This window comes from Bradyrhizobium sp. Ses1 (assembly GCF_059512365.1).
In genome coordinates this window covers 1-43,365 of the sequence record NZ_JCAMOQ010000064.1, presented here as the reverse complement: position 1 = coordinate 43,365, position 43,365 = coordinate 1, and the positions used below count along the sequence as shown (strand labels likewise).

Genomic DNA, 43,365 nt, shown 5'->3' with positions numbered 1-43,365 from the left:
GTCTGGGAGACTAGGGGTCGAAGGTTCAAATCCTTTCGCTCCGACCATTTTTCTCAATATTTTCAACGGCGTATTCCATCGAGACGTTTACATAGAACGCCAGTTTACACAGCGGTTTACAATTTTTGTTCGCTGAGCGTTCCCGGCCGGCTCCACTCTTGGAAGGGGTGGGCATGAGCGGGCCTGTCCGTATCCAACGCCAGCGCACCAAGGGCTGGAAGGCTCCGGATGGCGCGGTCTATGTCGGCCGTCCGGGGCCATGGGGCAATCCCTACTCGCCAGGCGACTACCTCGACAAAGGTCCATATGCCGGCACGTTCGTGCGCAACACCATGCATGCGGTGGTGCTGTATCGGGAATGGGCCTTAAGGGCGATGCGCGGCGACGCAAATCCTCAGGAGGACGGCAGCCCGGCGCCGACCAAGGCAGAGGTTGCTGCAGCTATGGAGAGCCTCCGGGGCAAAACGCTCATGTGCTGGTGCAAAGTCGGCGAACCGTGTCACGCCGACGTGCTGCTCGAACTGGCGAACGGTCCCACTCGTTCAGGGAGCGCGGAGCGATGAGCGACGACCCGATTACCGAAGAGTGGCTTAAGGCGGTAGGCTTCAAATGGCACCAGTTCGACCGCCAGCCGTCGAAACACTGGCTGTTATGGCTGGGTGCCGGCCTGAAGGAGAAGCCGTGCCTGACGAGCTACGAGGACATCGGGATAGAGCTCGCAGCCAACGTCCCATCACGAGATGGCGACATGGATTGGTTCTGCTGGCTACGAAGTGACGGCGCCGGGCGCTATCATCGCTTCATCCACCTTCGCCACGTGCAGACCAGAAACGATGTCATGCTCCTGGTTGTCGCGATCACAGGCCGGCCGTGGACGCCGGAGAATCATCTGTTCGGTTCGCTGCGATCGCCGATGGACGCCGATCGCATCCGAGAGGACAGGCAACGGGCCGACCAGCGGATGATCCACGAAGCATCGCCTTTCCACAAGTGGGCCGATATCGAGAAGGACGACACGCGAGGCCGGGCGCTTCCCGAGCACATGACGGCGGCAATCAACGGCGGCGGGGCGAAGTAGTATGCCCCGCCTCACCCGCGTCGGCTCATGGACCTTGTTTTGTATGGCGGTGATCTTGGTCTTGGTTTTGGCCAGGAAGCTGTTGACCAGCAGCTAGTGAGATCGGACGCGCCCGACGCAAGACCTAGCGGCTTGCCGCCGCGGGCCGCAGGCCGCATTTTCACGCTATGGGCACCAAGTCACGCGAGACGATCTTCGGCGCATCCGTGCGCGCGGCGGCCGAGCAGGCGCTCGAGGCGCGCAAGAAAGCCGATCGGCTCGCCTGCGAAGCCTGGAACAAGCGCATGCTTGCGTTCCAGGGACCGGCGCAGCCCTCGCCTGCCCTCGGTGACGCACTCAATGCCGGCTACACCTATCTCGAAGTGAAGTGTCTCGGCTGCGAGACGCACCAGACCGTCGCGCTCGATATCGTCCGCCGGCCGAAGACGACGCCAATCCACGAGCTCGAGCGCTACATGCGCTGCAAGCTTTGCTCGGAGGAGCGCGGCTATCCGTACAAGCGCAGTCATCTGATCGCGGTGCGGCCGACGAAGATCTCCGCGCAGGATCCGCCCTCAACCTGGTGGCCGGGCGAACGCTGAGGACCCCTAATGTGTAATCTCTACTCCATCACCACCAACCAGGAGGCGATCCGCGCGCTCTTTCGCGTCGTCAACCGCTACGTCGGCAACCTGCCGCCGATGCCTGGCGTGTTTCCTGATTACCCAGCCCCCGTAATCCGCGACGGCACCGACGGCCGTGAGCTGGTGCTGATGCGCTGGGGCATGCCGCCGCCACCGCGAACCGGCGGGCCGCCGGTGACGAACATCCGCAATACGACTTCGCCGCACTGGCGTGGCTGGCTGAAGCCGGAGAACCGCTGCCTCGTGCCCTTCAACAGCTTCGCCGAGTACGCGCCGGAGCCGAACCCGGCCACGAAGAAAAAAGACGTGGTCTGGTTCGCGCTGAACGATGAGCGGCCGCTCATGGCCTTCGCCGGGATCTGGACCGAGTTCAAGGGCGACCGCGGCACCAAGTCTAAACCTATCCCCGGTCCGCACCTAGTCTATGGCTTCCTCACGACTGAGCCGAACGCGATCGTTGCGCCGATCCATCCGAAGGCGATGCCGGTGATCCTGACGACGGATGAAGAGCGCGACGTGTGGCTGCGTGCGCCGTGGGATGAGGCTAAGGCGCTCCAGCGGCCGCTGCCCGACGATACTCTCAAGATCGTTATGCGCGGCCCGGACAAGGAAGATAGGTTAGCCGCATGAAATTCGAAACGGGATTATACTCTGACCGCTAAGAAGGAGCCGGACATGGTCAACCCCACCCCACTTCGCCCCGAGCCGTACAACGACGGCTATACCCACGAGGCGCTTCACACGACCTCTGTGCTCATGGATACGTTCGACCGGCATGTGATGGACACACGCTGCGCTGAGCACTTCCCAGATGTCGCCGCTGCGGCCGAGAAGGCTCACCAGGCGCTATTTGATCTCTACCAGCTCATCGGATCAAAGTTCGAGGATGGGGCCGACGAGCCGGCCAAAGACTGACAGATGAAATACGTCGAACCGAGTCCTTACGCCGATCCCGAAAAAGCTGCCCGCCGGCTGATGGAGATCGCGAGCACGATCGAACCGGTTCAGGACGGCCGCATCCACATCGAGAAGATCAACTACCCGTTTCTCTTCCAAGACAAAGCCAAACCGGCCGAGTACGGCGCCGCCATCAAGTTCGCGCTCGATCGCGGCTGGCTGTGGATGCACGAGAGCGGCACCTATGTGAAGATCACGCCAGAGGGCGCCGAGTTGTTCGCATAGGCGCCCGGCTCCGGGAACGAAATTCACTGCAATTGCAGCCGAGCGAAAATGACCGCTGGCGTTGAGTTCCCAAATGGGCAAAATAAAACCCCCGGTGGTTAGCCGGGGGTGCTTGGCGACGTATCGCTTCCGCGTTGATGCGCTCTATCTAGGACAGGCCGTCTCAAAAGTCAAGGATTACGTATGAAGACTATAGCCGGTATGTATATCGACGGCTTTAATCTTTACCATTCAATACTAAAGTTCCAGGAACCTCACCTAAAATGGCTTAATCTAAGAAAACTCGGGGAACAAATAGTGGATTCTACTTCGGAAGAACTTGGGCCGGTAACTTACTGTACCGCCCATTACCCTGGCGACTCAAAGAAGAAATTCCGGCACGACGAATACATGGCCGCACTCAAGGTCGTGAACGTAAAGCCGATTCTGGGGCACTACATCCGCGAGCCAATGGAATGCATCGCTTGTAGCCATGAATGGGAAAAGCCAACGGAAAAAGCCTCAGACGTAAATCTTGCGCTGCATCTGTTTAACGATGCTCGACTTGATCGCTATCACACGGCGTACCTCGTTACTGCGGATTCTGACCAAGCCGCGACGGCGAAGATGTTCCGCGAATCATTTCCGGATAAGCGCTTCATAACCGTTGCCCCTCCGGGAAGAAACATTTCGCACAACATTTTCACGTACTCGCATGGGAAGGTGTCACTGACGAAGGACCATCTTGAGAAGTCGCTCTTTCCTTCAATTGTCTTTGCGGATGGTCTGAGGGCCGGTCGCCGTCCGCGCGAATACGATCCTCCTGAAGGCTGGAATCCGCCTGACTAGCGAAGCGATTCGCAGTATCCGCCCCAGATACCTATGTTCTGGGCATGCTCAAACCGAAGTACCTTCCCTGCATCCCGACCAAGGGGACAAAGGTCCCTGACCGTCTAGAGTGGATTCACGAGGTCAAGCACGACGGCTATAGGCTGATCGTGGAGCGTCAGGGGAAGGCCGTTCGCCTCTTCACCAGGAACGGTAATGACTGGTCCGGCCGGTTCCCGCTGATCGTCGAGGCGGCCTTACGAAACCGTAATACGTCGTTCGTGATCGATGGTGAGGCTGTCTTACTGGGTGTCGATGGCCGGTCGGACTTCAACAGCCTGCACTCTCGCCGGCATGACGATGAAGTGCAGTTCTACGCCTTCGATATGCTGGTTTCGGACGGAGACGATATCCGCAAGCTGCCGCTGAGCATGCGGAAAGCTAACCTCCAGAAGCTTCTGGCGAGGCGCGTGGATGGCATCCATGCAGCCCCCTTTGAGGAGGGTGAGATCGGCCCCGAGCTGTTCCGGGCCGCCTGCGACATGGGCCTGGAGGGCCTAGTATCCAAGCACAAGGAACGCCCCTACCGCGCCGGCCGTTGTGACCACTGGATCAAGGTCAAGAACCGGACGCACCCGAGCTTTGAGCGCGTGAAGGACAGTTTCTGATGCCCGACATCTACGACGGCACACCATGGACCGAGATGGACATCGAGAACCTCACAGACGCGATGAACAACGGAACCACAGTTGAAGAAGCCGCGGAGTGGCTGTGTCGCTCCGGCAGCGTCGATGAGGTGGAGCGGAAGGCAAGAGAATTGAATCTCCCGATCCGGAGGCGAGAGTGAAGCGCAGAATCCCCCGCGGCAAATACGTCGGAGAGCGCGTTGGCGGTCCACCAAAGGACGAATCTGAGCACTTCAGGAAATGCGAGCTCTGCGGCGGATGGATCGACCTAAGAGACCTGGGAAGCGTGATCGACCACGAAGGCCCGCTTCCGCATCCGGAAGAGGATAAGCCGCAGTGAACGCGCTAAAGTCAGCGCCGCCGTAGTTAGCTAGCGGAAATAGAGAAATTGATCATGCCCCATTATTTTCTAAATGCTGGATACCAGAGCAATCGTGATGCTGATACGCGCGGGTTCAAGGCGTTAGCAACAGCCTTCCTTGCATCTTCTCACGAAGTAAGCGATCTCTGGGTTAAACTGTTCCTGATCTACCATTCAATCGAGTGCGCCTTAAAGGCATACTTGGCCAGCCAAGGAGCACTGGTCGAAAGCGACTTAAACCACCACATTGTGCAGCTGGCTCGGAAATCGGCATCGTGCGGCTTGGTGTTGACCCCCGAAGAAAGCGGCGCTCTTCAATATTTTGAGTCCACATCGAAAGATGGCAAAAAGAACAGCCCGCCGTCGGTGGCCTTTCGCTATAATATCACGGGAAGCGCAGCTACGGAAACGCCGGACGTCCTGCAGCCTATTGTGCAGTCTATTCTCAAACAGATTGAGATTTGATCTAGCCAAAAAAGCCGCGCCATCCGGGGCATGGAGGGCGCGGCCAAGTCTCGGGAGATTGAACAGGCCCAAAAGGGCCGAGCTACTGCCGGTTAGGAAATGCCGACAGTTACGGAAGGCCGCGACGGCCTAAAGGCTGAAATGGGCGTGCAGCAGGATCAGTAGCGCCATGAACGAGAGCGCCACCAAGAGCAGAGACAGACGGGCGCGCTTCTGAGGCACTATCGGGTATACTCACCCTCAAGATTCCCCCTGCGAGAGGTGATGTAACCCTCTCCCCGGCGCAGGCGCTCGATGGTCTCCAACATCGTGGCGTTGCTGCTCTCCAATGCCAACTGCCGCTGATCGATAACCGCGATCTTCTTGTCGGTCTCCGCGATCGACTTCAAGGTTTCGCTCAATATCTTGAGCGTGTTCTCGATCGCGCCGACCCGATATTCGAGCATGTTGAGGCGTCCTCCAAACTTGTACCACCCTCCAATGATGCCGCCGACGAAAAGTAGTAGACCAACAACACCAGGGATGCTGATCGTCGTATCGAATGTGAAGCTCATTCCATCTGTCCCCTAGCTTTCCAGAGCTCGTTAACGATCTATCGCTAGGATCCATTCCCAGCCTGTTACGGGTGCGGCCCGTTGCGGGTTAGGCTCGGCTTGTCGTTCCAGCGACAGGTCGAGCCGACCATTTCACTTGATGAGCGCCTTCAGCTTGTCCGGCGATAGCGCGCCGGGCCCGTTCCGGAGAACGAGCGGCCCCAGGCCCAAGAGAGCGCCGACGAGCAGATAGGCCCACTCCACGGTCGTTCCGGAGGACGGATAGCGCGTCGTCAGTCCCATGAAGACGATGAACGGGATCGCAAACTGGTGCCAAAGCAGAACGAAAAGCTGTGAGAGCGTGGCGATCGCCCATACCCGCTGCAGCAGCGGCGAAGTTTTCGCTGCATCCATGAAGCTGGCATAGGTCTTCGCCAGCGCATCGGCATGCGCCTTCTCGATCTCGCCGAAGGTCTCCACCAGCGCCGTCTGGAGCTGAGCGCGGAGCTGCGCCTCGGTGATCTGCTTGTTGAAGTATGCCTGGAAGACGCCCGTAATCTTGCCGAGGAGACTGTCGACGATCTGCCCGCCGAGGGCGGAAGCGATGGCTGACAGCATCACGCCACCTTCGCCTCAGTCACGGCCGCGACCGCCTGCTCTTTGGCGACTTCCGCCTGGGCGACTGCCAGCGCCGCGCTTGGGGGCAGTTTATCCTCCGGCACGGCCACGAGCTCGACCGGCTTCGTGGTCTTCTTCCGCAACCACTCCACGATCATGCCGATGAAGCTGATCGCGAGCGGAATGCAGTTGATCGTCATGCTGACGATGACCTGATACTTGTCAGGGACGAGCGGCATCAGCGGCGTCAGGTTGATGTCGCCGATCTGCGTCAAGAACGTCAGCACAATGCCGAGAGCCGACAGCAGCCGCGCGAACAGGATCGTCTCCGACTTCTTGAAAAGCGCTATCTCGATCGGCTCGACCCAATCGAAGAAGCCCTTTGCCCATGGCTGCCGCTTGAGCCAGGCGCGGCCCTCGATCGCATAGAGGAGGATCAGCGTCGAGATGATGGCGAGGACAATCAGGATGTTCATGGTGATGCCTTTCAGGCCGCCGCCGGCCGGTTAATGGATTTGCTGATGAGGAATCCCGCGACCCCGAGGGCCGCCACGATGAAGCCGATCACCAGCCACTGAGACGGGCCCCAGCCCTGGTGCACGCCGGCGGCGACAGTCCCAGCGACCACGGCGCCGGCGGCGCCCTTGGCGACGTCGCCCTTCGTCACGGGTGGTTTCGTTGGATCGGGAATAGTCGGAGCGATAGCGTTGACGGTTTCGAGCCGCGCGATGATCGGGTCATTCCCGGCCATGAGGTGCTGGCGGTCGGCGAGCCCGTTGGTGCCGCCGTTCCATGCCTTGACACATCCGACGAAGTCGCCGGCATCGGCGAAGCGGTTGAGGTTCTTCCACGTCCAGAAGGCCGTGCAGACTTCCGGCTGCAACTCGAGCTTGGTTGCGACGGTCGGGTCGGCGACCGCCGGCAGGCCGGTCAGGCGCTCAAGGTTGGCGTAGCCGTCCCTGCCCGTCCACTGCGGGCCGCCGCGGCCGATATAGGTCGATCCGTCCGACGTCCCCGGCCGGTTGCCCATCCGGTTGCCGTAGATGTCGTCAAAGGCCTTCTTCTGCCAGCCCGGTGCCGTGCCGTACTTGGCCTGCACGGACGCGGGGCCAGAGAACCGGTTCGGCCAGACCTCCGCCATCCGAGCGGCGGAATAATTGATGTTCTCCGTTAGGTTCGGAATTGTGAACCCGCCGCACTCATGCTCGATATTCGCGAAGAAGTAGGCCAGCCGCGCGCGCGTGGCGTTGATTCCCGCCTTCGTCAGCAGATCCTGCTTCGTCACAAAGGCGTCGATGACGGCCTGCGGCGCCCGCGGGAAAATCTGCCGCAGCGATTCCTTGGTCAGCTTGATCATAGGCATGGCTCCGTATTCGCCCGGTCAGAGGCGTTGAGGTCTTGATTGGTGTGGAAAAGTCGCCCCGCAGGCGCCGATCAGGCGTCCTCGTTTGCCCAGCAGCGGGCATTGAGGTCGGCGATTGGATTTTTATCGGCGTCGACCGAGTAACCCGCTACCGCCAACGGAGTGTCAGGCAGGTTGCTCGGGTTGGTTGCGGGTGGTAAATGTTGCGCCCTTTTTGGGGGGCTCCTTGGTTAAGGAGTTCGTCGGATTAAAGCCTTTCCCGCGAGGCGCGCGAAAGCCGATCAATGGGGCTTCCTTTGTCTACATTCAGACCGCCAGCACACTGCAGTAATTGCGGATTGATATTTCCGTCTAACGCGATCTCACTGGAAAATGTCTTTCAAGCTTCCCTTTCCAACAACAGCGAGACATGTCCGAAGTGCCGTGGCATGGCTCGAATGGTCGATGGCGACTTCGATTTTGTAGGGAACGCAATTCGCGTCAGGAACGCGCCTCCGCGGACAATCGCTATACTGAACGTCCTTCAGGGTGCACTCGTCGATGCGAGAAAGGGCACCCCTCCCCAACAAGTCATCGCAAAGATAGAGAAAGCATCCCCCGAGCTCGCGAGCGCGATCAGCAAGAAGATCGCCAAGAGCGGGCCACTAGCTTTGGCTGGTCTTTTGCTAGCCCTGCTTGCCAACTGCTCAATGAACACGAGCGCGACCCTAAATTGGAATCAGCTGATAGATCAGGTGCACGTGTATGGTACTGGATCGGAGCCCTATCCGATCTCGGAGCCAAACGAAGCGAGCCCGCCAGGAGCTGGAGGTAGATCAAAGCTGAGCAGACAGCAACGGCGACACATAGAACGCCAAGCCAAAAAGCAGCAGCAGCAGATCGAGCGGCAACGCCGAAAGAAACCGAATAGTTAGATACTGACATGGGTTGCTCGGATTGGTTGTGGGTGGTACGACTGTCCCGCTGAGAAGTCGGGCTTGGAATGAAAATGAAAGTTTTATGGATTATGCTCGCCGCGGTGTCGGCAGCGATCGTTGTTATCGCGATGGCACCACAGTGCGGCGCGGTCGGCGGAAGGTTTCTCCACGCCGGCCAGATGGTGCGGGCTTGCTACGCGGGTTAGCCAATTACATTCCCGCAGAACCAAGTGTGCGCGGGGTTGCCGTCAGCGACCCCGATGTTTGTATTTGCAGTATTGTCAACGAATATAAACAATTCGTAGTAGTCCGTCCCGTTCGCGAGATCGATGGTCCGAGGAATGAATGTTCCGCCGGTACCGGCGAACCCGGCGGGCGCCCAACCAACGCCCGCAGAGACTTCGGTTGCTTGGCCATTCTTCCAGATTTTTGCCGTAACATTCGTCGGGGCCGGGTCGATACCCGCGTTTAGCCAGACGGCCGCGCTCAATTCAACAAGTCCTGCAGGGGGCGTCCAACGACTATTCACCGTATCGTAATAGCCTCCGATGTTGAAGCGTGCAGTCGTGAACGTCAGTTTAGTGTAGATTCCATCGAACAGCGGCTGGGTTACATTGTTCTTGTGGGCATAAAATGCGGGCGGCAAGGCCGTTTTTTTTGTGCCACGATGCTCAAGTAGAATTCGCGAAGGTGAGACGTTCCATGTGCCCGCCGTCGCGAGACCGTTGTCGTACTCTGCCCGAGCAACAATTCGCGCCTGCTTCGACGTAATCGTTGATTGGCTGTAGAGCGTTGCGCCACTATCTGCGCCACCAGCACCGCCTTCCGCAGTAGTTGATTGGGGTGTCCCCTCATCCAGTGCAAACGCAATAGCATTGGAGCCAGCCGGCAACGTCTGACCAAGTCGTGACGCGACAGCTAGCTTAACAGTGCCGTCGTCATCAAGAGCGACTATCACCAATTCAAACCGGGTAGTTGGGCTCATGCCAAGCGTCGAGCCGGACGATACCGTTACCGACGTCGCAGCCGTTACAGATCGCTCTACATATAACCCGCTCGCAGTGAAGAAACCAATTTTAACCGGGTCAACAACGCTTGGATCGCTGCCCGCATTTGTTTTGATCGCAAACGTAGCTGCGTTTCCAGTGTGGCTCTCGACAATCTTCCCGTTGTACATTGGGAAAGCGGCGCCGATCATGTCGGGAATCATCAGGTTCACGCGAGCAGTATTCTTGTCCGACACGTCCGACAGATTATTCGTCGAGAGCATGTCGCCGCTACCGGGCGCACCCGACACAGCGAACCGCCAATCGGCAAACGTACCGGAGCCGCCCGTCTTAGTGACGTTAACGGTGATATTTCCACCGCTGTAAGCGGTGACCGCCCCCTCCATGAAATTCGCGCCATTCGCCGCCGAACTGGCGCGAACGTAGTTGCCAGCTTGATACGCGAAGCCAGCAGCGAGTGCGAACGTCTTGGAGCCTGTGCCGATCGCGAGGGACGTCGTCGATGTTCCGCCGTAGCCGGCGCCCTGCGGTCCAGTATCTCCCGTGTCTCCCTTCGCCGCCAACACCTGCCAATAAGTCGCGTTCGGCGGCGTCTGGTTCGTGCTCGCTGCGAGCGCCACATAGGACGAGCCATCCAACGAAACGACATCGCCGACCTGATAGGCCGTCGCAGCACTCCACGGCCCCTTGATGCTGAAGCCCTTGTAGATACCCTGAAATACCCACACGCCGCCGGTCTTCAGCCAAAGCTTGCCGGTGTCGGGTTGCAGCGCGAATTGGTTCTCCTCGCCCAAAGAGGGATCCGGAGCGGTCAAATCAGGGGCAACGAACACGTAGAAACCATCGGTGTTGAGCGCCGCCACCATCTTGGAGACGTCGGCCATCGCCTGCCCGCCAACGAAGCGCAGCGGAGAACGCTGAATGATCTTGTAGGCTGCACCTGCCGCAACGCTGGTGTACGGCCACGGGTCGATAACCAGATGCGTTACATCCGTGACATCCTGCACAACCACCATGTGCCCGTCGATCACAATATCGTCGCCAGGCCGCGCGTTAACGCCGGACCAGATCGTGCTGTTGCCAACGATGACAGTAGCGCCGTTGGCAACAGAGACAGTGCCGGTCGAATAGCTCGGGAAAGCAGTCATTATTCCCCTTCCTGAAGAGAAGAAGTTTGGTTATTGGGTTGTGTGGATGGCGCCTAGACAGGCGCGCGCCAGCTAGGGCTTGATCGCCTCTAGCTCTGCCGGCGTGGTCGCGGCATCAATTGCCAGCATCATTTTCTGGCGCTGCAGCTCACGCTCCGCGACGGCTGAGGTGTTGGGCTTCGCGAGAATAATGTCGGCCAATTCTTCCTTGGATATCCCGCGCAGGTCAGCTTCAGGCTGAAGCTTGTCTAGATCGCTCTTTGCCCATTCGCGCTTGAGCGCGTGTGCCCGGTCGCGGTGAGATTGTTCGCTCACGAGACGGTCAAAATAGTCGTTGATGGCTTTCACTTTCGCGGCTCGCGCTGGTGCCATCGTGTCGAACGTAATTCGTTTCCTTACGGTCATGATGCCGCCACCTCAATCGCTACTTCAAACCTGCGGTACGGCCACTTGTCGAATGAGATGTGATAGATGGCTGGCGAGGTCTGGGCGAATTCAAACTCGGTAGCTTCGCCAAGCTTCTCTGCGTACACGCCGATACGTTCGCCCTGTAGCCAGATATGAACAGCGCAGGTCACGTCCTTCGGAATGTTTGTAAACACCACACTGTCGTTGCCATCAGCCTTGATGGTAGGCTTTGATACGGAGATTTCCATGTCGGGACGCGCCAGCAAATCTTCGTTCGCCACGTCAACATAGAACAGTTCCGGGTTTACCGGATAATGGGCATCGTACTTGACGAAAGTCTCATGCCCCTGCTCCCGCAACAGGTCGTCGTATCCAGTCGGATCAAACAGCTTGTTGGCTTGATAGATACTGCCATCCGGCTTGTAGAGAACGTAAAGCACAGAGCCCGCCCCTCAGGTGAAGTTCTTGAAAATCGCGTAATTGATGTAGATGGTGTCGAAGTGGTTCGTGTGGATCAAAGGGTCGAACGTCTGCGGTGTGAACGTGACTCCCAAGAAAACGTTAGAGCAGATAGCGCCACCAGAGCCTTTGTAGCCCTGCACATTGAGATTGGTCGTCGAGTCCGAGCGAGTCGGCGTCATTAAGATGCCGTTATCAAAGACCGGAACGACCCCGCTGCCTCCGTCAGAAACGCCGTACCAAGCCGGAGCGCGGTGCATTGTCATGAACAACGGAGACGCGCCGCCAGGGTCAGTAACTACAACCGAAGCACCGGCCTGCTCTTTCACGTTCTGCGGCGACGGTGCTGTGTAGTCGCTGTCCAAGATTGGCGTCATCGTGAACCAGCCGTTCTGCGATATGCGAAGCGGCGGCTGGTTCGAATCAAAAATCAGATTGTCGAATTGCGCTCCGCCCGCATCGACTCCTGGGACCGAAACGCGGAACGTTCCATTCGCATTGATGATGACACGTTGCGCCACTAGAAGACCGCCGAGTAGACAAAGTATTTCACAGGTAGAGACGTTGAGAGCGTCATCGATGCGCCGCTACTGTTTATTGTCGCTGTGGAGGACGGAACAGAAGCCAATGGAGAGGGTCGCAGAGGCCCAGGCCCAGTGGTGTGGCCGAACACATTGTTGAAGTCGAATTGGCTCGTCAGGAAAACAAATGGTCGTTGACTTAATCCGAGTGGAACGGTCGTGGAGGTCGCCGCATGTCCAATTGCAATCAACTGCGACACCTTGGACGTGACCGACATAATCAGGGAGCTATCGGGCGCCGTGTACGCGTCAACACCGGCCGGTGAAACGAACACGCCTATGTCGCCGTTCCCGCGCTTCCCCACAACGATCCGTCTGCTCATCCCGACAGCACCGGAAGCTTAAACACCGCATACAAAATGCTGATGGTGCCAACGTTGCGGACGCTGGATATTCCGGTTGGAAGCACCGTTGCCGCGATTCCGACCTGATGCCCGCTCGCATACACTCCGTCGTCGAAGACAACGCTCCCGCTTATTTGCCGGACTTCCACATACGGCGTATAGCCTTGATTAGGCCAACTCGGCAGCGAAGCAGTCGTTGACGTTCCAACCATCAGCGTCTGGACGATATCGGTCCAATTGCTATCGAAGGAAAATCCGCCTGCGTTGCTGTTGCCAAGGTAGGCATCGGTGCCGGGCAACGAGACCCGCAAACCATAGTTCACGCCATCAGCGTATTTTCCAAGAACAACGCGGCGAGCCATCGTCAATCCGAAACGATAATGTTCGCGCCGTTCAGGCTGATAACCATCTTGCCATCGGTGCTCTGGATGATACCTGCCGTTAGCGTGCCAACGTTTGCAGTGATCGCGCTCAGCGTGCCGACATTCATCATGACGGCCGTGATCGTCCCGTTGAGAATCAGGTTGCCGTTGATGCCAACCGAAGGCGTGCCGCCAACAACGCCTGTGGCGAATAGGTCGTAAGGATCGTCGCCGTTGAAGCCGGGCAGCGAAATCTTTACGTTGGACGCCAGAAGATTGATGACGCTCTCGCTGTCGCTGCCGTCAACAAGCTGGATGCCGGAGATCGCGCCGTTGACATTGAGCATCACCGACCACGAAGCTGCGGCGTAGCCGTCGAGTGTCGCAACAGCCTGCGAGACGGTGTTGACGGAGGAGAACGCCGGGCCGAACGTTGCGGAAACTTCCGTCTCAAAAGAAGCCAGCGCCGCCTCAGTTCCTACCGCAACCGTGCGCACCTCATTGATTTCCGCAGATGCCGCGTCCGAGCGCGCCGCCAATTGGGTGCGCACCTCTTTCTTGTCGAGCCAGTTGCGCGCGTCTTGGTCTGATGCAATGGCCGCAATGCGCTGCGTGACATCGTCGATTTTGTCGTTGATGTCGTCCATCAACGTTGTGATCTGGTATTGGATGCCGTCGATTAGAGATTTGAGCGCAACAGCCTGAGAAGCAATCTCAATGGTCGGTGCACCCAGACTCGCCTCGGCGTAAGGACCCCGAACCGTAGCGGTCACAGCCTGCACGCGCACAGTTAGCGCGGCGGCCGGCACGACGGACGAGAATTTGTTGTCTATTCCCTCGTAAACCTGCTGCCAGCTCGCGCCGGAATCGAAGGAGATTTCCGCAACGTAGTAGATTGCGCCTGCCGCGGGGAACCAGCTAGCCGACAGGGTTGGCTCGGCGATGCTCTGCGACCAGAGCAAATTCAGGCCGACGACCAGCGGAATCTTCGGATTAAAAGGATAGTTTGGCTCCGGCAGCACAGGAGGTGTGCCGAGGTCAGTCGCGTGCACCCGCTCGTCGTCGACAACGAGGCTCAGCGTGCAGGTGTCGCCATTCGGTTGTCCGCCCAGCACGACGCACAGGCGCGAGGATGACACGCCGTTGCCAAGTTCGAAGCTTGGATATTCCCCGCCATCCTCGCGCAACAGCACAGCGGCAAGCGTGGTGCCCTGCGCGCTCTCGGCCGAGGCAAGGCTGGCCGAGTCGAGAACAGCAATTGACGCGCTGGTGCCCTTCGTGACCAACACGGGGCCGAAGAACGTCCCGTTTGGCCGCCGCAGACGGATATAGAATGGCCCAGTGTCCCAAACAGGTGCCGGCGAAAGCGTTAGCTGGAGGCCAGACACGGCGACCACTGCGCCGCCGTAACCATAGGACTCCGGCAACTCCGACTGCACGCGGACGACCGAGCCGAAGGTAATCGCCCGGCCCTCATATTCCGTGGCGATCTGCACGTTCTCGCGGCGATAGATCGACTGTAGGTAATAGAAGGCTGCCTCGCGGAACGCCTGGTCGCGGTTGATGATACCGTCGAGCCGCTTCACCTCAGCATTTTGTGCGGTGAAGGTCGGCCCGTTCGGCGGATATTGCACATCCGCGGCGCGCCACGTCTCCTCGTCGATGTACTCGATCTTGACGGCGTCCGGATCCTCCTCGCCCAGCATCGTGAAGCTGATTTGCGTGGAATCCCGCACGATCTCGCGATCGGTCAGCAGCATGGTCGGCACGTCGCGCCATTCGTCGCGCACGACAGAGACGGTGTCGCCGAGCCAGAAATGCCGCGCCCGCGCTACGGTCAGGATCTTGTCGAAGGCCTCCGGCACCGCGACGGCCGAGGTGAAGCAATAATCGAAGGTGTCCTCGCGGCTGGCGCAGCCGGCGGCGAAGTTGACCACAGCGTTGAAATCAGCCTTCGAGATCGGCAGGCCGGAGCCATATTGCGCGCTGGTGACGGCATCGAAGAACGCCCAGGCCGGATTCCGCGTCGCCTGCGTCACGAAGCTGGAGCCGGTCCAGACCGGCAGCTTGCGGGTACCGAGCACGCCGAACTTGAAGGAGCCCTGCGTCGACTGCGAGGCGAGCAGCCGGATCGCGACCGTCGAGACATCCGGGAATGAATTGTTTCCCTTGATGAAGGCGCGCAGGCCTGCCCAGAGCACCTGGTTGGTGCCGACCTCCGTATCGAACGCCGCATCGTTGCGGCGGAAGCGCACGGCGTAGCGGCCCGGCGGCACATTGCCCTTGAAGCTGTCCCGGATCGGGCTGGTGCTGCCTCGGTTGAGCACCGTCGAAGCCAGCGTCTGGAACGGGCCGATCTGCGTGCCGGCGTCGTCGATCAGGCAGAACTCCGCTGTCAGCGGCACCGTGCCATAGCCGACCCGGCCTCCGTTGCCGGTCTGATTGAACGTGGCGCAGCCGGCCGGCAGCACGAAATCGACCGCGAGCGCCTGCGCCTGCGTGCCTGGCGGATTGGCCGCAAACGGACCGATCCACGCGCCCGGCGACGTCGATGTCGGCGGGATGAAGAAGCCGCCGGTGGTGCCGGAGCCGTCCGGAAGCTGCTGCCCGGAGACCTCGTCCGACGCCACGACGTTGGTCGGGAAAAGCGTGACTTCCTGCCCCGGCTCATAGAAGGCGACCTGCGCGCCGGGATAGGAGGCGGAAATGCCCGTCGCGGAATCCCAGAGCACGGTGTCGTCGATGAAGAGGTTCTCGTATTCGAGACTACCCATCGTCGTCGACAGCAGCACGTTTAGATACTGCTCATTGCCGACGAACTCGCTCCAGGGCGTTGCGGCAAAATCCGGATAGCGCTTGAGGCGGCCATACCAGACCGGCAGCGGCTGCCCGAGCTTGGCGACGTTGCCCTGTGCCGAGGCGGAGTAGATCTGGTCCTGCGTCGCATCCGGCGCGTTGGTGGCGCCCGCCTTCGGCGCCGTCAGCGCGTTGATCAGCAGCGAGCCGCCAAGGGCGATGCCGGCCGTGAACAGGCCGCCGCCGATCGTCGCTGCCGCGCCGGTCAGGCCGATAGCGCCTGCCAAGGCCGGCCCTGCCCAGAAGGCGAACGCCGATACCGCGACCAGCGCGACCAGGCCAAGCACCTGCTTGCCGGTATTGCCGCCCCCGCCGCCGAGCGGATAGGAGACGAAGCGCACGGCATCGCTGGCGCGTATCCGCCGGCGTGCCCACTCCTTGCGCAGCACGGCCTCGCCGTTGATCTCAAGGATGGTCGGCAGGCCCTTCCGGAACCGCCAGCCATATCTTCGGTCGCGCGACGCCCAGCCGGAGCGCCGCAGGAACGCCGTCACCGTCTCGCCCTTCCGCGGCACCTCACGCGCCACCTCGAGGCCGGGCATGACGACATGCAGCACCGGCCGCCGCGCTGCCTCGCTGCGGCGTTCACGGCGCGCGCGGGAGCGTTGCGGCGCTGGGAGCGCTGGCAGTTTCTTTACTGTTCCGTGCATGAGGATTTCGGTTCGAAGAAGGTCAGCTTTTTCCAGCCCATCTGGCGCAGCGCCAGCGGGGTTTCACAGGCGACGCCGGTCTTGGTATCGCAGTGGACGATCCTGCCCTCTGGGCGCAACCAGACGCCGACATGCGCGGGAAAGCGAAGATGCGCCATCAGCACTAGCGCGCCGTCGGCGGCCGTCACGAGGCCGCCCGGCCCTTCCGGCACCTCAGACCAGCGCGACCGCTCGGGATGGGCGGCGAATTCGCCGAGGACCCAGCGGCGCGAGAAATCCTCCGGCACCGTGATCTGCGGCAACGCGCGGCCGAACAGCTCACGCTGCACGTGGCAGGCAAAGTCCCAGCAGTTGCGGGCCTGCCATGCCCATGGCTCGCCGATCAGCGGCGAGAGGAATTCGGCGCGGGTCACGTCGGCAACAGGCTCGGAAACTGGATGTAGTCGTAATTCTTGGTGAGCCGCGGAAACCGCTTGTTCTGCAAGTTCTTCACCATCACGGTTCCGGTCAGCGATGCGCCAACCATCTGCACGTTGCGCAGCTCGAACTCGACCGGGCCATAGGCCGGCTCGCTCAGATCGCTGTTGAGGTACTCCCGATAGAGCACCTGGATGTACTGCCGGACCGACATTGCGGCGCGGATCTTCGGCACCAGCTCGCGATTGACGTTGTCGATCTTGATCTTGGTCTGCGGCGGCTGCCCTTCCCGCTGCTCCGGGTAATCCGCCTGGAACGGACAGGCGATGAACGTCACCATCTCGCCGCCGTTCCGCGGAGCCCCAAGCTCGATGCCGAATGTCATGTCATCGCCGACATTGGCGACGACGCGCGCCGGCTGATCGAATGAGGCCTGCCAGATCTCCAAGGTGTAGTAGATGCGCGAGCTCGGCGGAGCCGACGCATACGCCTCCAGGAGCGCTTCATTGTGTGTCGGCATCAGAGATCATAGACCCGCAACGAAATCACGGCCGCGAGCTTGCTGGTGCCGATACGCTGCCGCCTTGGCACCGCAGCAAACTGACAGACCTTTGTGAGGAAGGCGTTGTCGATCCAGACGGGCATGGAGAAGCGCGACGTCCCATTGTTCAACGTCGTCTTCACCCACGCGTTGAACAAATCTAGCTGCGCCTTCGTCATTGGAATGGAATAGGACACCTGACCGACGTTATCGCCCGGCCTGGTCCTGAGCCGCACGTTGCCACCCTCCATTTCTGTCCGGACCGGGTCCAGGAATCCTGTCACCGGTTGAACCGTATTGAGGTCAGGCGCGTAGGGAAATTGATCCACAGGCCATGCAGGAACGGCCATCTTACTGCCCCGTAAATGGCTTCACGCCATAGCTGCTGCCGAGAACGCGCCGGCCAGTTCCAGACGCAAGCGACTCTCCGATGGCCTGATCGACCATCTTCCGAATGGTGATCGTCACATCGCCGTTCGAGCCACGCTGAACGGATGGCTGCCCGTCAGTATAATTGTTGATCGTGACTGCCCCGCCCCCGCCGGCCGCCCGCATCGCCGCGTTCGGGATCACTTGAGAGCCGCGAGGAAGGTTGACGAGTTCCGGGCCCCGCTCGCCAACTAGCGCGAGACCACCGGGCGCAAAATCTGTACCGTTCGCGAAGGCGGGCACCAACGGCGCACCGCCAACGGACGTCGGTCCGATCGCGCCGGCGATCGACCCATTGGCGTTGAGCCCCGGTGTACCAAGAAACGAGCTGAAGCCCGTCTGCAAGGCCCGCATCAACGGACCGACGATGAGGAGCTTGACGATCATCTGCTCGATGCTGCGGATGATCGATTTCGCCATGTCGTCGAAGCCTTCGCTGGCGGACTTTGCGCCTGACACGATGTCGGTGAGGCCACTCGTCAGATCGCCAGAAATTTGAGTCGACACCTCTCGGAGGCCATCGTTTGCGCGGAGCGCGGCCGCCTCGACGCTGTTCAATGCAGTTGCGACGTCCGGATAGATTCCTCTCAGTTGATTTGCGATCTGGACGTCTTCGGGTGACAGGAACGCCGTCTGCCGCCCTCGGGAAATGTCAGTAGCCACGCGCGCCTTTTCGAGCGCCAGAGCCGCATCACCAGCACTCTGAGCGAGCTGCTGAATCTTGTCCTTGATCGCCTGCGTTACCGGAATACCCGCCTGTTGGGCAGCCGTCGTGAGCTGCGCCTCCGTCCGATATGCTGCGAGTGCCTGGACCCCAAGACCTTGCGCTTGCGCTTCTGCCTTCAGTTGCGCGATCCGCTTCTCGATTTGATCCTTAGACCTCTCGAATGCGTTTTCCTCGCCACCTGTATTGTGAAGCGGCACATTGCTTAGAGCGCGGCTGCGATCGGCGGTAGATGTTCCACCTTGAATCAGGACTCGCGCTGGAGCGGCGCGCCTATCCTCGCGAGCTCCCGCCGACGTATCAAGGCCCGCACTCTCGTCGACTTGCGTATTACGGTTGCGGAAGGCAACCAACGCATCTCGGGTCTTTGCGAGATCGCTGGCTGCCGACGCGGCCTGCGCATCCAAAAGGCCGCCCTTGAATAGACCTAGGAATTTGACGGCGAGCTCGAGCAGGCTGATGAGGTCCTGCAGGTCGCTCTTGATGAAATCGAACAGATGTTCCGATAGGTAGGCCTTGACATTCTGAACGGCCGTTTTCCATGCCTCATCGAACGCTTTTGCCTGGTCTGCGATCCTCTGCAAGTCTGGCGCCGCTGCGGCGGCATTCTTCGACAGATAGGTGACCGCCTCGCCGCCCTGCTCTAGGAACCGAACCATCGATTCCGACTGGCCTGCCGCCTTGGCGAGGTCAATCTTCTGAATCTCCGTGCGCGCGTTTTGGACCAAGTCGGCCACAAGCGCGAAGGTTTGCTGGAGGCTGAGAGCTTGGGTATTGACGCCCTTGAGCGCCTGCGGATTGGCGTCGAACAGCTCGCTCAGCGAGTTCTTTTCGCCGCGCTTGAACTGGTCGAGCAGGACCGCGAGGTTCTTAAGGCTCGCGGTCACGTCATCGACCGGAGTTCCAACCTTTGACGCCGCCTGCTGAACGCCGAAAATGTCGTTCATCGAAGCGCCGACTAGTTTCGCGGTGGCATCGAGCTCGGTGAAGCGGCGGGTCAGGTCCTGGACAAAGCTGATGGCTTGGTCAAAACCCTTGCGCGCGAAATCAGCAGCGAAATTGCCCAGGAACGTTCCGGCAAACGGATTGAGCCGAGAAAACCGGTCCTCGATCTGCGAAGCCTGCTTGTCCGCGATGTCACCGGCGCGCTTCATGTCGCGCTCAAACCGAGTGAGCTGCGCCGAGAGCGCAACTACAAGCGCGGCGGTATCGTTGCCGGCCATTACTCAGCAGACCTTTTCTTGATAGATGCTCGGATCTTTCGCTTCATCGCCGAGATCATCTTCTTTTTGTTCAGCCGATATGTCGGGAAAAAGAAGGGCTGCGCCCTCATATTGACTGTCCCGAATTCGTCGGCGCGCGCGTAGTCATACGGCTTGCTGGATACAGAAGGCCTGATCGTCAATCGGCCACCGGCGACAATTCTAACGACGGTGTCTGTCTTCCGGTCTGGCACTTTTGCTACCGAATGTTCCAGATTTCCGGTCGGACCCCGCGGCGCCACCAATTCAATCTGCCGGGCGAGATTGTCCGCTTGAGCGTTCAGCTCGTCGACGGCCTCCCTGTGGACCTCGGCCTTGAGTTCTTCCGTCAGACGGCGGAATTGCTCTGCGCTCTTGCTTCTCGCCATGCGTCAAGATGCTTTCAGCCATTCCCACAATTCGTCGGCTTCTCCTGCAGAAAGAGCGCCGTCATCCTTCAACGCGCCCGAAACGAACGCCCAAAACTGCCACATCGACATGCGGTCGATAGCCTGTGGCGTGATGTTCAGTTTGGCTCCGAAGGCATAGATGGCTCCGAACCGGACCTTTCCGTTGGGGAGGTTTGCGATTGGTTCTCCCGATCCGGAGCCTCTGATTTTTTTTCGATCTGCTCCTCGGGTGCGCCCTGGCAGCCAGCCGCCATTACAGCGTAAGCTGTCAACCTGCTTTCCGCCGGCGGCCGGCCCTCCACATACAGGCGGACCAGCTTGGTCGCTTCGGCTGGCTTGAGGCCGCCACCAACGAGACCCCAGCGGATAACGTCAGAGATGTCCTCAAGCCGACAGGTGCCATCCCTGAGCCGCTGCAGGATGACGAAGGGTCCAGCGTCGCAAGCTTCCTGGATCTTCACGAGCTCGCCCCACCCGAGACGAAAGTGATGATCACCATCGCCCCAGGCGAGCGTAACGGATGCGTCTCGGCTCAAGGCGTCACCGGAGTCGATACGCGGGCAAGTTCGCCGTCGCTCTGCATCTCGACGTTCGCCGTCACGCGGCCGCCCTGCTCGGCACCGGTGGTGAACGTCGCCACATGCATGAAGCCGGTCCAGGTCACGGTCTTGGCCGGGAATTCGACCTCGATCTTCACCGGAACGCTCTCGGCGTTCTCCCAGGCGTCCAGCCACTTGTCGACGGACTCCGCAGCGAGAACGCCCTCTCCGGTCACCGACGCCGAAAGGCTGGTCGCATCTCGTCCAAGCCAGGCCACGGCGTCCGGGTCATCACAATCTGGAATTGAAACTTCGGAAAGGTTCTTGGTTAGCGTTAGCGACTTCGACGTGAAGCCGCACGGCGCCGTGTAGACAATCGGCGACGCTCCGTCACCGAGCAGGACCTTGAACTTGCCGAAACGCGCAGTTGTAGGCTTCATGGTGGTGGTCTCCTATGGCTGTTCGATGAACGCAGAAAATTCCACAGCCGCGTGATTGGTTAAGCCGTCGGGATCCCGAAACGTCCTCGTCTGGCTGTGCTCGATTGACACCAATGCATTGCCGGTCAGCGGAAGATCGTAGTTATGGAGCGCGAGCCTGATTTGCTCCGCGATCTGCTTAACCTCAGGAAGGCCGACAGTGCGGGACCATGCGTCGAGCTGGATCGTGACGTTGAAGCCGGTGATGCAGTCAGCATCATCGGATATGGCCTGCTCCGGCCCCCACGAGACGTAAGGAAACGCCGTGCTCTGCGGAACGTTGTCGTACACGCGATTCCCGACCAACGTCGTCAGCCCCGCAAAGCCCTTGAGCCGCGCGACTATCGCGCCCTGCAGTTCAAGTGTCGGGCTTGTCACTTCTCGACCACCTCAGAACCGATCGTCACCGCCGGCAATAGATCGGCGCCCTTCAGGACGCTGCCGGCGGCCGCGGCAACGATCGCGCGCGCCGCGGCCTCGGGTACGCGGTCATACCGCTGACCACCCTCGTAAACGACGATGACGCCCGCGCGCGGGCGATAATCGAATGTTCGGCTCATCACGACGGTCTTCAAGTCGCGACCCCAGACTGGCAGAGCATTTCGAAATAGGCCCCAGAATCGTCAGGATCGACGATGGATCGGATGTTTAGGACCAATCCAGATCTGGCATCACGAGCGCGCCAATCCGTCGTAACCTGCTCCGTCTGCGAGCTCTGGCGCACCGTGATTGTCATGGGCTGCTGCCCGGCGAGCCGCGCCGCTGTCACCGTCTCGCCACCGAACTTCGCCTGGACGCCCGCCCAAACGACGAACTGCTCGACGAAATCGGCCTGCGTGTTGCCATAGCCGTCGTCGACGTCTTGCCGCTTGTCAAAGGCAATGCGATGACTGAGATCTCCGGCCGAGGTCATCCCACCCTCGCGCGATACGGCGCGATCAGCATCGCTGCCCCCATGGGCAACTCTGCCAGAGACCCGTCCGCGACCGCTTCACGGCGCTCGTACAGGGTCCCGATATGCAGAAGCATCGCGGCCTTGATCGCCGGCGGCACAGTTTCATAGCCCGCCTTGTAGGTCACGCTGACCGCAGCCCTTTCGTCGAGATCATCGGGCGCGCTGAAGCTATTCTTAAACCGGACGAAGGACCTGCCACCGCCGTCAGTCCTCAGCGTGTACGTGCTGGCATCGACCGGAGACGACTGGTTGGTGCTGCTGCGCCAGGTTACGCTGACGATATCCATCACCGGCCCGAGCGGAAGCGGGAGACACTGCGCGAACGCATCGAAGTCCTGCCGCCACTGCTGCTCTACCAGGCAGCGGCCAAGAATTCCCGTCCAGCCGTCCAGATGATCCGTGACCGCCGAGATCAGGGATGAAATCAGCGCGTCCTCGTCGTCGTGGTCGACACGCAGATGCATCTTGGCTTCCGCCAATGTGACAGGCGTGCTCGCGGGAGGCGCGACGAGGACGGGACGATACATCGAGGCTACTCGGCTGCCTTGTTCTTCGGCGCGGCTTCGGCCTTGTTCTTAGGCTTCACCTCGCCCTTTGCCTTCGGCGGGTCCTTCGACAAAACACCGGCCTCAACGAGGTGCTTCACCTCTGTTTCGTCCGCCTCACGGATATCGCCCTTTGCATACGGCTTGTCGCCGATATGCTGACGCATGACGTAGAACTTCATCGCTCTGCTCCTTCCAGGAAAGAGCGGACGGATAGCGCCGCCCGCTCCAATGGGCCAACTACTACGGAGCCGCCGGCGCGATATCGCCGGTCACGAAGGCCTCGGGGCGATACACAGCCAGAGCAAGGCGCTCTTCGCCGAGGATCGTGACGAGGTTCTTCGTGAAGTCGTCGTTGACGTATCCGGTCTCGACCCGGGCATCCCAGCGATCGAACACCTGCGCACCGAGGCGGAAGGCGCCGGTCAGGAACGTGCCGACCGCCATAGCCTGGGTGGCGACCACCGGCAGACCCCACATCGTCGGCTGCGCCGTGCCTTGCGGGTTGCCAATGATGTAGCGACCTTGCGTGTCCTTGGTCAGCTCGATGGTTGCCCAGTCGATCGGATTGAGGACGTGGCCCGTCGCCGGAAACTCGGCGAGCGCCGCCTGCAACATGGCAATGCGGAGCGTATCGATTTCCGTGGTCGGGGTCGGTGCAGTCAGGCCGGCCGGAACGGCGTAGGCGGTCGCCTGCGGCAAGATGCCGTGCAGATTCTGCCCGGTGCCGTCGCCGTTGAGCAGCTGGTTCTCCTCGACATAAGCCAGCCCATAGAGCAGGCGGTTGTCGATGATGGAACGCAGCTGCGCGATGTCATCGAGCACCTGCTTGGACGCCTTCATCCAGTGCGCGATGACCTTGGCCGAGGTGGTGATCAGAGCGAACTTGATATCCGACTCCGGCTTGGCCGCACCCTCAGCGACCGGCGCCGCGCTGTTGGTGAAGCCGGTCTCCTTCACGTACTCCAGCGCGTTGCCGTCCATGCGGCCAGGCGTGATGAGGTCGCGGACGGTCATACGCCGCTGGGGCAGCGGCAGAACCCCGGGCAGTCGCGTCGGGGCAATCGCGGCACCAACGGCGCCGGCCGTGTCGGTGGTCCCCGAAGTGAGGGTAGCCTTGATCTTCAGATCGGCCGCGCGGGCATTCTTGGAGAAGCCGGTCGCCTGGAAGGCCTTGAAGCCCTCGCTTTCGACAAACTGCTCGCCGATGGACTTCTCGCCTTCATCGCCACCTCCGGCACTCCGAGCGAGTTTCTGCTCGACCTCGGCAAGCTGCTCGGAAAGCCCGTTCATCTTGATCAAGGCCTCGTCGGCCTTCTCCTTCAGGCTGTTGGTCAGGGTTTCACCTGCCTTGGCCTTGCCGAGAGCTTCGTCGGCGATCGCCTTAACGGCGTCGACAGACTGCTGGAATGCAGCCTTCACTTCCGAGGCGAGTTGCTCGGCAGACTTGTTGTCGAGGCCGCCGGCAGCCGCGCTCGCGGTGATGACCAGCAGATCGCTGGCATGGGCGGTTACGCCGAAGCAGAGGACCGAGACAGCGGCCACGGCCACGGCAAGCACGCAGAATGCGGCGAGCGGAAACGCTCGATGCGATAGCATCTTCATTGTGGGATTCCTTTTCGGAAACGGAGAGGAGGATCAGCTAGCGAGCAGCGCCCGCATGAAAGCTGATGGTTCAATCGCCTTCTCGCCCTCGGACTCGCTCCGAATGGCCTTCGAATAGCCGACAGAGGCGATCTGTACGGCCATTGCCTTCGGGATCCCTGCATCGCGCAGGATATCCTCGAATTCCTTGATTGACGGCGGCTCGCCATCGCGCAGGCGCTGCGCGAAATCGGAAAGCCTGCCCTCGGATTTCACGGACTCGACGCGCGCGCGCCGGTTCGCTGGAAACGACACGATTGAAGCCTCGAGCAGATCGAGCTTCAAAAGCTTGCGCGGGCCGCCGGCATCCGCCGGCTCGACGTCGACCTCCCGATAGCCGATCGACATGCCCTGAATCGCGCCCGCCTTCAGCATGATCAGCGCCTCGTCGGCGCGGCGGACACCCTGCAGCAGTTGGCCCTTGCCATAGAGCCCCTTGCCGTCGTCGACGAGCTCGTTCCAGACGCCGATCGGCTCATCCGGGTTGTGCTGCCACAGCATTAACGGATAGGTGCCCTCGCGCTGGTGCTTCGCCAAGCTGTCGGCGAACGCGCCCGGCGTCACCACCTCATTGTAGCTGTCCCGGACGCCAAACACCGACGCGTAGCCCTCGATCTGCCCGGCGTCGTCGGCAGACTTGACCTTGAAGGCGAAATCCTTGGTCTTCATGGGTCTATCCCCTATGGCGTTGGCGCCGGCAGCGCTTCCTGCCCGGCTTCCGTGATCGGGATGTTCTGCATTTGCATGCGTGGCACGTCGCCACCCTCGACCGGAGGCAGATTCTCCAGCGCCCGAACTTCATTGATCGTCATGGCGCCGATCGCCGTCATCTGCTGGTAGAACCTGGCCCTCCCCGCGCTATCGGCCCGCAGGAGGCCCTCCAGATTGAATTCGACAGCGATGCCGCGCGCCCTGTCGTCGGGCGTGAGCAGTTGCTTCTCGCAGGCCTGCTCGATCCGCTTCAGCCGGCGCCGAAGCGTGAACTTCTGGAATCCGAGCGTTTGCTGCTCCAGGCCGGTTCCCCAACTGGTTGACTTCTCGGTATGCCCGATCATGAACGGCGGGACGCCAAAGTAGCGGCAGATTTCCTCGACCGAGAAGCCACGCGATTCCAGCATCTGGGCGTCTTCCGGATTGATCGAGATGGCCTCGACCTTGGCTCCCCCTTCTGAGACCCACGGTCGGCCGGCGTTCATCGCCCCGAGATACTTCTCCGTGAGCGTCGTGTTGGCGAGCTCGCGCTGCTCCGCGGTCAGCCACTTTTCGAAAACGAGCTGAACGGACGGCCGCATCCCGTTCTGGAACGTGGCGCCGGCCGCGCGATCGATCGCCTGGGCTAGGCTGAATGCATGCCGCCCGAAGTGCAAAGTGGACATTCCGCCGAGCGGGTTTCCGCCGAAGCCGCGGACATGCAGGACGCGCGCGTCCGTCTCCGTGTAGGTCTTACCGTTATCGGTCCACTGGTACTGGATCGTGCCGCTCGACAGCCGCTTCACCGACATGCATGACGGCAGGATCGGCGTCAGAGCCGAGATACCCTTGGCGCCACGACTGATGGCCGCATATCCGTTGCCCCAGAGCTCAATCGAGGCGCAGATGAATTCCCAAAAGTCGACGGCTGTCTGGTCGAAGTTCGGGCTGTCGTGCAGCACGCGGTAAAGCGGATGATCCTTCGCTACCTCACGCGAGCCGTCCGGATGGGTGCGGTACACCATGACCGGAAGCGAGGCGATCGTCCCCGAGATAAGGTTAATGCAGGCCCATACCGCCGAGAGGGCGAGAACCGAATGGTCGGTCACCACCTCCCCGGCAGCGCCAGCCATACCCGGATCACGCCAGCCATCTGGCTCGCGCATCGTAAGCCGGCGCACCACATCTGCCATCTTGCGAAGAAGATTCATGCCGCGCCCGCCAGAGACTTGAAATAGTCCTCCATGCCGCCGCCGGTCGCCTCCGGGTTTCTCGACATCAGCATCACCGCGTTGAACGCCGCGATCAGAGGATCGATCTTCGCCTTGCCGGCAATCTGCTTGGTCACCAGCACGGCATTGCCGCGCTTTTCGACCTTCGCATTGCCGACCACCCAATTCATCATGGCCGAGCCGTCATGCTCGATCGTGCCGTCGGCGAGCTTGCGCTCGAGCCCCAGCACGGCACCGTTGAGCTTGTAGCCCTGAGCGATGCCGAGAAGCTGCTTCTCCTCCACGCCCCGGGCGATCAGCTCCTCGATCATTGCTGTCACACCGAATGGATCGAGACCGACCGCCGCCTCTTCCGGCAAAAGCCCGGCGCGGTTGACGCGCTCGATGATGTTCGCGAGCTCCTCGACGTCCTGCGTGGGATGCTTGCAGATCGTCAGCGAGCCCTCTTTCTCGAAATCCCGGAGCCGCGGCGCGATCTCCTGGCGCAGCTCGAGCACATCGGGATGAGCCCACGCATGCGCCCAGAGGAGCCAGTTCCGTGTGTCACGGTCGCGGCCCAGCAGAACCAGACCCAGAAGGTCGTCGAGCCCGCCACCGTCGCCGCCAGCGACAACCACGTCACACCGGCCGAGGAACGTGTCGAGGTCACGCAGCGCTTTGTTGGCGCGACCTTCCCAGTATTTCGCGCCGCCCCACCGGTTATTCGCCAGCCGAAGGCCGATCTCAACATTCAGATGCTTCGCGAGGAAGACCTGATATTCGCCGCCGGTCGCGTCCTTGACCTTGCGGAGTTCGTCGATCAGCCACTCCTTATCGACCGAGCGACCTATATTCGGGTTCGTGATGTAGAAATTGCCCGGCTCGAGATAAGCCTCGCTCTCGACCATCTCCTCCGGAAACTCGTACAGCACCGGCAGGCTTTTGCGGTCTTCGATTGTGCCGTCGCGGACGCCGCGGAAGTAATCCAGTTTCGCCTTGAAGACACCGGCCGGTTCGGCGTCAGCCTGCGTCGACAGGTAGATCACGAAACCCTCTGGCCTCGACACCTGACCGCCGGTCGCCTCCCGGAGCATCGCGTCGGCGTTCGCCTTTTTGCCGAACAACCAAAGCTCGTCGACCAGGACGAACGCCGCCTTCTTACCGGACACGGTCTCGTTATCGGCTGCCACCACCTTCAAGACGGCGTTGGTCAGCTTGTGCGTGATGGTCCGGATGTGATCCTGGATGTGCAGGATACCGCCCTGCGCCCAATCCAGCTCTGGATCCTCGCGGATCATGTCGCGCGCCGGATGGAAGGCGTTGTTCGCGACCTCGATCGTCGGCGCCAAGATCAGCAGCTCGGCCGAATGCCTCCAGTTCCGGATCAGCGCCGTTACCATGATGCCGGCCGCGATCGTCGATTTTGAATTCTTCTTGCTGATCAGCAGGAAGAACTCTCGGATCAGCCTCCGCGCGCTGTCCGCGTCATACGCCCCGAAGATCGCGGCGACGAAATCGAACACCCACGGTTCGCACGCCTCGCCGAATGTCGGCTTTCCCGGAGCGTCGACGATCCGCAGTGACTTGAACACCTCGAGCGCTGCGGCCGCCTCATCGGCGAATAGCGGGCTCGGGATCAGCGAGCGCCGCTTGACGATCCGCTCCCGCCAATCTGGGCAGGCGGTCGACCACTCCAGCTTTGCCATCAGTGCGTCGCAACCGATTTAGGCGGCGCCGGCGGCGCAAACTTGCTCCCGGGCTGACCAACCTGTTCGGCCGACCGCTGCCGCTGGGCCTTCTTCCCGCCATCGGCAGCGGCGCCGGATTCGTTCAGCGTCTTCGCAGCCAGAGCCAGCGATTTCAGAACCTCGGCGCGTTGCTTCAGCGATACCGCCTGGCGCAGCGCCTCCTTCTGCTTCTCCGGCTCCTCGCCGTCGACCGCGATATCGATGATCGCCTCCAAGTCACCGACCCTCGACGTGGTCGCGTCGAGCTCGTCGAGCATCCGTAGCGTCAGATTCCGCCCGCGCCCGACTATGGCCTCAGGGCTGGTCGTCTCCGGCGTGACCGGCGTCGGCGTGATGACGATCGTCTCCGGCTCGGTACGCGCTTTCGGCTGCGTACCGGTCTTGACCCAGTTTTCTTTCTTCGCGCGCTTCCGGATCGCGCCTTCCGAGATCGAGTACCACACCGCGAGTTCGCGGTTAGACATTGATCCGGAACAGAAATCTCTTTTGATCCCATCCCAATCGATGGGCTTTTTCTCATCTGCCATTTTCAGTACGCAGGACGGTACGCACCTCGCATTTCTCCACCCAGGAAAAAATCTCTGCGTGAGGTGGCCGCCGGTGCCGTAGGGAGGCGGCTCGGAAGTTTCCGACCGCCCCCCTACCTCTCGGCTGCTCTTTCCTCGGCCTGGATGAGGCTGTCATGCACAGCCTTGGTGACCGTCTCGATGTTGTTGGTGTCCCAGAACAGCGCTGGGTCGCCTTTGTGTGGCTTCTTGTGGTTCGCCACTGGACTGTTTGGATCGGGATACTTGCCGCTGCACAGCTCACCTGTGCGCTGGCATGTGTAGTTGTCCCGAACGAATATCTCTAGGCGCAGCTGCCGCCATCGTGGCGTGCGGTACCATGCGCGCCATGGTGACAGCTGCTCGCGGCGTCGATCAGCCGCCTTCTCATCGCCTGCAGCATAGCTGAGCCGCGGCGCTGCGGTGCCGAGGCGCGGCCTCAGCGTTGTCAACTTAGGCACAGTCACCATCCGGCGCGACGTACTCGCTCGGCGCCGTGTCAGCGTGCAGCATCACCAGATCGTCGACAGGCTCTTGCGCAAAGAGCACCTTGCGACGGCGGCGTATACGCAACTTGCCGCCGTCGCTTGGTGGCTTCCCGAAGGAAACGCGGATCACTTCACCCATTCTGTTTCCTGAAATACAGGAACAAGAACATGGACAGGATGGTGACGTCGACCATGCCGACGCAGATAACCCACGCGTCCGGTTCTGTCAGGCCCATGTCAATCCTACGTAGCGTTTCACGTGAAACAAAACCAGAACGAGATTACTTCGGGCACATTAATCCATCAGCGCCTATCCGATTTTTCTCGGAGGCAGTGCCCGGAGGGATCGGAAAGGGATGAGACCGCACATCGATATCCGTTGCTGCGAATATGCATGAAGCGTTGCTGATTTGTCAGTTAGTGTTCTACTAACGTTTCGCTAAAACGTTTCGCTAACGCGGCTTCAGCTCCCTGATCAATTCAGCCGCAATTTCCCAAGCGCGCTTGTATGTCTTGTTGGCGTGCCGCGCTTCCAGCGCCTCGGCTGCACTCTCCAGCGCAGTCCGAGCGGCGTCCGCCCTTTCGAGCTCGATCCTGCGCATCAGATCCGCTTCGGTCATGCCGCTTCCTTTTGCACCATCCTTGCACGCTTGCTCGGCCGTGGCTTTCGGCTCCGTCGGCGCGACTTGGTCGCGATAGGCGCGCTGATCACCGCGTCGTTCAGCTCGCCGCAGAAGTCCTGCAGCACCATCCTCATCATCTCGTCATTCGCGACAGGAATGGCCTTTTCATCCGAGACGAGTACCCGCTGCACGCCCTCTATGTGCCTGATCTGGCTCCAGCCCTTGGAATCGGTGCGAAAGAAAACGTACCCAGGAACTGCCGCGAGCGCATGATCCGACTTCCTTCCCCTCGTAATCCGCGTGCGCATGAATGCCGGCAGGAACGTTCCGCGCTCCAATTTCTCGATCTCGGTCCGCACCTTTCGCTCCATACCCGAGACCATCTGGCAGGCCGCCCAATACTGCTCACCCATTCCATGTCCCTCAATTTCGAATGCTGCTCTTGATCGTCTTTTTCGGCTGCTGCGCCGGACGCTTGCCGAAGCGCTCCTTCAGTTCATCCGCGACGCGCTGGAGTTTCGCCCTCTGGCCGGCCTGATTGCGCCAGCGTCGCCATCCCTTACCGACGCCACAGCTCACGCCGCATCCTCCGCCTCTCGTGGCAATCGTTCGCCGGTCGCCTCGTCGTATCCTTCAGGAACGAGCGTCGGCCTAAACCAGCCGCGGCGCAGGCGGCCGTTTTCGTCCCGGTTGTCGGTTACGGGCGATCCTCGCCCCGTCGTCGCGCGCAGGTGCTGATCCCAGCACGCCCATTCCATCGTTCCTTCGACGATGAAAACCTGTTGCGACACGACCTGAAGGCCGGCGGCCGGCGGCGCCTTGGCGTGCGCGTCGCGGATTGCCCCGTCGAAATAGTCCAGCGTCGCCGGCTTGGTGCCGCGCTTCAGCACGGTCTCGACCGCCGCGAGGATCGTCCCCTGCGCATAGCCCTCGCGGAGCCAATGCTCGCATCGGGACAGGTTCGGGATCGGCAACTGCCTGCCCAGGAACAGCGCTGAGACAGCGGCACCGACGGCCGACGCCCTCCTCTTCAAATCCTCATCAACCGGCGCGCAGCCGCCCTCTGCTCTGCTCTGCTCTGTTTCTGAATCTGCTCTGCTCTGCTCTGGTGCCGTTTCACTGCCCGTTTCTGAAACGTTTCGTTTGCCGTTACCTGAAGCGTTTCGTTGTTTATCCCTGAAACGTTTCACCCTTGGTGTTGAGCTGTCGGATTGAAACTGCCTGCCGTCCCAATTGTGAGGACGGAAGACGCCGTCGACATTGTCGACCAGCTTGGCCTTGACGAGCACCGCCAGCCACAGAGCGACCTTGGCCGGCTTCTCGCGCAGCCGCAGCGCGATGTCGTCCGTCGGCGGCAGCACGCCGCCGTTGGCCGAAGCGATGCATTGCAGCGTGAACCAGGCGCGAAACTCCGAATCCGACAGCCGCAACAGCTTCGGGTGGTCGATCGCGTCGTCGTATGCCCTCCACCAATGCGTCATGCGGCAGCCCCCTTGATGATCTTTTCGAGCTGCTGCGCGGCGAAGGCGATTCCCTCGTTCCAGCCGCGCAGGAAGACGCGATCGGGATTGAGCTTCTCATCCGCCACCTTGCCAGCGGCGAGCAATTCGCGGAGCTGTTGTACCTGTTCAGCCGTCATGCCGCAGTGTCTTTCTCGTTCACAGCCAGAAATTTCCCGCGCACGATCAAATGCCGCGCGGTGGTCCTACTCACTCGAAACATCCCGGAGACGACTCTGTGCGCCTCTTCCTGAGTGGTGCACGTCTTCCGGATACTGAGCGCTATCCGCGCCATGTCGTCCCGGTCGGCTTTTGGTATGCGCTTCCCGGGCCGTATCGTCATTTCTGCAGCCGCTGCGCCGCCTCGCCGGCGATCGCCGACCAGCCGCACTGGTCGATGTGGTTGTCGGCGCGCAGCGGGCCCGTGTAGGCCCTCGCCTGCTTCAGGCTCGACATCATCTGCGCGACATCGTGCTCGTCGATCGGCCGCTTAGGCGCCTTCCCTGCTATGGTGAGGAGCCCGTTCCACATCAACGCGATGCGGCCAAGGCCGTCCATAACATCGCCATAGGCCGCCTTTCGGTCGCCGCAGACGAGTTCAGCAGCCGATGCTAGGATCTCGCTCGCGATCATGCGCCACGCCCTTCGTAAATGAGCCGCGCGCGGCCGATGCCGAGACCCGGCGCCGGTCCCCAGACGTACCAAGCATGGTCCTCGGTGCCTGACGTATCGCCGGGAAACCACTGGATCCGATCGACCAATGCGATCTTGGCGCAGAAGCGCGGATTCTCGGCGAAGAGGTCAGCTCGCGTCTTGCCGAAGTCGAATTTCGCGGTCAGTAACAGCGCCACCCAGCCCGCGCAGCGCTTCAAGGCCAACCTGGCAAACTTCACCGCGTCACGATTTTGCACCCCGTATGGCGGGTTGGTGTAGATCGCGTTGAAGTTCCGCGGGTGCGTGCTGGCGGCGCTGAGCGGCGACAGGAAATCGAAATAGCTGTCATGCGCGCGATCGTAGGTCGCGATATCGCTCGTGACGACCTTGGCGCCGTGATCTCGTATCACGTCGGCGATCATATGGTTGCCCGCGGCAGGCTCCCAAACCACATGTCCGATGCCGACTGGGAAATGACGCAGGAGCGCTTCCGTCGCCCACGGCTCGGTTTGATACAGGTCATTTTCCTTGCGGACATAATTCGAAGCGACAACGGTCACGCAGCCCTCCCGGATGATTTGAATCTGCGGTCGCCGGCCTGGCAGGCTTCGTCGAACGTGAGCCCCATTTCGGTCATGCGCCTATGGACGCGGTTCATGCTGACGCCGCGGCGGCGCGCGCCCTCCGTCAGGCTCATCTCCTCGCCGTCGATGACCACGACAATCGTCTTCGCCTGGTTGAACGTCTGCTCTTGATGGGTTGCCCAGCAACAGTTTCCGGGTTCATATCCCTTGGATCGATCTTCCCGATCGAGTGTCTTGCCGACGGGCCGCTCGCCCATGTCGGCCAAGAAGTTCTCGAATGAGTTGAGCCAACGATCACAAACCGTAATGCCCTTCGCCCCATACCATTTGTACTGGACTGCCTTCGGGTTACAGCAGCGCTCCCTCATCTTGAGCCAAGTCTTATAGGTCGGCGTCTTACTCATGCCGTGAGTTCGGTTGTGGGCGCCGATATCGAAGCTCACGTCGACCTCCCGCGGAATACGCCGCTCGCATAGACCGGATAGTTATGGAGATGCTTAAGGGGATCGGACAAGCACGGTCGGATGCTGTTCGTCTTCAACAGCACGCCGTCCTTGATGGCACGCCGCCAAATCTGCCCCATGCAGTTCGGGTGGCTCGGCTTGACCTTCAGATGCCGGAGCAGATCGTCGATGTGAACTTCGGCCTGTCTCCGCGCGATATGGCAGATCGCGGCGTAAGCCACCTCCGCAAAGTCCGAACCGGTCAACGTCTCGGCGAATTCGGCCTCGAGCATACCTACATCACGCGCGCGGACGGCCTGGGCGGCCGCGTAGTCGTCGAATGAGAGCTGTTGCGGCTGCATCAGGCCCGAGCCTCCGCCGTATTGCGCACCGCCTGCGCCAGCATGGCGCGCAACTCGGCCTTGGACATTTCCGGCAGGCGCGGAAGCTGGTTGCGATATGATGGATGAGTCCGGCTGGTGACGCCGATCCGGACAATCGGATTGACAGCCGCGGCGGCCTCACGACGCTTTTCGTTCCGCCGCGCGTATTTGCGCTTCAGCCTGGCGCCGAGGATCATCTTGCGATCGGCTTCCTGGCTTGGCGTGTACCGATTCATGTCGATGCCGTGCCTGCCCGCCAGCGATAGGATCTGATGAAACTTGACGCCCATGATGTCGGCGATGTGGAGCGCGTACTTGCCATCCGCAGCGAGTTCGCGCACCTTCTGCACTTCTTCATCGGTCCAGTATTTGGCGTTCTTGTTCCGGCCGCCGGCGGGCACACCGCCGCGGCCGTTAAGATTGACACCGATGCGATATGCCTTTCCGATCACCGCGCTTCGCGTCGCACCAATCTGCGCGCCGATCTGGGAGGCCGACATCCCCTCGCCACAGAGACGCTTGAGCTCGGAAATCTTCTCCTCGGTCCAGAACATCAGAGGTCCCTCAATCGGTTTTCGGCGATGGCGCGCGCATCCGCCACCTGCTTTGCCAGCACCTTGTCGGCCTGGATTTGCGTGGCAATCTTCCGCACTGCGTGCAGCACGGTAGTGTGATCCCTGCCGCCGAACCGGCGCCCAATTTCCGGCAGAGACTGCCCTGTCATCGATCTGGCGAGATACATCGCGATCTGGCGCGCTCGGACGATGTCTGCGAACCGCCAACCCGATTTGAGTTCTCGGAGCGATATCTCTGGGAATATCTGTAGAACGGACCGCTGCACTACCTCGATGCGGCTCATTGGGATGAGCCGGTCCATGCTGCGATGCGCCGCCATCATGAGGCTATTCGGTATCGGAGGCGCCACCGCTGGCTCGGACTGCGCGACAGGGGCGGCTTCCGCGATCGTCGGCGCCGGCGCAATCTCGATCGGCTTGGACAATGGCACTGCAGCCGCCATCCGCTGTCTACGCGCGGCCTGTGCAGCCGCCTCGCGCAGTTGCTCCGTCGTTGCCGACCTGCGCGGGTCATAGATTGCTGAGTGATGCATTTGCCCTGCCCTTTCGTTCGTCAGGCCTTCGCGCGGATGCGCCGGCAGTCGTCCTGCAGGCGCGTGACGTTATCCTTGAGGTCTTCTCCCGCATTTTCGATGCGAAGCGCCTCGTTTGGCGTGACCTTGCCGTCCGCGAGCGCCGTGCACATCTCCGAAATCAGTTCGCCGCTCTCACGACCGACGGAGCCGACGTGCTGCGCCATGCTCTCCACCGCGACGCCGCGCTCATCCTTCACCAGGTCATAGCCACGCATCTCCGCCCAAGCGCGCAGGATACGGTCGTCGCCCGCAAGCGCGTCGAGATCCATCGCGACGTCAATCGGAGCGAATTCATGCTCATTCGGATTGCCGTACTTGCTGAGCATGCTGCCGTGGGTGCGCGTGTGCTTGGCGACCTCGGCGAGCGTCCCGGCTTCCGCCGTTGCGCGGCGCGTGGCGGCCTTGAGCGCGAGATAGTCCTGCTGGCGATACGGTCTGGCGTTCACGTTTCGGGCCTCGATCGTTTTAAGTTGGAGCCGACGACGCCACACGGCATCGTCCGCTCATGAACTACGCGGCATACAAATCAGCAGAAGACGCTTCACTCGCCGCAGCAGTGCGCAACGTGCTGGCGTTGTTCTGGTTGGCTAAGCTGCAAAGAGAGATGCCTTGCGCGAGCCATTCGGCCTCGAGCGCGCTGATAGCGGCGTCGAGTTCGGCGTCGCATGAAGAAAGAAGCGACGACGCCGAAGCGCCGTCGCAGTCAGGGAGGAAACGCGCCGTCTCTCCGGCTGTCACCGCTGTCCCGGCCTGCAAGGCTAATGCGGTTGGCCCATCTACGACCCCGGGATGGAGCATGGCGCTAGCGTCACTCGCGCTTCCGATTCCTGATGTAGTCTTGACGCAGGAAAAGCTCGTTGAATTGGATGCGGTCTCTCCCGCCGTCACGTCCATAAACTCAGACGTTGCAGTCAGGACCGCGCCTGACACGTCTACTCGCAACCCCGTTCCGGCGGTAGATCGTCTTACGGTGCCTGTGACACCAGCCGTTCCGGCTTTGCCTTCGGTTGCTTTCGCTCGGGATGTGATTGCGCCGGCCGCGTCACGAGGGGGGCTGGGGGCGCGCGTGGTTGCGGCCGGCGCTTCAGTCTCCGGATGGGAGGCTGAAATGGAATTCAGTGGGGTCATGCGGCCACCCCGCGCCGCTCGCGCATGAACGCGCGAATGCGATCCATCGTTTCGAGCCGCGGGTTCCGTCCCTTCCTGAGCGACCGATAAAGGTTCGGATCCTTAATCGCCCGCCACCCGAATTCAGTAGCGGTGATCCCCTCGCGCTCAATGAAGGCGTCGATCTCTTTGACCAGGTCAGCAATCGTCGGATGCAGCTTCATAATAGGAAGCTGTAATAGCAAGATTACTATTACGTCAATAGGAAATTTCAGCCGGGATGGAAAATAGGTATTATCCTATAAACGGCGGCATGGACATGGTTCGAAAGCTGATTCTGGATAAGCTGGCCGAGAAGGGTCTTTCAATGAAGGACGCCTCGCTGAAGATGGGCCGCGCGCATTCATACCTATACCAGTTCCTCAAGAAGGGGCTGCCACGCGAGTTGCACGAGCGCGATCGCATCAGCTTGGGCACAATTTTGGATGTTCCCGAAGATGAACTTCGTGGGCCCTCCTCTACCGTGCTGCCGAAGCGCAGCTATGAGAAGAAAGCGACGACCGCACGCGAAAGTTCAGTTGACCTTACCGCACATCCGCCTCAATCTTTCCAGCCGCGAACAGTGCCAGGCGCCGATCTATTCGGCGGACAAATGGACTTCCCAATATTTGGCACAGCGCAGGGAGGGCAAGACGGGGCGTTAATTGTGTCAGAAGCTGCAGTAGACTGGGATGTTCGTCCGGCCGTACTTCTACGGGTTCGAGACGGATACGGAATGATCGTATCTGGCGACTCGATGGCGCCAGAGCACAAGCACGGATCCATTGCGCTGGTGAATCCTCACATGCCGGCGCGCGTAGGCGACTCTTGTGTATTTCGCAGCCACCTCGAAGACGGCACCAATCTCGCGATGATCAAGGAGTATCGTGGTCAGACCGAGACGCACTGGAAGGTCCGCCAGCACAACCCGCCGAAGGACTTTCAGCTTAAAAAGAGCGAGTGGCAGGTGGTGCATCGCACCGTTGGGAATTACTTCCCGTAGCTTTGCGGCTCCATACAATCCTGGTCGGTGTATGGCTACGATCGTCTGATCGTAGCTATTTTTATTAGAATCATTCTTACTGATAGGATTTTTGCTATTGACAGCATAATAGCAATCCTACTATTGTGTCCTCCATCAGATCGCTGGAGGACACCGTGTCCGACCTCGTCGAAGCTACCATTGACCTCAGTGTGATCGTCGCGTTCTGCGCGTCGGTGCTCGTTATTTCCGCGCTCGTTTTCGGGGGCGCGTAATGAGCACGTACCAAACCGTCATCCTGCTGCTCATCATCTCCGAGCTGATCCTCGCCGGGTTCATTGAGGCAACCCTCGTCCTCGAGGAGCCCGCCCATGACTGAGCTCGCTCCTGAAGTCGTCGACCTCCTCCGCGCCGGCGCCGCCGATCATCTCGGCTACTGCTGCCGTCCGTCGCAGGTCGTGAAGCTCTATCCGGCCATCCAGGCGGCGGAGCGCGCGGGCTACGTGCGGTTTATCGGCGAGCATCCTTGGATCACCGAGGCGGGTCGGAAGGCCATCGGCGCGCCCACCCAGGCCGAGGCGGACCGCGCGAAGCTGATCGAACTGTGTAGCCGGCGGAAGAAGCTCGTTCCGGCGAAGCGCGACGATCCGCGGACGGACTTCGACTACCGTTCCTACAAGAGCATGGATTACGTCTGCACGCTGCTGGTGAAGCAGCCGGACGCGCGGGAGAACCCGTCCTCGATCCGCGTCGGGCGGTCGCTGAGCAGCGACCCGCAATTCCTTGGCCCGCGCAACTCGATCATCTTGCCGGAGAGCGAAGGCCGGTTTGTGCTCGCCATCATGCCCGCGTGGCTCGTCCGGAAATGCTTGCTGCCGACCTACCCATTCCCGCTCGATGAAGAGGATCCCGCCTTCACCGCCGACGAGCGCGCGACCTGGGATCGCCTCCGGCTCGTCTGCCATTCGGTCAATGCCCGCATTCGCGGCGCCGGCCGGCGCCAGTCCGAACGCTTCCGTTATGGGGAGTCCGCCTGATGAACAAGCATGTCGCGTCGGTTGTCCCGTTCCGCCGTCCGCTGGAATCCATGAGCCGCGCCGAGATCGTCGATTGCATGGCGGCGCACCTGGTCGCCGCGATCCTTCACGACGGACTCGACACGTCGTCCGACGTCGACGTGATCGAATGCCTGCTGAGCACGCCAGAGCGGTTTCAATCCCGCGTCGTCCTCAATCACTTCGACGATGCACTGGCGGAGGCGAAGCAAATCCTGATCGCGAAAGAGATGGGTGACGTGTGATGGATCAGCCTCTCATCGCCATCCTCGCGCTCGTCGCATTTTCGCTGTTCGCGATCGGGTACGGCATCGGCCTCGTGGAAGGCCGGAGCCGGCGCGCCGACGACATGGACCTCCACTCGCACGGGGACAACCTCGAGCAGCGCGCGAGGCGCGTGCAATGAGCGAGCTCCGCCAGCGCCATCCAAGGCAGAGAGACGAAGCCCACCTGCGCTACGTGCGCGCGCAGCCGTGCTGCATCGGCTACTGCAATCGACCGGCCGAGGCCGCGCATATCCGCATGGGATGCATCGCGATCGGCAAAGACCAAACCGGCATGCAGCAGAAGCCCGACGACAAGTGGACGGTACCGCTTTGCAACTATCACCACCAGTCTGGGACGCTCGCCCAACACAAGATCGGTGAGGAGCGCTTTTGGCGCGAGGTTCACGGCATCGATCCATTTCGGCTCGCCGCGAAACTCTGGATCGAATCCGGCGGCGCTATCCGTGAGTTCATGCATTCGCCTGTGAAGCGGCCGAAGCCGGTCAAAGCGCGGAAGCCGAAAGAGCAGCGCCGCAAGATCCCGGGCCGTCGCTTCAATGGCGATCCGATTCCGAGCCGGCCGGCGGCGCCCTAACCCCCTCGCTAATGCGTCTCGCACACGATCGGAGAGAGGACAGACAATGGATGCAGATTTGAAGAAGCGATGGGTCGAGGCGCTGCGGAGTGGTGATTACAAGCAGGGCCGAAGAGTGCTGCGTCAGGACGACATGTATTGCTGCCTGGGCGTTCTCTGTGATTTGGCCGCCACCGGCGAGTGGCGTCGGCAGCCAGATGGCCAAACGCATGTGTATTCCGTCGATGGGGAATACGACGACATCTACATGCCGTGGCCAGTTATGGCGTTTTGCGGTCTCGACCACAATAAGGAAATGGCTGTCTCTACGATGAACGACGATGGCAAGTCCTTCGCGGACATCGCTTCGTGGATCGAGGCCAACCTATGACCCCCACCGAGCGGAAGCCAGAGAGCTCGCCGGGGCCGTGGCGAGTTACCGAAGGCGAGAACGGCTTGATCGTTCGCGCAACGGATAGCACCGGCAAGCCGATCGCGTCGATGTGGCTCAATGGCGACGACCCGAAAGCCAACGCCGACCTGATCTGCCGAGCCGTTAACAGCCATCCAGAATTGGTGCGGGCTCTTGAGGAGACTGCCAAGCGCTGGGATGGGACGGCTGACCAACTGGAGCGATGGGCCAATGAGAGCCTCAGCGGAGGCTGGTCCACTCACCAAGTTGAAGCGAACCGCGCCGAGGCCGAGTACTGCCGCGCGAACGCGCGTAACGCCCGTCGCGCTCTCCTGTCATCTCGGAGCCGGCCATGATCTGGCTAGCCGCCCTCGCCCTCTATCTCCTGCCCGGCGTTCTCCCGGCTCTCTACGTCCTTCGTGGAGGATTCATGGGCTGTCCGGGGTGGCTACTGGCGCTCGGGGTGCTCGTGGCGTGGCCGTGGATGGTGGGGAGGTCCTGACGTGTACCCCGCCGGAGGCATCTTCAGCCCGTCACCTCAGCCCTGGTACAGCCCGGGGTGGAATGTGGAAAAGTGCCGTCGAAAGCGCAGCGAACGGCGGTGGAGGCGGTTCATGTGGGCGTGCAAGGCGTTCGCCGTCTTCGCCATGGTACTGGGGCTTTTGCAAATGCTGGGGTGGGTCGTTTCTTGAGATTGGGAAGGGGTGAGGACGATGGGCGACGAAGCAGATGCAGACTGGCAGGCTGGGCTCGGAGAGTGGGGCGAGGACGAAGCGCGCGAATATTACCGTGACATCTTAGCGAGATCGGTGCGCGCATCTCCTTTTCGCACCAGAAAGAAACGCCGGAAGTCCATTTCAATGCGCAAGGAACAGAACCATGACGCGGAATGATCTTCACCGCGCCAGTGAATGCGCAGCAACAATCACTTAGCCCGCTCTCTTCGCTTCAATTCGCGCTCGATGGATTCTCGGATGAACTCAGCCATGCGGTTAGGCCCGACCAACGCTTCGATGCGCTGCTTGGTTTCGATCGTCATCCGGACCTTGGTCTCAACCGTGTCCGATTTCTTGCTCAGCGGAGGGCGCCCCATGCGTCGCGGCATATCCGTCCCCGGAAAATTTGTCAAACTCGCCTCCTTCCCAAAAATAAGCGTCCCCGGTTATTGACAATATAACAGGGTACGGTTATAAACGCAATATCAGACACGGGAGATCGCAATGAAGTTCAAATTGATCCGCGTTGCAGGCGAAGTCCGCGCCGCTAGCGTTACCCTCACCGAGGCCGAGCGCATTGAGATACTGGCTGGCCGTGTGCCATTCGGTTACGCCGGCGGTCTCGGCATCGACCGGCAGGAAGTTGTTGAGGGGGGCATCATCAGCTTTTCGGGCGCCTGTTTCGTTGACCGCGAGGCGAACCTCATCAAGGCGTTGGGCGAGTTTCGCGATGCGCTGACTGCTTCCATCAAAGAGCAGGCCCGTATCCGCGCCGAGTTGAAGCGCGATATTCAGCGCGAAGAAGACGAGCGCGCCGGTTATGAGGCATTCCCTGGCGGCCGGTTCGCTGACGCCATGCGCGGCACCAAATCATTCCCGAACCACCCGCGCTGCCCCTTCAAGCAGCCGGCTCGTGTGGCCGCGTGGGAGGCCGGCTACAACCGCGCGCACGACGGGCTGATCGAAGCGTTTAGCGAGGCCGCATGAGCAACGCTCGCGTCGTCCTCTGCGAGGCTTGCGGCAGCGAGGGGCGACTTTTCACGCTCACGCATATCAGCCGCGAGGACGGCCAATGGGACGGCCACAGCGAGCCCTGCCCATGGTGCGAAGGAACTGGCGGCGAAGTGATCGAAACGCAGCCGATCGATATGGAAGATTTAGAGGAGATGTGCGGCCAATGACCCACGCTAACCACACCACATCATCCCCTATAGCCAGGGAGTTGGAGAAGCTGGCGGAGCGGCTTGAAGGCCATCTCGGTCCATTCAATTTTGTGACCCGTGAAGAGCGCACGCTAATCGTCAACGCCCTCCGCCTCTCCTCACGCTCGCCGCTAGTCGCCAAGTGCGCTGGCTGCGATGGCTACGAATGCGACAACGGATGCCGATACCCCCGCCCCGCCCATCCCGCCCCGGCCTCCCTGTCCGTAGCGGATGGGGAGGGCCTCCAACTGCTGTTGGAAGTGCGGGACTTCATCAACGATATCTCGGCTGGCGCTCCGATAACCGACGCTTCGCGGGATCACGCAACCGAATTTGTTGCGGAGCTGGACGCGCGTTTCTCCGAGCAGTGGGAGACCGAAGAGGTAAAGGCCCCCGCACCCGACACGGCCGCGTTGCGGGCGCTGGAACAAGCGAAAGCGGCTCTCATCAAAATACGTGCATGCAGCATTGCTGGCTGCGAAGAGGGATACGGTAAACCGGAATTGTGGGCAGATGCACTATTCCGGTCTCACTTTGATGTAGCTATGGCGCTCAAGGCAATCGACGCCGCGCTCGCCTCTCACGCTCTGCCCCTCCAGGAGGAGGGACGATGAGCGACCACGATTCATTCAGGGGCGCATGGGAAGAAGCTGTCAAGATGTACCGGGAGCAGAAGGCCGAGAACGATCGCCTCCGCGCCGAGATGAGTGACGAGTTCGAATACCTAAAGACATCCAACCAGATACTAAACGATCTGATGGATAAGCGAGACGACGAGATCACCCGCGTCCGCGCCGACCTCGCCACCATGAACGACAACCACCGCGCCATGGCCAAGCTGCTGGGTGATACGGGACGTGAACTGGAACGGCTCAAAACCTTCGTCCGTCAAGTCGCCAACTGCGACCTCTCAGACAACCAGAATATTCGCCGAGCACGAGAGCTGTGTGCGGACCTCTCCCCGGCAAGCGCGGGAGGTGAGAAGTGAAAGCTGGGGCATACATCAGGACGCGATACGAGCGAGCCTTAAGGATGGCTGCGCTCCACGAAGCGGAGGCAGCGAAGCTGCGCCAAGAGGCCGATGAGCATTTGGCTCAGGCCGAGAAAGAGCGAGACCAGGCGGCGCGCTGGGCCGCAGGCACCGATATCGCCCACCCCACCGAGACGGAGGCGCGGTAGTGAAGCGCGGATTGTCGAAACAGGAAGCCGCAGAATACTGTGGATGCGCGACCTTGGGCGCCTTCGACCAATGGCGCGCGAAGGGTATCGTGCCAGGTCCGATACCGGGCACCGCCAGATGGGATCGCAAGGCCCTCGATGCGGCTCTGGACCGGGCCAGCGGCATCATGACAAAATCCGAAGAACTCTCGCCATACCAACGCTGGAAAGCGGAAAATGCGCGGAAAGAAGAATCCGGCCACGCTTAAGGGCATCCACCGCGTCAAGAAGCGGATGGCCGATGGCTCCATCAAGGAGTATTGGTATCATCGCGTCACCGGCTTGCCGCTGGACAAGAGCAACTTAGCGCAAAGTTTTGCGGACGCTGAGAAGAAAAAGCGTCGCAATGGGGAAAAGACCCTGACGGATCTGATCCGGTTTTTCGACTCATCGAGCACCTTCGACAGCCTGAGCGACGATTCTCGCAAGGAGTATGTTTGGAAACTGCGGCGGATTGAAGCCAAATGGGGCAGTGTTCCGGAGGAGACATTCAATAGCGCCGATGATGCCGACGCTTTCGCCGCGGATGCGCTCGCTTGGCATCAGGAGCTAGGCAAGACTTCGCTCCGATCGGCCGACAACCTGATGTCTGCGCTGTGCCGCGTTCTGTCTTTCGCCAAAGAAAAGCGGCGTATCAAGCACCACCCGATTCCTTCGTTTGAGCGGCTCTATAAGAGCGACCGCGCCGACAAGGTATGGCCAGAGGAATTGCAACTGCAATTCATCAGGATGGCCAGGCCCGCCATGAAGACGGCCATGATCCTGGTTCGCAATACAGCCATGCGGGCGGCCGACATCAGGAAGTTCCCTTGGACCCACTACAACGGGCACCAGGTGCTGATACGCTCGAGCAAGACAGGAAAGCTTCTTTGGATTCCGGCCACCCGCGAACTGAAAGCCCACCTTGATGGCCTTGAGCGAACCGGCGCCCTGGTCATGCTGACGCCAACCGCGAAGGCCTACGCCAAGAGGTATTTCAACGAGCACTGGCGCGAGGACTGCGACAAGGTGGACGCGGAGAATGCCAAGCTGCACGGCGAGAACGCCGACTTTGTGAAGACGGCTGACCTCAATTTCCACGACAATCGCGGCACCGCAGCGACGCTGCTTGCAGAGGCCGGCGCCACAGCGCCCGAGATCGCCGAAGCGATGACATGGACGACCGATAAGGCTCAGAAGATCATTGACGCTTATCTCGCTCGCCGAGGCGTGCTGGCAGCGAACGCAATTCAGAAGCTTGAGGACTATCGGGAGGGCAAAATTGGTTTACAGACGCGATAAATTGTCTTTTGGAATCAATGCCGATGCCTTTAGGCAGTTTCCAGAAAATGTTGAGAAAAAACAACGAGTTTCCCGCGTCTGGGAGACTAGGGGTCGAAGGTTCAAATCCTTTCGCTCCGACCA

The 43,365-nt window shown here is 60.8% G+C and carries 67 protein-coding genes; 25 read left to right on the top strand and 42 right to left on the bottom strand.

Annotation, left to right across the window (positions count from 1 at the left end; all coding sequences use genetic code 11):
• The first annotated feature begins 173 nt into the window (after positions 1-173).
• From AC5ZG5_RS40725 to AC5ZG5_RS40680, 10 genes are all read left to right on the top strand, one after another.
• Entirely contained in the window at positions 174-563 is a 390-nt protein-coding gene (locus AC5ZG5_RS40725; protein ID WP_456642282.1) for a DUF4326 domain-containing protein, read from the top strand.
• Positions 560-1,078, top strand: coding sequence for a hypothetical protein (locus AC5ZG5_RS40720; protein WP_456642281.1), 519 nt, complete (start codon positions 560-562; stop codon positions 1,076-1,078). The genes AC5ZG5_RS40725 and AC5ZG5_RS40720 overlap by 4 nt, the downstream gene beginning before the upstream one ends.
• Before the next feature lie 167 nt (positions 1,079-1,245).
• Positions 1,246-1,659: a hypothetical protein gene (locus tag AC5ZG5_RS40715; RefSeq protein WP_456642280.1), complete on the top strand. Its 414-nt coding sequence runs from the start codon at positions 1,246-1,248 to the stop codon at positions 1,657-1,659.
• 9 nt (positions 1,660-1,668) lie between these two features.
• Entirely contained in the window at positions 1,669-2,331 is a 663-nt protein-coding gene (locus tag AC5ZG5_RS40710) for an SOS response-associated peptidase (protein ID WP_456642279.1), read from the top strand.
• 45 nt (positions 2,332-2,376) lie between these two features.
• On the top strand, positions 2,377-2,616 hold the full coding sequence (locus AC5ZG5_RS40705; RefSeq protein WP_456642278.1) for a hypothetical protein: 240 nt from the start codon (positions 2,377-2,379) through the stop codon (positions 2,614-2,616).
• Positions 2,617-2,619: 3 nt separating this feature from the next.
• Positions 2,620-2,883: a hypothetical protein gene (locus AC5ZG5_RS40700; protein WP_456642277.1), complete on the top strand. Its 264-nt coding sequence runs from the start codon at positions 2,620-2,622 to the stop codon at positions 2,881-2,883.
• Between the two features lie 390 nt (positions 2,884-3,273).
• Positions 3,274-3,711 (top strand): PIN domain-containing protein, encoded by a 438-nt coding sequence (locus tag AC5ZG5_RS40695; protein ID WP_496165516.1) that lies wholly within the window; start codon positions 3,274-3,276, stop codon positions 3,709-3,711.
• 44 nt (positions 3,712-3,755) lie between these two features.
• On the top strand, positions 3,756-4,358 hold the full coding sequence (locus AC5ZG5_RS40690) for an ATP-dependent DNA ligase (RefSeq protein WP_456642275.1): 603 nt from the start codon (positions 3,756-3,758) through the stop codon (positions 4,356-4,358).
• Positions 4,358-4,537 carry a hypothetical protein gene (locus AC5ZG5_RS40685; RefSeq protein ID WP_456642274.1) on the top strand — a complete coding sequence of 60 codons (180 nt, stop codon included), beginning with the start codon at positions 4,358-4,360 and terminating at the stop codon, positions 4,535-4,537. Before AC5ZG5_RS40690 ends, AC5ZG5_RS40685 begins: the two co-directional genes overlap by 1 nt.
• 233 nt (positions 4,538-4,770) lie before the next feature.
• Complete coding sequence (locus tag AC5ZG5_RS40680; RefSeq protein ID WP_456642273.1) at positions 4,771-5,202, top strand: hypothetical protein; 432 nt, start codon at positions 4,771-4,773, stop codon at positions 5,200-5,202.
• A 221-nt stretch (positions 5,203-5,423) separates the two neighbouring features.
• Here AC5ZG5_RS40680 and AC5ZG5_RS40675 read toward each other — a convergent pair whose 3' ends face one another.
• From AC5ZG5_RS40675 to AC5ZG5_RS40470, 42 genes are all read right to left on the bottom strand, one after another.
• Positions 5,424-5,756: a hypothetical protein gene (locus AC5ZG5_RS40675; RefSeq protein ID WP_456642272.1), complete on the bottom strand. Its 333-nt coding sequence runs from the start codon at positions 5,754-5,756 to the stop codon at positions 5,424-5,426.
• Positions 5,757-5,888: 132 nt separating this feature from the next.
• Positions 5,889-6,353: a hypothetical protein gene (locus tag AC5ZG5_RS40670; protein WP_456642271.1), complete on the bottom strand. Its 465-nt coding sequence runs from the start codon at positions 6,351-6,353 to the stop codon at positions 5,889-5,891.
• On the bottom strand, positions 6,353-6,829 hold the full coding sequence (locus AC5ZG5_RS40665; protein ID WP_456642270.1) for a hypothetical protein: 477 nt from the start codon (positions 6,827-6,829) through the stop codon (positions 6,353-6,355). The genes AC5ZG5_RS40670 and AC5ZG5_RS40665 overlap by 1 nt, the downstream gene beginning before the upstream one ends.
• Before the next feature lie 11 nt (positions 6,830-6,840).
• Positions 6,841-7,710: a glycoside hydrolase family 19 protein gene (locus AC5ZG5_RS40660; RefSeq protein WP_456642269.1), complete on the bottom strand. Its 870-nt coding sequence runs from the start codon at positions 7,708-7,710 to the stop codon at positions 6,841-6,843.
• A 1,125-nt stretch (positions 7,711-8,835) separates the two neighbouring features.
• Positions 8,836-10,788: a hypothetical protein gene (locus tag AC5ZG5_RS40655; RefSeq protein ID WP_456642268.1), complete on the bottom strand. Its 1,953-nt coding sequence runs from the start codon at positions 10,786-10,788 to the stop codon at positions 8,836-8,838.
• A gap of 72 nt (positions 10,789-10,860) precedes the next feature.
• Positions 10,861-11,193, bottom strand: a complete 333-nt coding sequence (locus AC5ZG5_RS40650) for a hypothetical protein (protein ID WP_456642267.1) — start codon at positions 11,191-11,193, stop codon at positions 10,861-10,863.
• A complete protein-coding gene (locus tag AC5ZG5_RS40645) occupies positions 11,190-11,636 on the bottom strand; it encodes a hypothetical protein (protein ID WP_456642266.1) in 447 nt (148 codons plus the stop codon). Before AC5ZG5_RS40645 ends, AC5ZG5_RS40650 begins: the two co-directional genes overlap by 4 nt.
• Before the next feature lie 12 nt (positions 11,637-11,648).
• Complete coding sequence (locus AC5ZG5_RS40640; RefSeq protein ID WP_456642265.1) at positions 11,649-12,176, bottom strand: hypothetical protein; 528 nt, start codon at positions 12,174-12,176, stop codon at positions 11,649-11,651.
• A gap of 379 nt (positions 12,177-12,555) precedes the next feature.
• Positions 12,556-12,942 (bottom strand): hypothetical protein, encoded by a 387-nt coding sequence (locus AC5ZG5_RS40635; protein WP_456642264.1) that lies wholly within the window; start codon positions 12,940-12,942, stop codon positions 12,556-12,558.
• A 2-nt stretch (positions 12,943-12,944) separates the two neighbouring features.
• Positions 12,945-16,448, bottom strand: a complete 3,504-nt coding sequence (locus tag AC5ZG5_RS40630) for a host specificity factor TipJ family phage tail protein (RefSeq protein WP_456642263.1) — start codon at positions 16,446-16,448, stop codon at positions 12,945-12,947.
• Positions 16,433-16,861, bottom strand: a complete 429-nt coding sequence (locus tag AC5ZG5_RS40625) for a hypothetical protein (RefSeq protein ID WP_456642262.1) — start codon at positions 16,859-16,861, stop codon at positions 16,433-16,435. Before AC5ZG5_RS40625 ends, AC5ZG5_RS40630 begins: the two co-directional genes overlap by 16 nt.
• Positions 16,858-17,385: a DUF1833 family protein gene (locus tag AC5ZG5_RS40620; RefSeq protein ID WP_456642261.1), complete on the bottom strand. Its 528-nt coding sequence runs from the start codon at positions 17,383-17,385 to the stop codon at positions 16,858-16,860. The genes AC5ZG5_RS40625 and AC5ZG5_RS40620 overlap by 4 nt, the downstream gene beginning before the upstream one ends.
• Positions 17,385-17,756, bottom strand: coding sequence for a hypothetical protein (locus AC5ZG5_RS40615; RefSeq protein WP_456642260.1), 372 nt, complete (start codon positions 17,754-17,756; stop codon positions 17,385-17,387). The genes AC5ZG5_RS40620 and AC5ZG5_RS40615 overlap by 1 nt, the downstream gene beginning before the upstream one ends.
• Position 17,757: 1 nt before the next feature.
• Positions 17,758-19,782, bottom strand: coding sequence for a hypothetical protein (locus AC5ZG5_RS40610; protein ID WP_456642259.1), 2,025 nt, complete (start codon positions 19,780-19,782; stop codon positions 17,758-17,760).
• Positions 19,782-20,189: an HK97-gp10 family putative phage morphogenesis protein gene (locus AC5ZG5_RS40605; protein ID WP_456642258.1), complete on the bottom strand. Its 408-nt coding sequence runs from the start codon at positions 20,187-20,189 to the stop codon at positions 19,782-19,784. Before AC5ZG5_RS40605 ends, AC5ZG5_RS40610 begins: the two co-directional genes overlap by 1 nt.
• A gap of 137 nt (positions 20,190-20,326) precedes the next feature.
• Positions 20,327-20,746 carry a gene transfer agent family protein gene (locus AC5ZG5_RS40600; RefSeq protein WP_456642257.1) on the bottom strand — a complete coding sequence of 140 codons (420 nt, stop codon included), beginning with the start codon at positions 20,744-20,746 and terminating at the stop codon, positions 20,327-20,329.
• Complete coding sequence (locus AC5ZG5_RS40595; RefSeq protein WP_456642256.1) at positions 20,743-21,189, bottom strand: phage tail tube protein; 447 nt, start codon at positions 21,187-21,189, stop codon at positions 20,743-20,745. The genes AC5ZG5_RS40600 and AC5ZG5_RS40595 overlap by 4 nt, the downstream gene beginning before the upstream one ends.
• Positions 21,190-21,201: 12 nt before the next feature.
• The gene (locus tag AC5ZG5_RS40590) at positions 21,202-21,606 is read right to left on the bottom strand and encodes a DUF3168 domain-containing protein (RefSeq protein ID WP_456642255.1); all 405 of its coding nucleotides are present in this window, start codon (positions 21,604-21,606) and stop codon (positions 21,202-21,204) included.
• Positions 21,603-21,788, bottom strand: coding sequence for a hypothetical protein (locus tag AC5ZG5_RS40585; protein ID WP_456642254.1), 186 nt, complete (start codon positions 21,786-21,788; stop codon positions 21,603-21,605). Before AC5ZG5_RS40585 ends, AC5ZG5_RS40590 begins: the two co-directional genes overlap by 4 nt.
• Before the next feature lie 11 nt (positions 21,789-21,799).
• The gene (locus AC5ZG5_RS40580; RefSeq protein WP_456642253.1) at positions 21,800-22,141 is read right to left on the bottom strand and encodes a phage head closure protein; all 342 of its coding nucleotides are present in this window, start codon (positions 22,139-22,141) and stop codon (positions 21,800-21,802) included.
• Positions 22,138-22,710, bottom strand: coding sequence for a head-tail connector protein (locus tag AC5ZG5_RS40575; RefSeq protein ID WP_456642252.1), 573 nt, complete (start codon positions 22,708-22,710; stop codon positions 22,138-22,140). Before AC5ZG5_RS40575 ends, AC5ZG5_RS40580 begins: the two co-directional genes overlap by 4 nt.
• Before the next feature lie 5 nt (positions 22,711-22,715).
• Positions 22,716-22,910, bottom strand: coding sequence for a hypothetical protein (locus AC5ZG5_RS40570; RefSeq protein ID WP_456642251.1), 195 nt, complete (start codon positions 22,908-22,910; stop codon positions 22,716-22,718).
• A 61-nt stretch (positions 22,911-22,971) separates the two neighbouring features.
• Positions 22,972-24,333: a phage major capsid protein gene (locus AC5ZG5_RS40565; RefSeq protein WP_456642250.1), complete on the bottom strand. Its 1,362-nt coding sequence runs from the start codon at positions 24,331-24,333 to the stop codon at positions 22,972-22,974.
• A gap of 33 nt (positions 24,334-24,366) precedes the next feature.
• Entirely contained in the window at positions 24,367-25,041 is a 675-nt protein-coding gene (locus AC5ZG5_RS40560) for an HK97 family phage prohead protease (RefSeq protein WP_456642249.1), read from the bottom strand.
• 11 nt (positions 25,042-25,052) lie between these two features.
• Positions 25,053-26,273, bottom strand: a complete 1,221-nt coding sequence (locus AC5ZG5_RS40555; protein WP_456642248.1) for a phage portal protein — start codon at positions 26,271-26,273, stop codon at positions 25,053-25,055.
• Entirely contained in the window at positions 26,270-27,979 is a 1,710-nt protein-coding gene (locus tag AC5ZG5_RS40550) for a terminase large subunit (protein ID WP_456642247.1), read from the bottom strand. The genes AC5ZG5_RS40555 and AC5ZG5_RS40550 overlap by 4 nt, the downstream gene beginning before the upstream one ends.
• Positions 27,979-28,485, bottom strand: a complete 507-nt coding sequence (locus AC5ZG5_RS40545) for a hypothetical protein (protein ID WP_456642246.1) — start codon at positions 28,483-28,485, stop codon at positions 27,979-27,981. Before AC5ZG5_RS40545 ends, AC5ZG5_RS40550 begins: the two co-directional genes overlap by 1 nt.
• A 176-nt stretch (positions 28,486-28,661) precedes the next feature.
• The gene (locus AC5ZG5_RS40540; protein WP_456642245.1) at positions 28,662-29,027 is read right to left on the bottom strand and encodes an HNH endonuclease; all 366 of its coding nucleotides are present in this window, start codon (positions 29,025-29,027) and stop codon (positions 28,662-28,664) included.
• On the bottom strand, positions 29,020-29,193 hold the full coding sequence (locus AC5ZG5_RS40535) for a hypothetical protein (RefSeq protein ID WP_456642244.1): 174 nt from the start codon (positions 29,191-29,193) through the stop codon (positions 29,020-29,022). The genes AC5ZG5_RS40540 and AC5ZG5_RS40535 overlap by 8 nt, the downstream gene beginning before the upstream one ends.
• Positions 29,194-29,506: 313 nt before the next feature.
• The gene (locus AC5ZG5_RS40530; RefSeq protein ID WP_456642243.1) at positions 29,507-29,674 is read right to left on the bottom strand and encodes a hypothetical protein; all 168 of its coding nucleotides are present in this window, start codon (positions 29,672-29,674) and stop codon (positions 29,507-29,509) included.
• Positions 29,671-30,090, bottom strand: coding sequence for a transcription termination/antitermination NusG family protein (locus tag AC5ZG5_RS40525; protein ID WP_456642242.1), 420 nt, complete (start codon positions 30,088-30,090; stop codon positions 29,671-29,673). The genes AC5ZG5_RS40530 and AC5ZG5_RS40525 overlap by 4 nt, the downstream gene beginning before the upstream one ends.
• A gap of 162 nt (positions 30,091-30,252) precedes the next feature.
• A complete protein-coding gene (locus tag AC5ZG5_RS40520; protein ID WP_456642241.1) occupies positions 30,253-31,158 on the bottom strand; it encodes a hypothetical protein in 906 nt (301 codons plus the stop codon).
• Positions 31,155-31,316, bottom strand: coding sequence for a hypothetical protein (locus AC5ZG5_RS40515; RefSeq protein WP_456642240.1), 162 nt, complete (start codon positions 31,314-31,316; stop codon positions 31,155-31,157). The genes AC5ZG5_RS40520 and AC5ZG5_RS40515 overlap by 4 nt, the downstream gene beginning before the upstream one ends.
• Before the next feature lie 199 nt (positions 31,317-31,515).
• Positions 31,516-31,809, bottom strand: coding sequence for a DUF6378 domain-containing protein (locus tag AC5ZG5_RS40510; protein ID WP_456642239.1), 294 nt, complete (start codon positions 31,807-31,809; stop codon positions 31,516-31,518).
• On the bottom strand, positions 31,806-32,390 hold the full coding sequence (locus AC5ZG5_RS40505; RefSeq protein ID WP_456642238.1) for a hypothetical protein: 585 nt from the start codon (positions 32,388-32,390) through the stop codon (positions 31,806-31,808). Before AC5ZG5_RS40505 ends, AC5ZG5_RS40510 begins: the two co-directional genes overlap by 4 nt.
• Positions 32,387-32,857, bottom strand: coding sequence for a hypothetical protein (locus tag AC5ZG5_RS40500; RefSeq protein WP_456642237.1), 471 nt, complete (start codon positions 32,855-32,857; stop codon positions 32,387-32,389). Before AC5ZG5_RS40500 ends, AC5ZG5_RS40505 begins: the two co-directional genes overlap by 4 nt.
• Positions 32,854-33,219: a hypothetical protein gene (locus tag AC5ZG5_RS40495; RefSeq protein WP_456642236.1), complete on the bottom strand. Its 366-nt coding sequence runs from the start codon at positions 33,217-33,219 to the stop codon at positions 32,854-32,856. Before AC5ZG5_RS40495 ends, AC5ZG5_RS40500 begins: the two co-directional genes overlap by 4 nt.
• The gene (locus AC5ZG5_RS40490; protein WP_456642235.1) at positions 33,219-33,794 is read right to left on the bottom strand and encodes a GcrA family cell cycle regulator; all 576 of its coding nucleotides are present in this window, start codon (positions 33,792-33,794) and stop codon (positions 33,219-33,221) included. Before AC5ZG5_RS40490 ends, AC5ZG5_RS40495 begins: the two co-directional genes overlap by 1 nt.
• Positions 33,794-34,348, bottom strand: a complete 555-nt coding sequence (locus AC5ZG5_RS40485) for a helix-turn-helix domain-containing protein (RefSeq protein ID WP_456642234.1) — start codon at positions 34,346-34,348, stop codon at positions 33,794-33,796. Before AC5ZG5_RS40485 ends, AC5ZG5_RS40490 begins: the two co-directional genes overlap by 1 nt.
• Before the next feature lie 20 nt (positions 34,349-34,368).
• Positions 34,369-34,836, bottom strand: coding sequence for a phage regulatory CII family protein (locus AC5ZG5_RS40480; RefSeq protein ID WP_456642233.1), 468 nt, complete (start codon positions 34,834-34,836; stop codon positions 34,369-34,371).
• A gap of 64 nt (positions 34,837-34,900) precedes the next feature.
• Positions 34,901-35,128 (bottom strand): hypothetical protein, encoded by a 228-nt coding sequence (locus AC5ZG5_RS40475; RefSeq protein ID WP_456642232.1) that lies wholly within the window; start codon positions 35,126-35,128, stop codon positions 34,901-34,903.
• A gap of 386 nt (positions 35,129-35,514) precedes the next feature.
• Complete coding sequence (locus AC5ZG5_RS40470; protein ID WP_456642231.1) at positions 35,515-35,721, bottom strand: hypothetical protein; 207 nt, start codon at positions 35,719-35,721, stop codon at positions 35,515-35,517.
• Between the two features lie 56 nt (positions 35,722-35,777).
• Between AC5ZG5_RS40470 and AC5ZG5_RS40465 the strand changes: the two genes are divergently transcribed.
• From AC5ZG5_RS40465 to AC5ZG5_RS40395, 15 genes are all read left to right on the top strand, one after another.
• Entirely contained in the window at positions 35,778-36,539 is a 762-nt protein-coding gene (locus tag AC5ZG5_RS40465) for a S24 family peptidase (RefSeq protein ID WP_456642230.1), read from the top strand.
• Between the two features lie 350 nt (positions 36,540-36,889).
• Positions 36,890-37,555 (top strand): hypothetical protein, encoded by a 666-nt coding sequence (locus tag AC5ZG5_RS40460; protein ID WP_456642229.1) that lies wholly within the window; start codon positions 36,890-36,892, stop codon positions 37,553-37,555.
• Positions 37,555-37,818, top strand: a complete 264-nt coding sequence (locus tag AC5ZG5_RS40455; RefSeq protein WP_456642228.1) for a hypothetical protein — start codon at positions 37,555-37,557, stop codon at positions 37,816-37,818. Before AC5ZG5_RS40460 ends, AC5ZG5_RS40455 begins: the two co-directional genes overlap by 1 nt.
• Positions 37,818-37,979 (top strand): hypothetical protein, encoded by a 162-nt coding sequence (locus tag AC5ZG5_RS40450; protein WP_456642227.1) that lies wholly within the window; start codon positions 37,818-37,820, stop codon positions 37,977-37,979. The genes AC5ZG5_RS40455 and AC5ZG5_RS40450 overlap by 1 nt, the downstream gene beginning before the upstream one ends.
• Complete coding sequence (locus AC5ZG5_RS40445; protein WP_456642226.1) at positions 37,976-38,434, top strand: DUF968 domain-containing protein; 459 nt, start codon at positions 37,976-37,978, stop codon at positions 38,432-38,434. Before AC5ZG5_RS40450 ends, AC5ZG5_RS40445 begins: the two co-directional genes overlap by 4 nt.
• A gap of 46 nt (positions 38,435-38,480) precedes the next feature.
• Positions 38,481-38,804 (top strand): hypothetical protein, encoded by a 324-nt coding sequence (locus AC5ZG5_RS40440; RefSeq protein WP_456642225.1) that lies wholly within the window; start codon positions 38,481-38,483, stop codon positions 38,802-38,804.
• A complete protein-coding gene (locus AC5ZG5_RS40435) occupies positions 38,801-39,181 on the top strand; it encodes a hypothetical protein (protein WP_456642224.1) in 381 nt (126 codons plus the stop codon). The genes AC5ZG5_RS40440 and AC5ZG5_RS40435 overlap by 4 nt, the downstream gene beginning before the upstream one ends.
• A gap of 357 nt (positions 39,182-39,538) precedes the next feature.
• Positions 39,539-39,718, top strand: coding sequence for a hypothetical protein (locus AC5ZG5_RS40430; RefSeq protein WP_456642223.1), 180 nt, complete (start codon positions 39,539-39,541; stop codon positions 39,716-39,718).
• Between the two features lie 327 nt (positions 39,719-40,045).
• The gene (locus tag AC5ZG5_RS40425; RefSeq protein ID WP_456642222.1) at positions 40,046-40,528 is read left to right on the top strand and encodes a hypothetical protein; all 483 of its coding nucleotides are present in this window, start codon (positions 40,046-40,048) and stop codon (positions 40,526-40,528) included.
• Complete coding sequence (locus AC5ZG5_RS40420; protein WP_456642221.1) at positions 40,525-40,722, top strand: hypothetical protein; 198 nt, start codon at positions 40,525-40,527, stop codon at positions 40,720-40,722. Before AC5ZG5_RS40425 ends, AC5ZG5_RS40420 begins: the two co-directional genes overlap by 4 nt.
• Positions 40,719-41,357, top strand: a complete 639-nt coding sequence (locus tag AC5ZG5_RS40415; RefSeq protein WP_456642220.1) for a hypothetical protein — start codon at positions 40,719-40,721, stop codon at positions 41,355-41,357. The genes AC5ZG5_RS40420 and AC5ZG5_RS40415 overlap by 4 nt, the downstream gene beginning before the upstream one ends.
• Positions 41,354-41,731: a hypothetical protein gene (locus AC5ZG5_RS40410; RefSeq protein ID WP_456642219.1), complete on the top strand. Its 378-nt coding sequence runs from the start codon at positions 41,354-41,356 to the stop codon at positions 41,729-41,731. Before AC5ZG5_RS40415 ends, AC5ZG5_RS40410 begins: the two co-directional genes overlap by 4 nt.
• A gap of 44 nt (positions 41,732-41,775) precedes the next feature.
• Positions 41,776-41,922 (top strand): hypothetical protein, encoded by a 147-nt coding sequence (locus AC5ZG5_RS40405; protein ID WP_456642218.1) that lies wholly within the window; start codon positions 41,776-41,778, stop codon positions 41,920-41,922.
• Positions 41,922-42,170 carry a hypothetical protein gene (locus AC5ZG5_RS40400; protein WP_456642217.1) on the top strand — a complete coding sequence of 83 codons (249 nt, stop codon included), beginning with the start codon at positions 41,922-41,924 and terminating at the stop codon, positions 42,168-42,170. The genes AC5ZG5_RS40405 and AC5ZG5_RS40400 overlap by 1 nt, the downstream gene beginning before the upstream one ends.
• Positions 42,139-43,242 (top strand): site-specific integrase, encoded by a 1,104-nt coding sequence (locus AC5ZG5_RS40395; protein ID WP_456642216.1) that lies wholly within the window; start codon positions 42,139-42,141, stop codon positions 43,240-43,242. The genes AC5ZG5_RS40400 and AC5ZG5_RS40395 overlap by 32 nt, the downstream gene beginning before the upstream one ends.
• Positions 43,243-43,365: the final 123 nt, after the last annotated feature.

Coding starts and splice junctions, on each gene's coding strand:
- AC5ZG5_RS40665 (WP_456642270.1), bottom strand. CDS start 6,829: ATGAACATCCTGATTGTCCTCGCCATCATCTCGACGCTGATCCTCCTC.
- AC5ZG5_RS40670 (WP_456642271.1), bottom strand. CDS start 6,353: ATGCTGTCAGCCATCGCTTCCGCCCTCGGCGGGCAGATCGTCGACAGT.
- AC5ZG5_RS40530 (WP_456642243.1), bottom strand. CDS start 29,674: ATGACCGAAGCGGATCTGATGCGCAGGATCGAGCTCGAAAGGGCGGAC.
- AC5ZG5_RS40535 (WP_456642244.1), bottom strand. CDS start 29,193: ATGGGTGAAGTGATCCGCGTTTCCTTCGGGAAGCCACCAAGCGACGGC.
- AC5ZG5_RS40460 (WP_456642229.1), top strand. CDS start 36,890: ATGACTGAGCTCGCTCCTGAAGTCGTCGACCTCCTCCGCGCCGGCGCC.
- AC5ZG5_RS40685 (WP_456642274.1), top strand. CDS start 4,358: ATGCCCGACATCTACGACGGCACACCATGGACCGAGATGGACATCGAG.
- AC5ZG5_RS40405 (WP_456642218.1), top strand. CDS start 41,776: ATGGCTGCGCTCCACGAAGCGGAGGCAGCGAAGCTGCGCCAAGAGGCC.
- AC5ZG5_RS40635 (WP_456642264.1), bottom strand. CDS start 12,942: ATGGCTCGCCGCGTTGTTCTTGGAAAATACGCTGATGGCGTGAACTAT.
- AC5ZG5_RS40450 (WP_456642227.1), top strand. CDS start 37,818: ATGGATCAGCCTCTCATCGCCATCCTCGCGCTCGTCGCATTTTCGCTG.
- AC5ZG5_RS40525 (WP_456642242.1), bottom strand. CDS start 30,090: ATGGGTGAGCAGTATTGGGCGGCCTGCCAGATGGTCTCGGGTATGGAG.
- AC5ZG5_RS40700 (WP_456642277.1), top strand. CDS start 2,620: ATGAAATACGTCGAACCGAGTCCTTACGCCGATCCCGAAAAAGCTGCC.
- AC5ZG5_RS40695 (WP_496165516.1), top strand. CDS start 3,274: ATGGCCGCACTCAAGGTCGTGAACGTAAAGCCGATTCTGGGGCACTAC.
- AC5ZG5_RS40660 (WP_456642269.1), bottom strand. CDS start 7,710: ATGATCAAGCTGACCAAGGAATCGCTGCGGCAGATTTTCCCGCGGGCG.
- AC5ZG5_RS40575 (WP_456642252.1), bottom strand. CDS start 22,710: ATGTATCGTCCCGTCCTCGTCGCGCCTCCCGCGAGCACGCCTGTCACA.
- AC5ZG5_RS40510 (WP_456642239.1), bottom strand. CDS start 31,809: ATGATCGCGAGCGAGATCCTAGCATCGGCTGCTGAACTCGTCTGCGGC.
- AC5ZG5_RS40630 (WP_456642263.1), bottom strand. CDS start 16,448: ATGCACGGAACAGTAAAGAAACTGCCAGCGCTCCCAGCGCCGCAACGC.
- AC5ZG5_RS40410 (WP_456642219.1), top strand. CDS start 41,354: ATGAGCGACCACGATTCATTCAGGGGCGCATGGGAAGAAGCTGTCAAG.
- AC5ZG5_RS40595 (WP_456642256.1), bottom strand. CDS start 21,189: ATGAAGCCTACAACTGCGCGTTTCGGCAAGTTCAAGGTCCTGCTCGGT.
- AC5ZG5_RS40615 (WP_456642260.1), bottom strand. CDS start 17,756: ATGGCCGTTCCTGCATGGCCTGTGGATCAATTTCCCTACGCGCCTGAC.
- AC5ZG5_RS40515 (WP_456642240.1), bottom strand. CDS start 31,316: ATGACGGCTGAACAGGTACAACAGCTCCGCGAATTGCTCGCCGCTGGC.
- AC5ZG5_RS40445 (WP_456642226.1), top strand. CDS start 37,976: ATGAGCGAGCTCCGCCAGCGCCATCCAAGGCAGAGAGACGAAGCCCAC.
- AC5ZG5_RS40610 (WP_456642259.1), bottom strand. CDS start 19,782: ATGGCCGGCAACGATACCGCCGCGCTTGTAGTTGCGCTCTCGGCGCAG.
- AC5ZG5_RS40580 (WP_456642253.1), bottom strand. CDS start 22,141: ATGACCTCGGCCGGAGATCTCAGTCATCGCATTGCCTTTGACAAGCGG.
- AC5ZG5_RS40395 (WP_456642216.1), top strand. CDS start 42,139: ATGCGCGGAAAGAAGAATCCGGCCACGCTTAAGGGCATCCACCGCGTC.
- AC5ZG5_RS40455 (WP_456642228.1), top strand. CDS start 37,555: ATGAACAAGCATGTCGCGTCGGTTGTCCCGTTCCGCCGTCCGCTGGAA.
- AC5ZG5_RS40565 (WP_456642250.1), bottom strand. CDS start 24,333: ATGAAGATGCTATCGCATCGAGCGTTTCCGCTCGCCGCATTCTGCGTG.
- AC5ZG5_RS40490 (WP_456642235.1), bottom strand. CDS start 33,794: ATGTTCTGGACCGAGGAGAAGATTTCCGAGCTCAAGCGTCTCTGTGGC.
- AC5ZG5_RS40715 (WP_456642280.1), top strand. CDS start 1,246: ATGGGCACCAAGTCACGCGAGACGATCTTCGGCGCATCCGTGCGCGCG.
- AC5ZG5_RS40440 (WP_456642225.1), top strand. CDS start 38,481: ATGGATGCAGATTTGAAGAAGCGATGGGTCGAGGCGCTGCGGAGTGGT.
- AC5ZG5_RS40605 (WP_456642258.1), bottom strand. CDS start 20,189: ATGGCGAGAAGCAAGAGCGCAGAGCAATTCCGCCGTCTGACGGAAGAA.
- AC5ZG5_RS40555 (WP_456642248.1), bottom strand. CDS start 26,273: ATGAATCTTCTTCGCAAGATGGCAGATGTGGTGCGCCGGCTTACGATG.
- AC5ZG5_RS40690 (WP_456642275.1), top strand. CDS start 3,756: ATGCTCAAACCGAAGTACCTTCCCTGCATCCCGACCAAGGGGACAAAG.
- AC5ZG5_RS40675 (WP_456642272.1), bottom strand. CDS start 5,756: ATGAGCTTCACATTCGATACGACGATCAGCATCCCTGGTGTTGTTGGT.
- AC5ZG5_RS40560 (WP_456642249.1), bottom strand. CDS start 25,041: ATGAAGACCAAGGATTTCGCCTTCAAGGTCAAGTCTGCCGACGACGCC.
- AC5ZG5_RS40520 (WP_456642241.1), bottom strand. CDS start 31,158: ATGACGCATTGGTGGAGGGCATACGACGACGCGATCGACCACCCGAAG.
- AC5ZG5_RS40710 (WP_456642279.1), top strand. CDS start 1,669: ATGTGTAATCTCTACTCCATCACCACCAACCAGGAGGCGATCCGCGCG.
- AC5ZG5_RS40415 (WP_456642220.1), top strand. CDS start 40,719: ATGACCCACGCTAACCACACCACATCATCCCCTATAGCCAGGGAGTTG.
- AC5ZG5_RS40570 (WP_456642251.1), bottom strand. CDS start 22,910: ATGAAGTTCTACGTCATGCGTCAGCATATCGGCGACAAGCCGTATGCA.
- AC5ZG5_RS40680 (WP_456642273.1), top strand. CDS start 4,771: ATGCCCCATTATTTTCTAAATGCTGGATACCAGAGCAATCGTGATGCT.
- AC5ZG5_RS40650 (WP_456642267.1), bottom strand. CDS start 11,193: ATGACCGTAAGGAAACGAATTACGTTCGACACGATGGCACCAGCGCGA.
- AC5ZG5_RS40620 (WP_456642261.1), bottom strand. CDS start 17,385: ATGCCGACACACAATGAAGCGCTCCTGGAGGCGTATGCGTCGGCTCCG.
- AC5ZG5_RS40655 (WP_456642268.1), bottom strand. CDS start 10,788: ATGACTGCTTTCCCGAGCTATTCGACCGGCACTGTCTCTGTTGCCAAC.
- AC5ZG5_RS40495 (WP_456642236.1), bottom strand. CDS start 33,219: ATGCAGCCGCAACAGCTCTCATTCGACGACTACGCGGCCGCCCAGGCC.
- AC5ZG5_RS40720 (WP_456642281.1), top strand. CDS start 560: ATGAGCGACGACCCGATTACCGAAGAGTGGCTTAAGGCGGTAGGCTTC.
- AC5ZG5_RS40425 (WP_456642222.1), top strand. CDS start 40,046: ATGAAGTTCAAATTGATCCGCGTTGCAGGCGAAGTCCGCGCCGCTAGC.
- AC5ZG5_RS40725 (WP_456642282.1), top strand. CDS start 174: ATGAGCGGGCCTGTCCGTATCCAACGCCAGCGCACCAAGGGCTGGAAG.
- AC5ZG5_RS40430 (WP_456642223.1), top strand. CDS start 39,539: ATGGGCGACGAAGCAGATGCAGACTGGCAGGCTGGGCTCGGAGAGTGG.
- AC5ZG5_RS40545 (WP_456642246.1), bottom strand. CDS start 28,485: ATGTCTAACCGCGAACTCGCGGTGTGGTACTCGATCTCGGAAGGCGCG.
- AC5ZG5_RS40470 (WP_456642231.1), bottom strand. CDS start 35,721: ATGAAGCTGCATCCGACGATTGCTGACCTGGTCAAAGAGATCGACGCC.
- AC5ZG5_RS40705 (WP_456642278.1), top strand. CDS start 2,377: ATGGTCAACCCCACCCCACTTCGCCCCGAGCCGTACAACGACGGCTAT.
- AC5ZG5_RS40420 (WP_456642221.1), top strand. CDS start 40,525: ATGAGCAACGCTCGCGTCGTCCTCTGCGAGGCTTGCGGCAGCGAGGGG.
- AC5ZG5_RS40485 (WP_456642234.1), bottom strand. CDS start 34,348: ATGCATCACTCAGCAATCTATGACCCGCGCAGGTCGGCAACGACGGAG.
- AC5ZG5_RS40550 (WP_456642247.1), bottom strand. CDS start 27,979: ATGGCAAAGCTGGAGTGGTCGACCGCCTGCCCAGATTGGCGGGAGCGG.
- AC5ZG5_RS40585 (WP_456642254.1), bottom strand. CDS start 21,788: ATGAGCCGAACATTCGATTATCGCCCGCGCGCGGGCGTCATCGTCGTT.
- AC5ZG5_RS40435 (WP_456642224.1), top strand. CDS start 38,801: ATGACCCCCACCGAGCGGAAGCCAGAGAGCTCGCCGGGGCCGTGGCGA.
- AC5ZG5_RS40465 (WP_456642230.1), top strand. CDS start 35,778: ATGGAAAATAGGTATTATCCTATAAACGGCGGCATGGACATGGTTCGA.